The organism is Streptomyces sp. NPDC000410 (assembly GCF_040300305.1).
GTDB lineage: Bacteria > Actinomycetota > Actinomycetes > Streptomycetales > Streptomycetaceae > Streptomyces.
This window is the reverse complement of record NZ_JBEPDM010000027.1, coordinates 55,929-100,921: the sequence shown is the minus strand read 5'-3', so window position 1 is coordinate 100,921 and position 44,993 is coordinate 55,929. Positions and strand designations below refer to the sequence as shown.

The following is a 44,993-nucleotide window of genomic DNA, read 5'->3' as shown; positions in this document are numbered from 1 at the left end:
TACGGGGGTCTGGGGGCGAAGCCCCCAGTTATCGGGAAGGGGCGGGGCGGGGAGAGAAGCCCGCCGCAGGCGCCCCCCGCCCCCTGCAGGCGCCCCCGCCGGAACGCCCCCCGCCCCCAGTCACTTCCCCGGCTTCCAGTCGGGCCTGCGGCCGCTCAGGCCGATCACCCTGTCGCGCAGCGACGCGCCCGGTCCCACGGGCACCACCGGGCCGAACATTCCCTCGCGGCCCTGGTCGTCCTCGTCGGGCTCCAGCAGCGCGTACGACACCGCCAGGCTCGCCTCGTCGGGGGCGTAGTCCTGGCCCGTGGCGCGGGCCAGGTCCCAGCCGTGCACGAGGAGCTCGTTGAGGGCGATCTGCCCGGCGACGGAGGCGGGCAGGTCGATGCCGCCGGCCCGGGTGAAGCCCTCCCAGGCGTCCGGGCGGCGCCATGCCGCCGTCAGCTCCTCCAGCAGCCGGGGAAGCTCCGTACGCCAGCCGGCGTCCAGCACGTACTCGACGGTTTCCGGATCGGTGTCGGTCGTCGGCCCGAGATCCTTGCGCCCCGCGTCGCGGAACGCGGTGCACAGTCCGACGACGTGGGCGAGCAGCTCCCGTACGGTATAGGCAGGGCACGGGGTCGCGTCCCCGAGCTGCGCGTCGTCGATGCCTTCGGCGAGCCGTGCCATGCCGGCGGCGACCGGACCAAGATCCACGTTGTTCGTCTCCATGACCGGCAGACTCCCGCCCGCCCCGGAACTCATCGGTCAGCCTCCGGTCGGCCCGCCGCCCGCCGCGTCCTCGGTCACCTGATCGGACGATCTCCCACTCGCCGGACCGGCCTGCCCCGCCATCGCACCCATAGGCTCCCCAAGTGACCCTTAGCGCAGCCGCTCTGAACACCGGACTCGACTCGTTCCTCGCCTGGGCCGACGAGGAGCGCGGCACCCCCTTGCCCGCCCGCCCCGCCGACGCCGTACTGACGATGCTGGCCCTGCGGGGCGCGGACCGCAGGGCGGGCGTGCCCGAGCCGACGCCGCAGCTCCTGCGGCGCGTGCTGCACGAGGACCTCCCGCTGCTGCTCACGACGACCGGCCCCGAGCTCGCCGCGACGGGCGACGTACTGGCGGCGCTCGCCGACCACGTACGCGCGGCCGGCCGCCTCAACGCCAAGCGCCATGCCCGCCTGGTCGCCGCCGTACAGGAGGCGCTGCCGGAGTTCGAGCGCGCGATGGGTGATCCGCTGAACCTGACCTGGCCCCGCCGGTACGCCGCGCTCCTGCGCGCGGACGGTGTCGACGCCGACGACCCGGACGCCGTACGCGGCTGGCTGGACGCCTACGCCCGGACCCCGCACGCGGAGCGGCCCGCCCTTCCCGAGGCGGTGTCCCGGTTCGACGTCGCGGGGCGCACCTTCGCCGCACGTGCCCTGCTCACGGAGGCCCTGCTCGCGGCCTACGCCCGCGACGTCGACAAGCCCTCCCCGGCTGGCCGCCTGCTCACCGGCCCACCCCTCGGCGGCTCGCACGCGGACGACCTGGAGCGCATCGCGACCGAGATCGGTGACGCGTGGACGGCCGCCGGCCTGAACGACGCCCTCGCCGACCAGCACGCGGACCTCGCCCCCGGCCCCGAGGCTCTCCCGCACTTCGTGCTCGCGGACGTGCTGCTGGGCGAGCACCTCGACTACTACGGCGACTCCGCCATCCCCCTGCCCCCGCCGCCCGCGCTGCCCGCTCCCGACGAGATCCGCGCCCTGCTGCACGCGGCCCCGGTCCCCGCCGCGCTGGCGGCTGCCACCGAGGGCGACGAGCTGCGTCCCCTCGCCGAACGCTGCGGGTTCCCCGGCCCGGCCGCAACGGTCTGGACCGACGGCACCCCGCAGGAGCTGACCGAACTCGGCGCCGACATCCTGGCCGCCGTGATCGAGCGCATCCCAGGCGTCTCCGACCCGGAGCAGGAGTACGCGCTCGGTGCCGGGCACATCCTCTACACCCTCTACGAACGCGGCTGCACGCCCGCCTCCATCGCCCGCACCGCCTCCGCCCTCACCGAGTTGAAGGTCTCACCCGACCTCGAGGACGCCCCGGTCCCAGCCCCGGCCCCGGGCCCCGCCGCCCCGCCCCCCGCCCCGTACACGACCCCCTCACCGGCCGAGCTCTCCACCCTCCTCGGCGTCCCCGCCCTCACCGACGCCGACCGCACGGACCTCGACGCCCACGCGAGGGCCCTGGCCGAAGTCGTCGACCAACTCGCCGGGACCGGCTGTGTCTTCCGCACCGGCGACACCTACGGGCTCACCCCGCTCGGCAGCGCCGTCGTGCGCCACACCCTCCACGCGGCCCGGGTCGCCACCCCCGACGCGGCCACCGCCGCCACCTGGGACGCCACCGGGACGATCGCCGCCGTCCGCTACTGGCCCCCGCAGATCGCCGCCGCCACCCTGTCCGCGTGGGCGGCCGCCCACGGCGGCACGGACGCGGCCTGGACCGAGCTGCTCGCGGCCGTCTCCGCCGCCATGTCCGCCGACTTCCACGACACCCCCACCCCAGCCCTCTTCGCCCGCCTCGACCTCGCGGCCATCCCCACCACGGCCCTGCGCGCCGCCCTCCCCGACCCCCTCACCGGCGCCCACGCCCACCGCGTCCTCCAGTCCCGCGGCGAAGCCACCCCCGAGGACCCCGTCCCCCTGACCGCCCGTGCCGCCCTCCTCCTCGAAGACCTCGACCTGCGCCGCATGGACGACATGCGCGCCTACGTCGAGGCCGCCACCGCCGACCGCGAGCCCGCCCCGGCCCCCACGGCCCTCCTCGACGCCTTCGACACCGCGGCCACCAGCTGGCCCGGCGGCGCGAGCACCCTGCTCCCGGCCCTGGCCCAGGCCGACCCCGCCGGCGCGCTGCGCATCCTGGAGGACCTGGCACACCGTCACCCCGACCGCCATGTGGCGGACATGGCGGCCCACGCGGCGAAGCGCGCCCAGTCCTCGGTGAAGCGGTGAAGCGGTGAAGCGGTGAAGTGCCCCTTGCGGGGCGCGGAACTCCTGTGACATACAGGTCTGGACCAATGCTCCGGCGTACGGAGACTACGGAGGCGGCCGATGCGACGCGCCCTGCACCCCCTCGTGTGGACAGCTGCGACCGCCACGACGGCTCTGCTGCTCACCGCCTGCGGCACCGCCGGCCGTGACAAGGACACCCGCAGCCCCTCCGTGCCCAGCGGCGTCACCGCCCAGGCCGGCAGCGCCACCTCGGTGCACGTCATGTGGGACCGGTCGACCGACGACCGCGCCGTCACGGCGTACGAGGTCTTCCGCACCGGTAAGAGGGTGGTGTCGGTCCCCGCCGCCAAGCACATGATCGACATCGAGGGCCTCGCGCCCTCGTCCCCGTACACCTTCACGGTCCGCGCCCTCGACGCCGCCGGCAACGCCTCGCCCCACAGCGCGCCCGTCCCCGTCACCACCCTCGCCCGGACCCCCGCCGACACCCGGCCCCCCACACGCCCCACCGACGTCAACGGCCGCGTCCAGGGGGCCGGTTCCGTCACCCTGACCTGGGGGCGGTCCTCGGACGACCGGAAGGTGACGGCGTACGACATCTACCAGGCCGACTCCCGCGTCCACAGCGTGCCCGGCGCCACGACCACCGCCCGCGTCACCGGTCTGCGCCCCGGGACCGTCTACACCTTCACCGTCCGGGCCCGCGACGCGTCCGACAACTCCTCACCCGACAGCCGCCCGGTCGACCTGACGACCGCCTCGGCTCCGGGAGCCGCCCCCAGTACGGCGCCCACCGCCCTGACGGCGACGCTCCGCACCACCGGCCCCGCCGCCCACACGGTCGACCTGACGTGGATCCCACCGAGGACCGGCGCCCCGGTCAAGGAGCACCAGCTCCACCTCAACGGAGAGTTCGCCACCACGATCGTCTGGGGCGGCGAGCCCCCGACCGGCCGGGCCACGTACAGCTTCACGGTCACCGACAAGCCGGGCACCCGCTACTCCGTCAAGCTCCGCGCCAAGCTCCCGGACGGGAACTGGGGGGACTTCTCGGCGCAGCGCACGGTCGTGGTCGGCCAGGGCCCGTCCTCCGGAGCGGGCCGGCCGGATCCGGAGGACAGGTCCTAGGACGCGTATCGGGTCGTGATCGATGAGTATCGCGGCTTGCGGGGCGGGTGCCCGTCCGGTGTGCGGGGCGCGGCGATCTGCGGCTGCGCGGTGCGGGCGCGAGTGACCGGAGGCGATGCCGCGGGCAGGGAGCGGGGCCCGAGGGCCCCGGCTGCGTGCCCGCCGGGATGGTGTGTCAGACCATGGCGAGCCGGTCCACCAGCAGTTGCACCCTCTGCTCGGTGTACTCCGGCGGCAGCCGTCCCGCCCGGGTCAAGGTCGCCTGCCCGTGCAGGGCCGCCCAGAACACCTCGGTGAACACCCCCGGATGGACGCCGTCGCCGGCGACCTCGCCGAGAGTCTCCAGCAGGGCGGCGAAGGCGTCCTTCAGAGGTTCCGGGGTGTCCTCCCGCGCGTACGCCAGGCCGCCGTCGAGCTGGAACAAGGCGTCGTAGACCGCCGGGTTGCGTGCGGCGAAGTCGAGGTAGGCGCGGGCCAGGGCGGCGACCCGGGCGCGGGGGCCGTCCGCGGCGGAGGTCGCGGCCCGCACCGCCGCGGCCATCTCGGTGGCACCCTCGAGGGCGACGGCGCCGATGATCTCGCGTTTGCCGCGGAAGTGGCTGTAGAGGACGGGCTGGCTGTATTCGATGCGCTCGGCGAGCCGGCGGGTCGTGACCGCGTCCCAGCCCTGCTGCTCGGCGAGTTCGCGGGCCGTCGCCACGATGAGGCGCTCGCGCTCCGCCCGTTCGCGCTGCTTGCGTTCCTGTACCGACATGATTCGATCCTAGCACCGCTAGACAATCGAGCGGTAGAAGTACTAGCGTTACCTCATCGCCTAGCAGCGCTAGATCTCTGGAGGGGTCATCATGCTCAACGCACTCGAGGTGTTCACCACCGTGGTCGTCGGGGTGATGGTGGGGGTGGAGTTCTCCGTCGCCTTCGTCATGAACCGGATCCTCAACGCCCTCCCCGAGGAGAGCGGCCAACTCGGCCATGCCCACGGGGGCCGGATGCTCGGCGCCGTGATGCCGGTCTGGTACATCGGCTCGCTCGTCCTCGTCGCGGTCTGGGTCGTCGCCGGATGGAACCACCACGGCACCGGCCTCGTCGTCACCGCCGGCGCGCTGCTGATCCTCAGCGTGATCATGTCGATTCTGCTGCTCGTCCCGATCAACAACCGGAACAAGACGTGGACCCCCGAGAACCGGCCCGCCGACTGGAAGCAGCAGCTGAACCGCTGGGAACGCTTCCACTACGTCCGCGTCGCCGTCATCATCGCCGCCTTCACCCTGCTGGTCGCCGCCCTCGCCTGACCCCGCTTCGCGGCCTCCGCGATCAGGCCCTCCAGCAGGGCCGAGGGGAGAACCCGCTCATTGATCACGACCCGCTACGCGCCCCAGGGACCTGTTGTCATCGCAACCGGCGCACGAACACGTCCGGGCGTCCGTTGGTGTCCCCGGGCACGAGGTTGTCGCCGTCCGCGTCGAAGACGGCCGTGCGTCCCGCCGCGTCCAGGGCGACGGAGCCCGGACCGTAGCCGGACGGCGCCGAGTCGTCGTGCGGCGCCGAGAGCCGTTCGACCGCTCCGGTCCGCAGGTCGCGTGCGAAGGCGTCCTGGACGCCGCCGGTGTCGCCCGGGACGAGGTTGGTGGCGCCCGAGACGAAGAGCACCCGGCGGTTGTCGGCGCTGAAGACGGCCTGGGTCGAATCGCCGCCGGTGGCCTCGGTGCCGTCGTGGGCGACATTGACCCGTGCGACGGCCCCGGTGCCCAGGTTCCTGGCGAAGACGTCCATCTCGCCGTTGTGGTCACCGGGGACGACGTTCGCGGAGAGGGCCGAGAACAGCGCGTACCGCCCGTCCGGGCTCAGCGCGATGGCGGACGCGCCGACCGGCTCCCCGGTCGAGGTGGCACTGGCGACCATGGTCCGCCCGGTCGGGACGTCACGGACGTACATGAAGTACAGGCGAGGCCTGCGCGGGTCGCCGGGCCCATGGTCCGTCTCCGCTGCGGGCACCAGGTTGGAGCGTGAGACGAAGCCCACCCGGCGGCCGTCCGCGCTGATCACCGGATCCACCCGGGAGGCGCCCGTGCCCTGCGCGCCGTCGCTGCGCACGCTCACCCGTTCGGTCGTGCCCGCGCGCCGGTCGCGGCGGAAGATGTCGTTCACCCCGTTGGTGTCCCCGGGCACCAGATCGTCGCGGGCGGACGAGAACGCCACGTACCGCCCGTCGGCGCTCAGGACCGGGTTGTCGGAGTCCCGCGCGCCGGGCCCGCCGCCCGCGGTGACGCGCTCGGTGCGGCCGGTTCTGCGGTCGTGCACGAAGACGTCGGTGGCCTCGTTGTCGTCACCGGGGACGAGCGTGGCCGCATGCGACGCGAAGGCGACATAGCGGCCGTTGGCGCTGAGCGAGGGGCCGTACGAGTAGGAGTCCCCCTGCGTGCCGTCGCTCGCCACGCTGACCCGCTCGGTCCGCCCGGTGCGCAGGTCGCGGACGAAGACGTCCGCCTGTCCGTTGGTGTCCCCGGGCACCAGGTTGGTCGCCTCCGACGTGAACGCCACGACCCGTCCGTTCGCGCTGATCGCCGCGCCGTCGCCCCCGAGATCCGCCTGCGCCCCGTCCGACGCCGTGCTCACCCGCTCGGTGTGCGGCGTCTGCCCCGCCGCCGGGAGCAGTGCGGATCCCGTCGCCAGTAACGCGGCGACGACCGTGCTCATGGCTGTACGCATGGTTCCCCCTCCGTATGGTCCTCGGGCACGCCGGCGTGCGCCCCGCGCCCCCCGTCCCCAAGCCTGGGGCCCGGTCCGCCCCGAGGCACCGGCCCCGCGGAAGTCGGCCGATTCCCTCGCCCCCGGACCCGTGGCTTCCGGGCGGACGAGGCCGGGCCGCGCACCACGCTCCGTGCGAGGCCACCGCCCACTCCGGGCCGTATCGGAGGGTGGTCCTCCGTTCGGACAGTCTGGCGGAAAACGGTCACGCTCACGAGCCGCCGTGGTCAGCACCACGCACGACGCCCCCCGTGCTGTGCGATACGGGGGGCGTCGGGTGGTGCGGGTCCAGCGGTGCTGCTCGGCTGCTGTGCGGGTCAGCCAACCAGCGTCGTACCAGGAGAGGGTCAGCCGACCAGCTGGTCGTACGCGGGGAGGGTCAGGAAGTCCGCGTAGTCGGCGTCGAGGGAGACGTGCAGCAGCAGGTCGTGGGCCTGCTGCCACTTGCCGGCCGCGAAGGCCTCCTCGCCGATCTCCGCGCGGATCGCGGCGAGTTCCTCGGCCGCGACCTTGCGGGCCAGCTCCGGGGTGGCCGTCTCGCCGTTCTCGAAGACGACGCCCGCGTTGATCCACTGCCAGATCTGGGAGCGGGAGATCTCGGCGGTGGCGGCGTCCTCCATCAGGTTGAAGATGGCGACGGCGCCGAGGCCGCGCAGCCACGCCTCGATGTAGCGGACGCCGACCTGGACGGCGTTGCGCAGGCCCTCGTACGTGGGGCGGGCGTCCAGGGAGTCGATGGCGATCAGGTCGCCGGGGGCCACCGAGACGTCCTCGCGCAGGCGGTCCTTCTGGTTCGGCTTCTCGCCGAGCACCGCGTCGAAGGAGGCCATGGCGATCGGGACCAGGTCGGGGTGGGCGACCCAGGAGCCGTCGAAGCCGTCGCCGGCCTCGCGGTCCTTGTCGGCCTTGACCTTCTCGAAGGCGACCTTGTTGACCTCGGCGTCCTTGCGGGAGGGGATGAAGGCCGCCATGCCGCCGATGGCGTGGGCGCCGCGCTTGTGGCACGTACGGACGAGGAGCTCGGTGTACGCGCGCATGAACGGAGCCGTCATCGTCACCGCGTTGCGGTCCGGGAGGACGAACTTGGCGCCGCCGTCACGGAAGTTCTTGACGATCGAGAAGAGGTAGTCCCAGCGGCCGGCGTTGAGGCCCGCGGCGTGGTCGCGGAGCTCGTAGAGGATCTCCTCCATCTGGTACGCCGCCGTGATCGTCTCGATCAGGACGGTCGCGCGGACAGTGCCCTGCGGGATGCCGACGTAGTCCTGGGCGAAGACGAAGATGTCGTTCCAGAGGCGGGCCTCCAGGTGCGACTCCGTCTTGGGGAGGTAGAAGTAGGGGCCCTTGCCGAGGTCGATCAGCCGCTTCGCGTTGTGGAAGAAGTACAGGCCGAAGTCGACCAGCGCACCCGGGACCGGGCGGCCGTCGAAGCGCAGGTGGCGCTCCTCCAGGTGCCAGCCGCGGGGGCGCATGACGACCGTGGCGAGCTGGTCGGCGGACTTGAGGGCGTACGACTTGCCCGTGCGGGGGTCGGTGAAATCGATCCGGCGCTCGTAGGCATCGATCAGGTTGAGCTGGCCGAGGACGACGTTCTCCCAGGTGGGGGCGGACGCGTCCTCGAAGTCGGCGAGCCAGACCTTGGCGCCCGAGTTCAGGGCGTTGATGGTCATCTTGCGGTCGGTCGGACCGGTGATCTCGACGCGGCGGTCGCTCAGCGCGGCCGGGGCCGGCGCGACCTTCCAGGTCTCGTCCTCGCGGATCTGTGCGGTCTCCGGGAGGAAGTCGAGGGTGCTGGTGCGGGCGATCTCGGCGCGGCGCTCGGCGCGGCGGGTGAGGAGCTCGTCACGGCGGGGCGTGAACCGGCGGTGCAGCTCGGCCACAAAGGCCAGTGCCGCGTCGGTGAGGACCTCCTCCTGCCTCGGCAGGGGCTCGGCTTCGACGATGGCCAGCGGCGACGGCGCTGGTGCGGACATGAGCTGTCACTTCCTTCAGCGAGCTTCACGGGCGGTGCCGAGTGGCCGCCGGGTACGCCGCAGATGGCACGCAGTGCCAGGGCTCCGAAGGTACGGCCAAGGGCGCCGTTTGTTGTTTCAGGTGCTTCTGAACAGTGGATAGTAGTTATCGCATAGTGGAAGTTCAATGGTCTGTTGACATCGAGATTCTCTGGGTCGACATATCGTGGCGCTCGGTGCCACGCCGCTCACTCGATGCTTATTCCAGATGCGCCAGGTCATCGGGTGTGTCGATGTCGTATGCCTCCGCCACATCACCGCACTCCAGCAATGTGATCTCGCTCTCATGCGCCGCCAGGTAGTCCCGCGCGCCCCGGTCGCCGGACGCCCCCGCCGCGACGTCCGCCCAGCGCCGGGCGCCGAACAGCACCGGATGGCCGCGCCTGCCGTCGTACGCGGCCGACACCAGCGACGCGGGGGATTCGTACGCGGCGACGATCCGGGCCACCGCCGCCGCGCCGATGCCCGGCTGGTCCACCAGGGAGACGACCGCCCCGTCCTTCTCGCCCGCCGCGACGAGCGACGCGAGGCCCACCCGCAGCGAGGAGCCCATGCCGTCGGCCCAGTCCGGGTTCACCGTCACGACGCAGCCGGAGAGATCGGCCCGCCGCAGCACCTCGTCCGCCGCCGCGCCCAGCACCACGTGCACGGTGCGGCAGCCGCCCGCCCAGAGTACGCGCACCGCGTTCTCCACCAGGGGGCGGCCGCGGTGCTCCAGTAGTGCCTTCGGGCGTCCGCCGAGCCGGCGTCCGCCGCCCGCCGCCAGAACCAGGCCCGCGACCTGCGGTTTGTCTGAAGTGTGTGCCATGTGTGCCATGTTCCCCTGCTTACCTCATGAATGGGCATGGAATGCGCCCGAAGGCGCGTCGGGCCGTGTTCGGCCTTGGATAGGGTGCCGTTTGCGACAACCGGAGTTGACCGTCAGATCCGTGGGGATCCGTGGGGACCGTGGGAGACAAGAGAAAATGAGCAGTCGGCAGCCGCAACGGGACAGCGTCTTCCAGCCGTTGGAGGCCGACGACCCGAAGACCGTGGCCGGGTACCGGCTCGCGGCACGGCTCGGCGCGGGCGGTATGGGCAAGGTGTACCTGTCGTACACCCCGGGGGGACGTCCCGTCGCCATCAAGGTGATCCGCCCCGACTTCAGCCAGGACCCGGAATTCCGGCGGCGGTTCGCCCAGGAGGTGACGTCCGCGCAGCGCGTCCAGGGGCTCTACACGGCGCCCGTCATCGACGCCGACACGGACGGCGCGCAGCCCTGGCTCGCGACCGCCTACGTCCCCGGGCCCTCGCTGGCCGAAGCGGTCCTCGCGCACGGGGCGCTGCCGGTCGAGGCCGTGCTGCTGCTGGTCGCCGGTATCGCCGAGGCGCTGCACGTCATCCACGGCGCGGGCATCGTGCACCGCGACCTCAAGCCCTCCAACGTCCTGCTCGCCGCCGACGGTCCGCGCGTCATCGACTTCGGCATCGCGCGCGCCGCCGACGCCACCTCGCTCACCGGCAGCGGCGTCACCATCGGCACCCCGTCGTTCATGGCGCCGGAGCAGGCCGCGGGGCGCAAGGTGACCCCGGCGACCGACATCTTCGCGCTCGGCCAGGTCGCGGCGTACGCCTCGACGGGCTCGCCCGCGTTCGGCGAGGGCACCTCGCACGGCGTGCTCTACCGCATCGTCCACGAGGAGCCCGACCTCACCGGCGTACCGGAGCGGCTGCTCGAACTGGTGACGCGCTGCCTCGCCAAGGAGGCGGACGCCAGGCCCTCGATCGCCGAGATCATCCAGATCTGCCAGGACGCGAACGCGGAGACCGTGCTGCGCAGGCCCGAGGACTGGCTGCCGGGCGCGGTCGCGGCGGACATCACGGTACGAACCGCCGCACCGGCCCCCGCCGCGGCCACCACCCCGGCTCCGCCGAGCACCCCGCCCGCCACGCCCGCGGCCGCCACGCCCCCCACGGCCGCGCCTGCGGCCGCCACCCCGGCCGCGTACGTGCCCACCACCCCGGTCGCCCCGGCCACCCCGCCGCCCGGCTTCGGGCCCGCGCCCGCCGCTCCGTACCAGGGGCCGGGCCAGGGCCAGGGACCGGGGCAGGCGTCGGCCCAGCACCCGACCCCGCCGCCGGTCCACGGATCGGGGGCGTACGGGCCCACGCAGCCCGCCGGTTACGGACCCGGGCCCACGCCGCCCCCGTTCGCCCACGGGCAGCCCCCGACCGGGCCGCAGGCGCCCGCCAAGAAGAAGACCGGCAAGCGCGTCGGCCTGATCGCGCTGGCCGCGGTGCTGGTCTTCGGCATCGCCGGCGCCGGCACGGCGTACTACCTGATCTCGAAGAACGCCGACAAGGGCAAGGGCAACCAGGCCTCCCAGAACCAGGACACCGGCAAGGACACCGGCAAGGACACCGGCAAGGAGCCCGGCCCCAGCGGCACCCCGACCGGGGACGACGTGGCCGCGAGCGGCGGCGGGAGCCAGGGCGAGACCCCGGAGTCCAGCGGCCCGAAGCCCGACCCGACCCCCGTCGACTACAACGGCATCGACCTGACCAGCGGCTACGAGCTGGCGCTCGCCGACAACCCGGTGAAGCCCGTGAACAACGAGAACGGTGACATCGAGTACGACCTCGGGCTCTCCGCCGACAATGGCGCCAAGCTCATCATGCTGCAGACCGGCCAGGAGGGGACGCTGGAAACCTGCCGCACCGAGACGCGGTACACGCAGTACATCGAGCGGAACAAGCTCTCCTCCACCACCCGGCTCTGCCTGCTGACGAGCGCGGGCGACGTCGGGCTGATCTCGGTGAAGGGCTTCGCCCCGGAGTCGGACCCCAGCAACTACATCAAGATGGACCTGAGGGTCTGGCGCGGGGCGATGGAAGTGGACACGTCCAGCTGAAATTCGTACCGCGGAGTGGCGTGCTCCGCCGCGGATGGCGTTAACTTGCCCGCGGCCCCAGGCGTCTGACCATCGTCCGGCGGGTCGTCGACACCGGGCAGGCACAACGACGTGCGAGGGGGCTTCTTTGCGGAGCATGGGGCAGACGCGGGTGACAGGGACCGGCGGGAAGGACGGGAACGGCGGCGGCGAGGACCCGAGGGTCACGCAGTTACGGGCCGCCGTCTCCCGACTCCGCCGCGAACTGGCCGGATACCCGGCCGAGTTCACCGACCGGGGGGTCGCCGAGGACGAACTGGCCGCGATGGACGCGATGGCGGCGGCGGGCGGCGTACCGGAGATCCTCCGGCTGCGCCGCTCGTTACTGCTCATCGCCGGGTCCATCGGCTCGGTGAGCGCCCTCGCGACGGGGCTCGCGCAGGTGCGCATCGCGGTGGAGCTGTTCGGCGAGGGGAAGTCCTGACCCCGGGCCGCCCCGACCGCCACTGCGTCCCGACGCGGGTGAGATCCGACGCGGGCGCTTACCGGCCCGGGTCCGTCGCGACCCGGGTCCGTCCCGCTCCCGGTCCGTCCCGCTCCCGGTCCGTCCCGCTCCCGGTCCGTCCCGCTCCCGGTCCGTCCCGCTCCCGGTCCGTCCCGCTCCCGGTCTCGTACGCTGAAGGCGATGGTCACCTCCCAGCGGCCCCAGCCGCCCACCCTCCGCGAGCTCACCGTCCAGGCGCTGTCCTCGGTCGAGCACGGTTACGACCTGCTCGCGCCGAAGTTCGACGCGACGCCCTTCCGTACGCCGGAGCGGATCCTCGACGAGGTCGAGCGGGCGCTCCGGCCCCTCGGCCCCTTCCGCGCCGGGCTCGACGTCTGCTGCGGCACGGGGGCGGGCACCCGCGTCCTGCGCGAGGTGTGCCGGGAACGCGTCGTCGGCGTCGACTTCAGCGCGGGCATGCTCGACGTGGCCAGGCGCGCCACCCCACCGGACGCCAAGGACCTGACGGACGCGGAGTGGGTACGGGCCGACGTACGGCGGCTGCCGTTCGGGCCGGACTTCGACCTGGCCATGAGCTTCGGGGCGTTCGGACACTTCCTGCCGCGCGAGCGGCCGGGGCTGTTCGCGCAGGTGTACGGGGTGCTGCGGCCCGGTGGGGTGTTCGCGTTCCCGGTCGGCGCACCGCCCCGCGTCGGCTCGTGGCCGTACTGGGCGACGCTCGGCTTCGACACGGCCATGCGGGCGCGCAACCTGCTGTGGCGCCCCCGGTTCGTCATGTACTACCGCACGTTCCGGCTCCCGGACGTACGCGCCGAGCTGGAACGGGTCGGCTTCGCGGTGGAGTCGCGCCCGCTGGACGGGCTCGGGCGCAGGGCCGACGGCAGCCCGCGTGCCGCGCTGGTGCTCGCCCGCAAGGTCTAGGGGGTGTCCCGTCAGCGCCGGATCAGCCGACGGGCCGTCGCCGCCGCCAGCGCCGCCGTACGGGAGTCGACGCCCAGCTTGGCGTAGATGTGGACCAGGTGGGACTTCACGGTCGCCTGGCTCAGGAAGAGCCGTTTGCTGATCTGCTGGTTGGACAGGCCCTCGCCGACCAGCTGGAGGACCTCCAGCTCGCGCTTGGTGAGCGCCTCCGACGGCGTACGCATCCGGTCCATCAGGCGGTGCGCGACCGCGGGCGCCAGCGCCGACCGGCCGGCCGCGGCCGTCCGTACCGCTGCCGCCAGCTCCTCCGGCGGGGCGTCCTTGAGCAGATAGCCCGCCGCGCCCGCCTCGACCGCCGCGATGATGTCGGCGTCCGTGTCGTACGTCGTGAGTACCAGCACGCGCGGAGCGTCCGGCCGGGCGGTGATCGCGGCAGTGGCCTCCGAGCCGTGCATGCCGCCGCCGAACTGAAGGTCCATCAGAACGACATCGACCCCACCGGCGGCGGCCAGTTCGACCGCGCGCTCGGCCGTGGCGGCCTCCGCGACCACCGTGAAGTCCGGTTCGGTGTCCAGGACCGCGCGCAGTCCGGCCCGTACGACGGGGTGGTCGTCGGCGAGCAGAAGACGGACGGTCATGAGGTGTCTCCCAGGGGCAGTGGCAGGGTGGCGGCGACGGCCGTGCCCTGGCCCGGCGCCGACTCGACGGTGAAGGTGCCGCCCAGCGACCGCGCCCGCGCGCGCATCGCGGGCAGGCCGAAGCCGCCCTCCTCGGCGCGGCGGGACTCCGCGGCCGGCTCGAAGCCCTTCCCGTCGTCCACCACGTCCAGTGTCACGGACGCGTCCATGAAGGTCAGCGTGATCTCGGCGCGCTCGGCGCCCGCGTGCCGGACCGTGTTCGCCAGCGCCGACTGCGCGATCCGCAGCAGGGCCACCTCGTACGGCGTCGGCAGCGGCACCGGCGTGCCGCTCACCGAGAACCGCACGCGCGGACCCGGGCGGCCGGTGCGCGCGAGCCGCTCCAGCGCCCCCGCGAGCGAACCGTGCTCCAGATCCGGCGGGGACAGCGCGCGGACGAAACGGCGCGCCTCGGCGAGATTGTCCTGTGCGGCCTGCCGCGCCTGCCCGATGTGCTCGGCGGCGGGGGAGTCGCCCGGCAGCGTCCGCTCGGCGGCGCGCAGCAGCAGCTGGATGGAGGAGAGCCCCTGGGCGAGGGTGTCGTGGATCTCGCGGGCCAGCCGCTCCCGCTCGGCCAGCGTGCCCGCGTGCCGCTCGGCGGCGGCCAGCTCGGCGCGCGTCGAGATCAGCTCCTCGACGAGCTGCCGATGACGCTCGCTCTCCCGGTACAGCGCCTGGTAGCCGAGCACGGTGGCGACGGCGACGGCCGCGCCCAGCAGCGGGCCGATGACCGCACCGGGGCCGAGCGGCCCGCCATGGCGCACGTACGACAGGATCGCGAGGCCCGCCGTCGCCGCGACGGCGGGCAGGGACCAGCGCATCGGCAGCAGGTGCAGCTGGAGGAAGTACAGCGGGAAGGCCACCCACAGGCCGTCCGGCGTGAGCCACAGCAGCACGAGCCAGGACGTGCAGAGCGCCCCCAGCCAGAGCGCCGCCGCGGCGCGCGTCGCGCGCACGGAGGGGACGAAGGAGCCCGCCGCGTAGACCGCGCCCGTCAGCACGGCGGCGGCGACGACCGCCGCCGCGTCCGGGTCGTTGGCCGCCACGGCCCGTACCGCCGCCAGCGCCAGCAGCGCCGCCATCAGCAGGTGCAGACAGAGGCGCAGGACACGCAGGGCGGGGGTGAGCGAACCGGGATCCATGACTCGTCCAGCGTAGGCCGGGTGGACCGGCCATCACCCGATCGGGCAGTCAACCGAAAGTTTGATTACGGGGCCAACCGTTGCGCGATGCCCGCACGGCCCCCGTGCCCGCAGGCTGATGACCATGTTCGTGGCATGGAGAGATCTGAGATTCGCCAAGGGACGGTTCACGCTCATGGGCAGTGTGATCGTGCTGATCACCCTGCTCGTCGGGCTGCTGTCCGGGCTGACGGCGGGACTGGCGCGGGAGAACATCTCCGCCGTCACCGGGCTGCCCGCCGACCGCATCGCCTTCGCCGCGCCCCCTTCGGGCCAGTCGGTGTCGTTCACCAACTCGACGGTCACGGAAAAGGCGTGGCGGGAGTGGGCGGGCCGGCCCGGAGTGACATCCGCCGAGCCCGTCGGCATCCGTACGCTCAACGCGGCGGCGGGTGACCGTACGGCGGCGGTGTCGGCCTTCGGGGTCGAGGCGGACGCGGGGATCGCGCCGGGCCGGGTGGGGCCGGGGCGGGCGGTGCTCTCCGCGCAGGCGGCCGAGGAGCTCGGGACCGGCGCGGGGGAGACCCTGCGGATCGGTTCGCGGAACGTCACGGTGGCGGAGGTCGCGGGTGACGTCTCGTACAGCCATACGCCCGTGGTGTGGCTCGCCCTGGACGACTGGCAGGCGCTCGGGGGCGGCGAGACCGCCACGGTCATCGCCCTGCGCACGGGCGCGGGAGCGGACTTCGCGGCCGGGGACAAGGCCGCCGGGACAGAGACCCGGACCGTCGACGACGCGCTCACCGCCATAGGGTCCTACCAGGCCGAGAACGGCTCCCTGCAGCTGATGCGCGGCTTCCTCTTCGCCATCTCCGCCCTCGTCATAGGCGCCTTCTTCACGGTCTGGACCATCCAGCGCAGCGCCGACATCGCCGTACTGAAGGCACTCGGTGCCGCGACGCCGTATCTGCTGAAGGACGCACTCGGACAGGCCGTGCTGATGCTGAGCGCCGGCACGCTGCTCGGGACGGGCCTCGCCGCCGGGATCGGGGTGCTCGTCAGCGGCGGGAACGTGCCGTTCGTGATGGAACCGCTGACCGTCCTCGTACCGGCCGCCGTGATGATCGCCCTCGGTGTGCTCGGGGCTGCCCTGTCCATCCGGCGGATCACCGCCGTCGACCCTCTCACCGCGCTCGGGAGTGCCCGATGACCCTGCTGCTCGACGATGTCACGCTGACCTACCCGGACGGGGACGGGCGCCTGACCGCGCTCGACACGGTCTCGCTGGAGGTACGGGCGGGCTCGCTCACGGCCGTGGTCGGCCCGTCCGGCTCGGGCAAGTCCAGCCTTCTCGCGGTGGCGGCGACGCTGGTCACGGCGGACGCGGGGCGGGTCGTCGTGGCCGGAACGGATACCGGGGAGCTGAGCCGGGCCGAGAAGTCCGCGCTGCGCCGGGAGCGGATCGGGATGGTGTTCCAGCAGCCGAATCTGCTGGCCTCGCTCACCGCTCTGGAGCAGCTTCAGGTGATGGGGCACATCTCGGGGCGGGGTCCTCGTCAGGTACGGGACCGGGCGAGGGAGTTGCTCGCGGCGGTGGGACTGGAGGACCAGGCGCATCGGCGGCCGCATCAGCTGTCGGGCGGCCAGCGCCAGCGGGTCAATATCGCGCGGGCGCTGATGAACGGGCCTTCGGTGCTGCTGGTCGACGAGCCGACGAGTGCGCTCGATCACGAGCGGGGGGCGGTGGTGCTGGATCTGCTGGCTTCCCTGACCCGGGAGCGGGGGACGGCGACGGTGCTGGTCACGCACGACCGGACGCACCTGGAGCGGGCGGACCGGGTGGTGACGATGGTGGACGGCACGCTGCGGGTGCCGGTGGGGTAGGCGGGGGCGGTGCGCGTGGGTCGGGCGGTGCGGGTGGGGGTGCCTGCGGCGGGCCTGTTCCCCTACCCGCCCCTTCCCGCAACTGGGGGCAAGCCCCCAGACCTCGCGCCTCAAACGCCGGCGGGGCTGGAAGTGGGGCTCAGCCCCAGTTCCAGCCCCGCCGGCGTTTGATGATGGGCTCAGCCCTGCGCGGCCGTGTTCGCCAGGGCCTCCGAGAGTTCCTTCGCGACCGTCTGGAGGATCGGGACGATCCTGTCCGTCGCCGACTCGGTCACCCGGCCCGCCGGGCCGGAGATCGAGATCGCCGCGGCCGTGGGAGAGTTGGGCACCGGGACCGCGAGGCAGCGGACCCCGATCTCCTGCTCGTTGTCGTCGACCGCGTAACCGGTGCGGCGGACCGCCTCCAAGGCGTCCAGGAAGCCCTCGGGGGTGGTGATCGTCTTCTCGGTGGCGGCCGGCATGCCGGTGCGGGAGAGCAGGGCCCGGACCTCCTCCGGCGGGGTGTGGGCCAGCAGCGCCTTGCCCACGCCGGTCGAGTGCGGCAGCACCCGGCGGCCGACCTCGGTGAACATGCGCATCGAGTGCTTCGAGGGCACCTGCGCCACGTACACGATCTCGTCGCCGTCGAGCAGCGCCATGTTCGCCGTCTCGCCGGTCTCCTCGACCAGCCTGGCGAGGTACGGGCGGGCCCAGGTGCCGAGCAGCCGGGAGGCGGACTCGCCGAGGCGGATCAGGCGCGGGCCGAGGGCGTAGCGGCGGTTCGACTGCTGGCGGACGTAACCGCAGGCGACGAGCGTGCGCATCAGCCGGTGGATGGTGGGCAGCGGGAGCCCGCTGCTGGCGGAGAGTTCACTCAGCCCGACCTCGCCCCCGGCGTCGGCCATCCGCTCAAGAAGATCGAAGGCGCGCTCAAGGGACTGAACGCCACCGCTGTTCGCGGCGGGCTTGGCGGCGTCGGTGGTGCTGGCGCTGGACGTCGGCACGTCAACGGTCCTTTCAGGCGGGCGGGCAAGTTGTCAGCCTACCGGGCGCTTGCCTGCGGCACATCGCCCGCGTCAAGGCGTCTTTGCCGGTCAGGGCACGTTTGTCCGTGTGTTGGCGGTCACCTCCGACGATCTCTTGACGCTACAACTGTGTATAGCTACGTTCTGCCAAGCGAAATTTCCATTCCACTTTGTGGAAACATCCAAGCGTGTGGAGCGTGCGTGCGCCTCGTCGTCATGAACCCCAACACCACCGAATCGATGACCGCGTCGATCCGGTCCACCGCCGAGGCGAGCGCGAGTCCCGGCACCGAAATCCTCGCCACCCAGCCCCTGTGGGGGCCCGAGTCCATCGAGGGCCACTTCGAGGGCTACCTCAGCGCGGCAGCCGTACTGGACCGCCTCGCCGCCCTTGACGAGCCGTACGACGCCCTGGTCATGGCCGGGTTCGGCGAGCCCGGTCGGGAGGGCGCCCAGGAGCTGCTCGACGTCCCCGTCCTGGACATCACCGAGTCGGCCGCCCAGATGGCGCTGATGCTCGGGCACTCGTACGGCGTCGTCACCACGCTCGACCGCGCGGTGCCGCAGATCCAGGACCGGCTGCTGACCGCCGGGCTGCTCCAGCGCTGCGCATCGGTGCGCGGCACCGGGCTCGGCGTGCTGGAGCTGGAGGAGGACGAGGCCAGGACGGTCGAGGTGATCATCGAGACCGCCCGCAAGGTCGTCGAGGAGGACCGGGCCGAGGTCGTCTGCCTCGGCTGCGGCGGCATGGCGGGCCTTCAGGAGAAGGTCTCCGCGGCGCTCGGCGTACCCGTGGTGGACGGGGTCGCCGCCGCCGTGAAATTCGCCGAGTCGCTCGTCTCCCTCGGACTCACCACCAGCAAGGCGCGCAGTTTCGCGCCGCCCCGGCCCAAGACCATCGGGTCCTGGCCGCTGCATCAGCACCTGGGCTGAGCTCCGCACCTGAGCCGAGGTCCCGACCCACGCCGAGGTCCTCACCCGCGCCGAGCTACCCACTCGCGCCGACCTCACGCACCTCACGCCGAACCCGCGCCGAGCAGCGGCGGCCGGGCGACCGCACCCCGTTCCCCAGCAACACCCTCAAGGCACCGTCCTGTGGAAGCGCACTTCCACACCGCTCGATGGAGGGCACGTGGCAACACCCTGGAAGCCGGATCCCCGCCTCCTCAACGAGGACCTCGCCCCCGCGAAGGAACGCAAGTGGGGCACGTACAGCATCTTCGCCCTGTGGATGTCCGACACTCACGCGATCAGCAATTACGCCTTCGCCGGCAGCCTCTTCGTCCTCGGACTGCCCGTCTGGGAGGTCTTCCTCTCCCTGCTGCTCGGTATCACCATCGTCCACTGGATGATGAACAAGATGGGGCACGCGGGCCACCGGACCGGCGTCCCCTTCCCCGTGCTCGCCCGCGCCAGCTGGGGGGTGTACGGGGCGAACATCCCGGCGCTGATACGCGCGATCATGGCCGTGGCCTGGTACGGCATCCAGACCTGGCTCGCCTCCGAGGCCGTCGTGCTGCTCGCGATCCAGGTTGCCCCGGACCTCGCGGCGTACGACCACAACTCCGTCCTCGGCCTCTCCACCCTCGGCTGGGTGTCCTTCCTGCTGATGTGGCTGCTGCAGGCGGTCCTGCTCACCCGAGGCATGGAGTTCATCCGCAAGGTCCAGGACTTCGCGACCGGTCCGGTCGTCTGGCTGGTCGTGGTCGCGCTCGCCGTCTACCTGGTCTGGAAGGCGGACGGGATCTCGCTCACCCAGTCGCTGACCGACCTCAGCCCCGCCGACCAGGTCCACCAGTCCCTGATCGCGGTCAGCCTGACCGTGGCGACCTTCCTCACCTTGGTCCTGAACTACGCCGACTTCGCCCGCTTCACCCCCGACCACCGCTCCTACCGGCGCGGCAATCTGCTCGGCCTGCCGGTGAACTTCACCGCCTTCGCCGTCGTGGCCGTGCTGGTCACGGCCGGGACGATCTCGGTCTTCGGTGAGGCGATCTACGACCCGGTCAAGGTCATCGAGAAGATCGACAACCCGGTCGTCACGATCGTCGGCGCGCTGTCGTTCATCGTCGCCACCGTCGGCATCAACGTCGTCGCGAACTTCGTCTCGCCCGCGTACGACTTCGCGAACCTCGCCCCGAAGTACCTCGACTTCAAAGAAGGGCGGCCTGATCACGGCGGTCCTGGCGATCGTCGTGATGCCCTGGAAGCTCTACTCCAGCCCGGTGATCATCCAGTACTTCCTGGGCGCTCTCGGGGCCTTCCTCGGCCCGATGGTGGCCATCCTGCTGGTCGACTACTACTGGGTCCGGCGCGGCCGGATCGACATGGACGCGCTGTTCTCGGCCGACGCGTCGGGCCCGTACCACTACCGCCGCGGCTTCAACCCGGAAGCCTTGATCGCCTTCGTCCCCGCGGCCGTCGTGGCAACCGTCCTGGCGCTCGTGAAGGGCTTCGAGGACGTGGCCCCGTTCTCCTGGATCTTCGGGATGGTCATCGCCGGAGCCATCTACCAGCTGCGCTCGCGAGGTCGCCGGATCGCCGGGGAGATGGCCGAAGAGATCATCCCTGCGCAGGTCACGGACGTGGAGGACTCTGGAGGGGTGGGTCTTGACGGACCGGAGTCCGACGTGAAGACTCCTTCAACAGTTCGTTGAATTTTTACTGCAGCCGAATGTCTGAACGAATGGAAGTGAGGGGCACGGGTGTCCGATCTGGACGTCAATGACGTGAACCTGGTACTGCGCTCGACACGCGTCATCACCCCCGAAGGGACGCGCGCCGCCTCGGTCGCCGTCGCCGACGGGAAGATCGCGGCCGTACTGCCGTACGACGCAGAGGTGCCGGCCGGGGCCCGGCTCGAGGACTTCGGGGACGACGTCGTCCTCCCCGGCCTCGTCGACACCCATGTCCATGTGAACGACCCGGGTCGCACCCAGTGGGAGGGCTTCTGGACGGCCACCCGCGCGGCGGCCGCGGGCGGCATCACCACGCTGCTGGACATGCCCCTCAACTCCCTCCCGCCCACCACCACGGTCGACAACCTGCGCACCAAGCAGGAGGTCGCCGAGCCCAAGGCGCACATCGACACCGGCTTCTGGGGCGGGGCCATCCCGGACAACGTCAAGGACCTGCGTCCGCTGTACGAGGCCGGCGTGTTCGGCTTCAAGTGCTTCCTGTCGCCCTCGGGCGTGGAGGAGTTCCCCGAGCTCGACCAGGAGCAGCTCGCCCGCTCCATGGCCGAGATCGCGGGCTTCGGCGGACTGCTGATCGTGCACGCCGAGGACCCGCACCACCTGGCCGCCGCGCCGCAGAAGAGCGGTCCCGCGTACGCCGACTTCCTCGCCTCCCGGCCCCGCGACGCCGAGAACACCGCGATCGAGAACCTGATCGCCCAGGCCAAGCGGCTGAACGCCCGGGTGCACGTGCTGCACCTGTCGTCCAGCGACGCGCTGCCGCTGATCGCCGCGGCGAAGGCGGAGGGCGTGAAGATCTCCGTCGAGTCCTGCCCGCACTTCCTCACCCTCACGGCCGAGGAAGTCCCGGACGGGGCCACGGAGTTCAAGTGCTGCCCGCCGATCCGTGAGGCGGAGAACCAGGACATCCTGTGGGAGGGCCTGGCCGACGGGACGATCGACTGCATCGTCTCCGACCACTCGCCCTGCACGACCGATCTGAAGACCCCCGACTTCGCCTCCGCGTGGGGCGGCATCTCCTCCCTCCAGCTGGGCCTCCCGGCCATCTGGACCGAGGCGCGCCGCCGCGGCCACTCGCTGGAGGACGTCGTCCGCTGGATGTCGGCCGCCCCGGCCGAGCTCGCGGGCCTGAGCCAGAAGGGGGCCATCGAGGCCGGCCGTGACGCCGACTTCGCGGTCCTCGCCCCCGACGAGACCTTCACCGTCGACCCGGCCGAACTCCATCACCGCAACCAGGTCACGGCCTACGCCGGCAAGACCCTGCAGGGTGTCGTCAAGTCGACATGGCTGCGCGGCACGCGGATCGTGGAGAACGGCACCCTCGCCGAGCCTTCCGGCCGGCTGCTCGAAAGGAACAACTGAAACCGTGGCGATACCGTCCTTCACCGGCAACGCTAACCCGTACGGGGGCGGCGACCCGTACGCCGACTACCGCACCGCGGACTTCCCGTTCACCAGCTACGCCAACCTCGCCGACCGCCAGCTCGGCGCCGGCGTGATCGCCGCCAACGACGAGTTCTTCGCCCAGCGGGAGAACCTGCTGGTACCCGAGGCCGCCGAGTTCGACCCCGAGCACTTCGGCCACAAGGGCAAGATCATGGACGGCTGGGAGACCCGCCGCCGCCGTGGCGTGTCGGCCGAGCACCCGTGGCCGACCCCCGAGGACCACGACTGGGCGCTGGTGCGTCTCGGCGCCCCCGGCGTGATCCGCGGCATCGTCGTCGACACCGCCCACTTCCGCGGCAACATGCCGCAGGCCGTCTCCATCGAGGGCGCCTCGGTCCAGGGCGCCCCCACGCCGGAGGAGCTCCTCTCCGACGACGTGAAGTGGACGACCATCGTCCCGCGCACGCCGGTCGGCGGCCACGCGGCCAACGGCTTCGAGGTCACCGTCGAGCAGCGCTTCACGCACCTGCGCGTCAACCAGCACCCCGACGGCGGCATCGCCCGCCTGCGCGTGTACGGCGAGGTCGTACCGGACCCGAAGTGGCTCGCCACGCTGGGCACCTTCGACGTCGCCGCGCTGGAGAACGGCGGTTCGGTCCAGGATGCGTCCAACCGCTTCTACTCGCCGCCCACCAACACCATCAACCCGGGCCGGTCCCGCAAGATGGACGACGGCTGGGAGACCGCCCGTCGCCGTGACCAGGGCAACGACTGGATCCGTTACCAGCTGGCCGCCGAGTCCGAGATCCGCGCCGTCGAGATCGACACCGCGTACCTGAAGGGCAACTCGGCCGGCTGGGCCTCCCTGTCGGTCAAGACCGGCGAGGAGGGCGAGTGGACGGAGTTCCTGCCGCGCACCCGCCTCCAGCCCGACACGAACCACCGCTTCGTGCTGGACACCCCGGCGGTCGGTACGCACGTGCGCATCGACATCTTCCCCGACGGCGGCTTCTCCCGCCTTCGGCTCTTCGGCTCCCTCACGGAGCAGGGCGAGGCCCGTCTGACGGCCCGCCACCAGGAGCTGGGCGGCTGACGCCGGCCTCTCCTTCCTGACCGGGCGGCCACGACACACCGCCCTTCGCGGGGCACACCGGAATGACAGCACCGGTGTGCCCCGCTTTGCCATGCCGACTTGAACTTAGTTCGAGAAGTAGCTTGCACGTCGTTCAAGTCTTGGGCTAACGTTCCACTTGAACACAGTGCAAGTCCGCGCTCGAAGGGGAACGAAAATGTCGTACGCCACGCTGTCCGCGTTCGTCGAGGGAACCGCCCAGGAGTACGGCACACCCGGTGTCGCCGTCGGGGTGTGGGCGGACGGTCAGGAGTTCTACGCCTGCCACGGCGTGACGAGCGTCGAGAATCCGCTGCCCGTCGACCGGGACACGCTGTTCCAGCTGGGCTCGGTCACCAAGACCCACACGGCGACCGCCGTGATGCGCCTGGTCGAGGAGGGCCGGATCGACCTGGACGCGCCGGTGCGGAAGTACGTGCCGGAGCTCGTGCTCTCGGACGAGCGGGCCGCCGCGGACATGACCGTACTGAACCTGCTCAACCACACCGCGGGGCTGGGCTGGAACGTCATCGTCGACACCGGTGAAGGGGAGAACGCCCTGGCCGACTTCGTGGCGAGGATGACCGAGCTGGAGCAGCTCGCGGCGCCCGGCACCCGGGCCTCCTACAGCCAGGCGGGGTACAACCTGGTGGGCCGGATCCTGGAGAACGTCACGGGCCTGACGTACGAGCAGGCCATCGCCTCGCTGGTGCTGGAGCCGCTGGGGCTGTCGAACAGCTTCTTCGCGCCCGACGACGTCATGACCCGGCGGTTCGCCGTGGGCCACGACTTCGGCGAGGACGGAACGCTCGCCGTCTCCCGCCCCTGGCGGGTCTTCCGCGCCAACAACCCCGGCGGCGGTCTGACCTCCTCGGTGACCGACCTGCTCCGCTGGGCGCGGTTCCACCTCGGCGACGGCCGCGCCGAGGACGGCACCAAGGTGCTCTCGGCCGAGGCGCTGCACCAGATGAAGGAGCCGACGGTCGAGCTGGTGGCCAGTTCGCTCGGCGACGCGTTCGGCATCGCCTGGTTCCTGCGCGAGGTCGACGGCGTGCGTACGGTCGAGCACGGCGGTTCGGCGCGAGGCCAGTTCGCCGCGCTGCACGTCGTGCCCGAACGGAACTTCGCCGTCGTCGTGCTCAACGCCGGCCCGGAAGGCACTCCGTTCAACCAGGCCGTCGTGCGCTGGGCGTTCGAGAACTACCTCGGCCTGGTCGAGAAGGACCCGGAGCCGCTGCCCTACGACGAGGCGTGGGCCCGTGAGGTGGCCGGGGCGTACGAGAACGACGCGATGACGCTCAACGTCGTCACGGACGGGGCGGGGCTGACGATCGACGCCGTGATCAAGCCGGAGGTGCGTGCGGCGTCGGAGACGGAGCTTCCGGCGGACTACGCGCCGGCCGCCATGGGCCTGCTGCCCGGCGACGCCGACGAGTACATCGTCACCGAGGGCGGTCTGGCGGGGCAGCGCGGCTTCTTCTCCCGCGACGAGAGCGGCGCGATCGTGGGGATCGACCTCGCCGGCCGGCTGTTCACCCGGGTTCCGGCGGCCTCCTGACCGAGCCGGGACCTTCGGGGGAGTCGTACGGCCCACGAGGGGAGACCGACGGGGGAGACCTACGGGCGCGACCTGCGGGGAGACGTACGTCACACGCGAACCTGTCACATCGTGCCGAGGCGATCCGTCAATGAGGTGTAACCGACGACGAACCGCAAGGAGCACACCATGGACGCCCGCTTGAACCTCTTCGGCAACCAGGTCGCGACCAAGTCCCTGAAGCACTTCGTCTCGGCGGGCAAGGTGCTCTCGGACTCGACGCTGCCGGCCGCGACGCAGGAGCTGGTGAAGATCCGCGCCAGTCAGATCAACGGCTGCGGCTTCTGCACCGACATGCACACCAAGGACGCCGCGCACGCCGGGGAGACCTCCGTTCGCCTGCACCTGGTCGCGGCGTGGAGGGAGGCCACGGTGTTCACCGACGCCGAGCGCGCCGCCCTGGAGCTGACGGAGCAGGGCACCCGGATCGCCGACGCGGCCGGTGGCGTCACCGACGAGGCCTGGGCGAACGCCGCGAAGTACTACGACGAGGACCAGCTCGCCGCCCTGGTGTCGCTCATCGCCCTGATCAACGCCTTCAACCGGGTGAACGTCATCGTCCAGCAGCCCGCCGGCGGCTACCAGCCCGGTCAGTTCGCCTGACGGGACGTACGAGACCGGGACCCCCGGCAGCCGCGCGCAACGCCCCGGGCACCTTCGCAGGTGCCCGGGGCGTCGTGCTGATCCGGAAGAGCCGGAGGGAGTGCCCTCGGCGTCAGGCCGCGTGGCCGCCGTCCACCGAGAGCTCGGCGCCCGTGATGTACGCCGCGTCCGCCCCCGCCAGATACGCGACCAGCGCCGCGACCTCGTCCGGCGCCGCGAAGCGGCCGAGCGCGGTCATCGCGCTCTGCCCCTGCGCGTACGGACCGTCCGCCGGGTTCATGTCGGTGTCGACCGGGCCGGGGTGGACGATGTTCGCGGTGATGCCGCGGTCGCCCAGTTCCCGCGCCAGCGCCTTGGTCAGACCGATCAGGGCTGACTTGCTCATGGCGTACAGCGTGCCGCCGGGGCCGGGCACGCGCTTGGTCATGCACGTACCGATGGTGATGATCCGGCCGCCGCGCTCCATGCGGGCGGCCGCCGCCTGCGACGCGAGGAAGGTGCCCCGTACGTTCACGGCGAGGACGCGGTCGACGTCCGGCGCCGTCAGGGTCTCCAGCGGGCCGAGCAGGCCGGCGCCGGCGTTGTTGACCAGGACGTCCAGCCGCCCCAGCTCCGCCGCCGCGCGCTCCACGGCGCCGGCCGCCTCGGCCGCGTCGGCGGAGTCGGCGCGCAGGGCCAGGCCGCGCCCGCCGGCCGCCTCGATCTCGCGTACGACCGCCTCGGCGGCCGCCTTGTCCTGTACGTAGGTGATCGCGACGTCCGCCCCGGCGCGGGCGAGCCGCAGCGCGGTCGCCGCGCCGATCCCGCGGCTGCCGCCGGTCACCAGAGCCACCTTGCCGTTCATCGAAGCCTCCAGCACATAAGTAGGTAAGTGGTTGCCTCTTCAATGACAGCGGGGTGGCGGCCCGGACGCTGGCGGCAATCGGACACCGCGATGAGTTCCGCGGGACCGTGGAGTCAGAGCTTCAGAGCTCATGACATCCGGACGAACGACCGAAGGGTCCCCGCCATGGGAAAGCTCACCCTCACCGAGTTCCTCACCCTCGACGGCGTCTGCCAGGCACCCGGCGGACCCGACGAGGACACCAGCGGCGGATTCGACCTCGGCGGCTGGACCGTGCCGTACGCGGACGCGGACTTCGGCCGGTTCATGGACGAGGTCTTCGAGCGCCCCGGTGCCTTCCTCCTCGGCCGCCGCACGTACGAGATCTTCGCCGCCTACTGGCCCAAGGTGACCGACCCCGGGCATCTGATCGCGTCGAAGCTCAACTCGCTGCCCAAGTACGTCGTGTCGACCACCCTCGACCGGGCCGACTGGGCCGGCACCACCATCGTCGGCGCAGACCTGGTCAAGGAGGTCACCGCGCTCAAGGAGCGCACGGACGGGGAACTGCAGATGCACGGCAGCGCCGCCCTCGCCCGGTCCCTCATGGCGCACGACCTGATCGACGCCCTCAACCTGCTCGTCTTCCCCGTCGTCCTCGGCAAGGGCCGCCGCCTCTTCACCGACGGCGCCGAGCCCACCGCGTTCCGGCACACCGGGGACAGGACCACGGGCTCCGGCATCGCCATCCACGCCTACGAACGGGCGGGCCGGCCGGAGTACGGAACGTACGAGACGGAGTGAACGCACTGCGGGTACGGTGATCGCTCCGAGCTGGGGCCGACGAAGTCTCCACGAAGACCGAGTCGTTGGAGAGCCGCCCCGTGTCGTCCCTCGCCGTCCCCGCACCCGGTGTCGCACCCCGCCGCGCCTGGCTCACCGACCTGCCCGTGCTGCTGGTCGCCGTCTTCTGGGGCGGCAGCTATCTCGCGGCCAAGGGCATCACCACGACGCACACGGTCATCGCCGTCCTGGTGCTGCGCTTCGCCCTCGTCCTGCCGGTGCTCGCCGTCGCCGGATGGCGGAATCTGCGCGCGCTCACGGCGGCACAGTGGCGCGGCGCGGGGGTGCTGGGGCTGGTCCTGAGCGGGATCTTCCTGCTGGAGACGTACGGCGTCGTCCACACGTCCGCCACCAACGCCGGGCTCATCATCAGCCTCACCATGATCTTCACCCCGCTCGCCGAGGCCGTGGTGACCCGGACCCGGCCGCCCCGCTCCTTCCTGGCCGCCGCCGGGCTCTCGGTCGCCGGGGTGGTCCTGCTGACCCAGGGCGGAGGATTCACCGCCCCGTCGGCCGGCGACCTGCTGATGCTGCTCGCCGCCGTCGCCCGTACGGTCCACGTCCTGGCGATGTCCCGGATCAAGGCCGTCCGGTCCGCCGACTCGCTGTCCCTGACCACCGTCCAGCTCGCCGCCTCGGTCGCGGTCTTCGCCGTCCTCGCCGCGGCGCCGGGCACCGGGGCATCGCCGTTCGCGGTGGCCGTGGACTTCGGGCCGCGCGAGTGGGCCGGGCTGCTGTTCCTGTCCGTCTTCTGCACGCTCTTCGCCTTCTTCGTGCAGATGTGGGCGGTCCGCCGCACCTCTCCCTCCCGGGTGAGCCTGCTCCTCGGCACCGAACCGCTGTGGGCGGCCGGGGCGGGCATCCTCATCGCCCACGAGCACATCGGCGCGGTGGGTCTGGCCGGTGCGGCCCTGGTGCTCGCCGGCACGGCCTGGGGGCGGCGCGCGGCGGACACCGCATAGGGCCGGGTCCTGCGGATCAGGCCCTGCGGCGGCTTCCGGCGTCCGAGATCATCAGGACGGCGAAGCCGAGGACGGCGACCACGATGTACGCGTAGAGCTCCCGGCCGTCCAGGAATCCGATCGGCTCGACGATCCACTTGGTGAAGCCGAAGAACGGGAACCAGCCGGTCAGCTCCCGCAGGACCCCGCACCCGCCGACGACGAGCAGCGCCACCCCGATGAACTCCAGAATCTTCTTCATGGAGTGATCGTCGTGCGGCCGGCCGGGCGGGCGCGTCCGCCGATGGCATGGCCCGCCGCTACCGAAGTCTGAAACTCCCCGACTTTGGTAGCTCCCGGCCGCCAGGTGTGCTGGGGGGCCCGTACACCCGCATAGATTTGTCGATATGACGCGTACGGAGTACCCCTGGCTGCTGCCCTCGGGCATGTCCGGTCCAGGAGATGGCGGAGCACGGCCGCGGCGGACCGTGCGCGACTGGATCGTGGACACGGCCCTGTTCCTGTTCGCCGCCCTCATCGGGCTGGTCGCGGCCGAGTCGAGCCAGGAGATCAACGGCTCGGGCGCCGTCGTCCTCGTCGACCAGCTCGTCGGCGCCGCGGCCTGCTGCGCGGTGTGGCTGCGCCGCCGCCGGCCCGTGGAGCTCGCCGCGGCCCTCGTCGTGATCAGCCTGTTCGTGCCGGTCGCGGGCGGGGCGCTGCTGGTGAGCCTGTTCAGCCTCGCCGTGCACCGCCCGTTCCGCCCGGTGGCCGTCCTCGGCTCGCTGGCGGTGCTGTGCAGTGTGGCGCAGCCGTTTCTGCGGCCCGAGCCCGGAACCCCGACCGTGATCAGCGCCGTCGCCGGGGTCATGCTGGTCCTGCTCGCCATCGGCTGGGGCATGCTCGTACGCTCCCGCCGCACGCTCGTCGTCGTCCTGCGCGAACGCGCCCACCGCGCCGAGACCGAGGCCGAGCTGCGCGCCGAGCAGGCCCAGCGGCTCGCCCGCGAGGCCATCGCCCGCGAGATGCACGACGTGCTCGCCCACCGGCTGACCCTGCTCTCCGTCCACGCGGGCGCCCTGGAATTCCGCCCCGACGCGCCCCCGGCCGAGGTCGCCCGCGCCGCCGGGGTCATCCGCGACAGCGCGCACGAGGCACTCCAGGACCTGCGCGAGATCATCGGCGTACTGCGCGCGCCCGGCGTGGACGGGGACGGGGACGAGGGCCACCGCCCGCAGCCCACCCTCGCCACCCTCGACGCGCTGGTCGCCGAATCCCGCGAGGCCGGGATGCGGGTCGTCCTCGACAACCGCGTCGCCGAGCCCGCCGCCGCCCCGGCGGCCACCGGCCGTACCGTCTACCGCATCGCCCAGGAGGCCCTGACCAACGCCCGTAAGCACGCGCCCGGAGCCGCCGTCACCCTCACGGTGCGCGGCGGCCCCGGCGACGGGCTCACCGTCGAGGTGCGCAACCCCGCCCCGCAAGGGCCGGTCGCCGAAGTGCCGGGCTCCGGGCAGGGGCTGATCGGCCTGACCGAACGCGCCACGCTCGCCGGAGGCGAGCTGGAGCACGGGAAAACCGGCGACGGAGGGTTCCTGGTCCGATCCTGGCTACCGTGGCGCGCATGACCATCAGACTGCTCATCGTCGACGACGACCCGCTCGTGCGCGCGGGCCTCACCTTCATGCTCGGCGGGGCGGAGGACATCGAGATCGTGGGCGAGGCCGCCGACGGCTCCGAGGTGGCCGCGCTCGCCGACCGGCTGCGCCCCGACGTCGTCCTGATGGACATCCGGATGCCCCATCTGGACGGGCTCACCGCCACCGAACGGCTACGGGCCCGCCCCGACGCTCCCCAGGTCGTCGTCCTCACCACCTTCCACGCCGATGAGCAGGTGCTCCGGGCGCTGCGCGCCGGGGCCGCGGGATTCGTCCTCAAGGACACCCCGCCCGCCGAGATCGTCGCCGCGGTACGGCGCGTGGCGGCCGGCGATCCGGTGCTGTCCCCGGCCGTCACCCGCCAGCTGATGACCCATGTCGCGGACACCACCGCCCCCGACGACCGGGCGGGCCGCGCCCGCGACCGCCTCGCCGCGCTCGCCGAACGCGAACGCGAGGTGGCTGTCGCGGTCGGCCGCGGCCAGTCCAACGCGGAGATCGCGGCGGGCCTGTACATGAGCGTGCCGACCGTGAAGACGCATGTCTCCCGGATCCTCGCGAAACTCGGCCTCAACAACCGCGTCCAGATCGCGCTCCTGGTCCACGACGCGGGCCTGCTGGACGGGGGCGCGGAGTCTTAGGGCGCCTGCGGCGGGCCTTTCTCCCCTACCCGCCCCTTCCCGAACTGGGGGCAAGCCCCCAGACCCCCGTACGGCCTCCGGCCGTGTCCTCAATCTCCCCCTACGCCCTGCGGGCGTGGGGGACCCCAGAGGGGCTCCCTTGGAGCCCCGCCGGCGATTGAGGCGCGGGGGTTCGGGGGCAGAGCCCCCGACGTCAGCCCGCCGCAGGCGCCCCCACCCCCCATCACGCCCCCGCAATCTCCTCCAGCCGCACAACGCGTCGCTCCCGCCGCGACAGCTCGCACGCCTCCGCCACACGCAGCGCCTGGAGGGCCTCGCGGCCGTCGCAGGGGTTGGCGAGTTCGCCGCGGGCGAGCCGGATGAAGGCGTCGAGTTCGGCCTCGTACGCCGGGGCGAACCTCTCCAGGAAGCCCGGCCAGGGCTTGTCGGCGGGCGGCGGGCCCTGGGGTTCCGTGGAGGTGATCGGCGTACGGTCGTCGAGGCCGACGGCGACCGTGTCGGCCTCGCCGCACAGTTCCATCCGGACGTCGTAGCCCGCGCCGTTGCAGCGGGTCGCCGTGGCGGACGCGAGGGTTCCGTCGTCGAGCGTGAGCACGGCCGCCGCGGTGTCGATGTCACCCGCCTCCCGGAACATCGCGGGCCCGGCGTCCGAGCCGGTGGCGTACACCTCGGTGATCTCGCGGCCCGTGATCCAGCGCACGATGTCGAAGTCGTGGACCAGGCAGTCGCGGTAGAGCCCGCCGGACAGCGGCAGGTACGCGGCGGGCGGCGGCGCGGGGTCGGACGTGATCGCGCGTACGGTGTGCAGCCGGCCGAGCCGGCCCGAGCGCACCAGTGCGCGGGCCGCGCCGTAGCCCGCGTCGAAGCGGCGCATGAAGCCGAGCTGGAGCTGCGTGCCCGCGCTCTCCACCTCGCGCAGCGCGTTCAGCGTCCCGGGCAGGTCCAGGGCGATCGGTTTCTCGCAGAAGGCGGGCAGTCCGGCGCGGGCCGCCCGGCCGATCAGGTCGGCGTGGGCAGCGGTGGCGGAGGCGATCACCACGGCGTCCACGCCCCAGGTGAAGACCTCGTCGACGGAGGGGGCCGCGGTGGCGTCGATGCGGTGCGCGACCTCGCGGGCGCGCCCGCCGTTGGTGTCCGCGACCACCAGGGAGCCGACCTCGCGGTGGCGGCTGAGGACGCCCGCGTGGAAGGCGCCGATACGTCCGGTTCCGATGAGTCCGATGCGCATGGCCCCAAGGTGGAGGCCGCCCCGGGACCATGTCAAGCATTTGTCCTGACAACCTGACTTCATGGCTTCCCGTCAACATGCCCTGCGACTACGCTCGCACCGTGCCCAATCAGCCCGCCGAACTCCAGCTCCGTGTGGACCGCACCAGCCCGGTCCCGCTGTACTTCCAACTCTCCCAGCAGCTGGAGGCCGCCATTGAGCACGGCACCCTCACGCCCGGCAGCCTGCTCGGCAACGAGATCGACCTCGCCGGCCGGCTCGGGCTGTCCCGGCCCACCGTCCGCCAGGCCATCCAGTCGCTGGTCGACAAGGGGCTGCTGGTGCGCCGCAGGGGCGTCGGCACCCAGGTCGTGCACAGTCAGGTCAAGCGGCCGCTGGAGCTGAGCAGCCTCTACGACGACCTGGAGGCGGCCGGCCAGCGCCCCGCCACCCGGGTCCTGCACAACGCCGTGGAGCCCGCGACCGCGGAGGTCGCCGCCGCGCTCGGGGTCCCGGAGGGCAGCGACGTACACCTCGTCGAGCGGCTGCGCTACGCACACGACGAGCCCATGGCCCATCTGCGCAACCATCTGCCGGCCGGGCTGCTGGCCCTGGACACCGAACAACTGGAGTCCACCGGGCTCTACCGGATGATGCGCGCCGCGGGCATCACCCTGCACAGCGCCCGGCAGTCGGTCGGGGCCCGCGCCGCCACCGCCGACGAGGCCGGCCGGCTCGGGGAGGTGGAGGGTGCCCCGCTGCTCACGATGGAGCGGACCACCTTCGACGACACCGGGCGCGCCGTCGAGTTCGGCTCGCACGTCTACCGGGCGTCGCGGTACGCCTTCGAGTTCCAGCTCCTCGTACGCCCCTGACGCGGTACGCCGACGCCGTACGCAGCCCCCGGCGCGGCTCCGCGTAAGAATGTTCGGACAAAGTATTGACGGGTCGGCGCCGCCCCCGTAGAAACTCACCCAGCCGCAACCCGGCGGCCGGGAGAGAAGGCGGACCACCATGCGCACACCCCGCGCGGCAGCGATCCTGCTCGCCGCAGTCACGCTCACGCTCGCGGCCGGGACCGCCGGATGCAGCAGCTCCGGCGGCAAGGGCTCCGAGGAGAAGCCGGACGGCGGGGGAGGCGGCGGGAAGCCCGCCACCACCGAGCGGCTGAAGATCGCCATGGTGACCCACTCGGGCGAGGGCGACACCTTCTGGGACATCGTCCAGCGCGGCGCCAAGGACGCGGCGGCCAAGGACAACGTCGAGTTCCTCTACGCCGCGAACAAGGAGGGTAAGGAGCAGGCCCAGCTCGTCCAGACGTACATCGACCAGGACGTCGACGGCATCGTCGTCACCCTCGCCAAGCCGGAGGCCGTCAAGGACGTCGTCAAGAAGGCCGTCGCGGCGGGCATACCCGTCGTCACCATCAACTCCGGCGGAGAGTTCTCGGCGGAGGCCGGCGCGCTCGGCCATATCGGCCAGGACGAGTCCGTGGCCGGTGAGGCCGTCGGCGAGGAGCTCAACAAGCGAGGGAAGAAGAAGGCGGTCTGCGTCATCCACGAACAGGGCAACGTCTCCCTGGAGGCCCGCTGCGCGGGAGTGAAGAAGGCCTTCAAGGGCACCGTCGAGAACCTCAACATCGACGGCACCAACATGCCCGCCTCCACCTCCTCCATCGAGGCGAAGCTCCAGAGCGGCAAGGACATCGACGCGGTCGTCACCCTCGGCGCGCCGTTCGCCGCCGCCTCCGTCCAGGCCAAGCAGGGTGCCGGGAGCAAGGCCGAGATCGACACGTTCGACCTCAACGCCGAGGTCGTCAGGCGGCTCAAGGCCAAGGAGATCGGGTTCGCCGTCGACCAGCAGCCCTACCTCCAGGGCTACCTCGCCATCGACGAAATCTGGCTCAACAAGACGAACGGCAACGTCATCGGCGGTGGCAAGCCGGTCCTCACCGGTCCCGCCCTGGTGACCGAGAAGGACGTCCCCGCCCTCGAGAAGCTGACGGCCGACGGAACCCGATGACGTACGCGGCCACACCGCTCAGGGATACTTACCGCGGAGTATCACAAGCGGAGCAAGAGGGGCACGGCGTCGTGGCAAGGGTTCGTACAGGGGCACGCGCGATCGGCGCGATGCTGGCGGTGGTGCTCGGAGCCTCGCTCGCGGGATGCAGCGCGACCGGCGGCAAGCGCGCCGAGGACGCCCGTAAAGCGGCCGCGGGCCGGCCCGCGGTGGACACCCCCCGCTGGACCTTCGCCATGGTGACCCATTCGGGCGACGGCGACACCTTCTGGGACATCGTCCAGAACGGGGCCGAACAGGCCGCGGCCAAGGACAACATCGACTTCCTGTACGCCCACAGCGACGAGGGCAAGGAGCAGGCCGAGCTCGTCGACACGTACATCGACAAGAACGTCGACGGGCTGATCGTCACGCTCGCCAAACCGGACGCGATGAAGGACGCCGTCGCCAGGGCCACCAAGGCCGGTATCCCGGTGATCACCGTCAATTCCGGCTCGGCCGAGTCCAAGGTCTTCGGCGCCCTCACCCACATCGGACAGGACGAGACCGTCGCCGGCGAGGCCGTCGGCGACGAGCTCGACAAGCGGGGCCGCAAGAAGGCCCTGTGCGTCCTGCACGAGCAGGGCAACGTCGGCCACGAGCAGCGCTGCGCCGGAGCGAAGAAGACCTTCGGCGGCGAGCTGACGAACCTGTACGTGGACGGCACCAACATGCCCGACGTCCAGGCGTCCATCGAGGCCAAGCTCCAGTCCGACCCGTCCGTCGACGCCGTCGTCACGCTCGGCGCGCCGTTCGCCGACGCCGCCGTCCAGGCCCGGCAGGGCGCCGGGAGCAAGGCCGAGATCGACACCTTCGACCTCAACGCGAAGGTCGCCAGCGCGCTCCAGGACGGCAGGCTGGGCTTCGCCGTCGACCAGCAGCCCTACCTCCAGGGCTACGAGGCCGTGGATCTGCTGTGGCTCCACCGGTACAACGCCGACGTGCTCGGCGGCGGGCGGCCGGTCCTCACCGGACCGCAGATCATCACGGAGAAGGACGCCGCCGCACTGCAGGACTACACGGAGCGGGGGACCCGATGACCAGGACCGCACCACCACCGGCCGGCCACAAGGCCGGCGGCGCCGACGAACGGCTGCTGCGCACCTCGCCGCTGAAGAAGCTCCTCGGCAGGCCCGAGCTCGGCTCCGTCGTCGGCGCCGCGGCCGTCTTCCTGTTCTTCTCGATCGTCGCCGACAGCTTTCTGCGGGCATCCAGCCTCGGCACCGTGCTGTACGCGGCCTCCACGATCGGCATCATGGCGGTGCCCGTCGCCCTGCTGATGATCGGCGGCGAGTTCGACCTCTCCGCCGGTGTGCTGGTCACCAGCTCCGCGCTGGTCTCCTCGATGTTCAGCTATCAGATGACGGCGAACGTATGGGTCGGCGTCGCCGTCTCCCTGCTGGTCACCCTCGCGATCGGGTTCTTCAACGGCTTCATGCTGACCAGGACGAAACTGCCGAGCTTCATCATCACGCTCGGTACGTTCCTGATGCTGACCGGACTCAACCTCGGCTTCACCAAGCTGATCAGCGGCACGGTCTCGACCAAGACCATCGCGGACATGGAGGGCTTCCCGTCCGCAAAGTCCCTCTTCGGGGTCTTCAGCGTCGGCGGTGTCGAGATCAAGGCCACCATCGTGTGGTGGGTCGCCCTGGTCGCCCTGGCCACCTGGATCCTGCTGCGCACCCGCTTCGGCAACTGGATCTTCGCGGTGGGCGGCGGCGCGGACGCCGCCCGCGCCGTCGGTGTCCCGGTGTCGCGGACCAGGATCCTCCTCTACATGGGCGTGGCGTTCTGCGCCTGGGTCTCCGGCCAGCACCTGCTGTTCTCGTTCGACGTCGTCCAGTCCGGCGAGGGCGTCGGCAATGAACTGATCTACATCATCGCGGCCGTCATCGGCGGCTGTCTGATCACCGGCGGCTACGGCTCCGCGATCGGCTCCGCGGTCGGTGCCTTCATCTTCGGCATGACCAGCAAGGGCATCGTGTACGCGGAGTGGAACCCGGACTGGTTCAAGTTCTTCCTGGGAGCGATGCTCCTGTTGGCCACCCTGCTCAACGCATGGGTCCGCAAGCGTGCGGAGGCGACGCGGTGACATCCGAAACCGGCGCGGTGACATCCGAAACCGCAGCGACCTCTCTCGTCGAGCTCGACGACGTCAGCAAGTACTACGGCAACATCCGCGCGCTCGAAGGCGTCTCCCTCGAAGTCCACGCGGGCGAGATCACCTGCGTACTCGGCGACAACGGCGCCGGAAAGTCCACCCTCATCAAGATCATCGCGGGCCTGCACCGGCACGACGCGGGCACCTTCGCGATCGAGGGCGAGCGGACCACCCTCGGCTCCCCGCGCGAGGCCCTCGACCGCGGGATCGCCACCGTCTACCAGGACCTCGCGGTGGTCCCCCTGATGCCGGTCTGGCGCAACTTCTTCCTCGGCTCCGAGCCGACGAAGGGCAGCGGCCCCCTCAAGCGGCTCGACGTCCGGCTGATGCGCGAGACCACCCGCGCCGAACTGCTGCGCATGGGCATCGACCTGCGCGACGTCGACCAGCCCATCGGCACCCTGTCCGGCGGCGAGCGGCAGTGCGTCGCGATCGCCCGCGCCGTCTACTTCGGCGCCAAGGTGCTGGTCCTCGACGAGCCCACGGCGGCGCTCGGCGTCAAACAGTCCGGGGTCGTGCTCAAGTACGTGGCCGCCGCACGTGACGCGGGTCTCGGCGTGGTGCTCATCACCCACAACCCCCACCACGCCTTCCTCGTCGGCGACCGATTCGTGCTGCTCAAGCGCGGCACCATGTTCGGCAGCCACACCAAAGCGGAGATCACCCTGGACGAGCTCACCCGCCAGATGGCGGGCGGCAGCGAGCTCGACGACCTCCGCCACGAACTGGAGCGCGCCCCCGAGCCCCGGCATCTGGGCGGCCCTCCCGAGGACACCCCCTAGGGGGTGTCTTGTGGATCAGGCCGGATCAGGGAGCGGGGTCTGGCACCGCGCCTCGCTGCGTTGTCGTCGGTCGGCATGGCTCCGCCATGCCTCCCTCCTCCGCCTTGCGATCCACGGCCCCAGACCCCGCTCCCTGATCCGGCCTGATCCACAAGACACCCCCTGGCGATCGGCGCAGCGATCCGCGTTACGGCGCCCCCGGCACCCCGGATGGCACAATCGGGCACGGCGGGCGCCGTCCGCCTCCGCTGACCCGGACCCGACCCCCCACGACCCGCAGGGACGACGTGAGCACGTACCGCGACTTCGCACACCGGGGCTCCGCCCGCGCCACGGTCCTGCGGACCGTCTCCGCCCGCGAGCGTCGCTCCCACCTCACCGCGCCCCGCGTCCCCACCGTCGGCATCGACATCGGCGGTACGAAGGTGATGGCCGGGGTCGTGGACGCCGACGGCGTCATCCTGGAGAAGGTGCGCACCGAGACCCCGGACAAGTCCAAGAGCCCCAAGGTCGTCGAGGACACCATCGTCGAGCTGGTCCTGGACCTCTCCGACCGGCACGACGTGCACGCCGTCGGCATCGGCGCCGCCGGCTGGGTCGACGCCAACCGCTCCAAGGTGCTCTTCGCCCCGCACCTGGCCTGGCGCAACGAACCCCTGCGCGACTCGCTGCAGACCCGCCTCGCCGTCCCCGTCATGGTCGACAACGACGCCAACACCGCCGCCTGGGCCGAGTGGCGGTTCGGCGCGGGCCGCGGTGAGGACCACCTCGTCATGATCACGCTCGGTACCGGCATCGGTGGCGCGATCCTGGAGGACGGGCAGGTCAAGCGGGGCAAGTACGGCGTCGCCGGCGAGTTCGGCCATATGCAGGTGGTGCCCGGCGGGCACCGCTGCCCGTGCGGCAACCGCGGCTGCTGGGAGCAGTACAGCTCCGGCAACGCCCTGGTCCGCGAGGCCCGCGAACTGGCCGCCGCCGACTCACCGGTCGCGTACAACATCATCGAGCGGGTCAAGGGCAACGTCCCGGACATCACGGGACCGCTCATCACCGAGCTCGCCCGCGAGGGCGACCCGATGTGCGTCGAGCTCCTCCAGGACATCGGGCAGTGGCTCGGCGTCGGCATCGCCAACCTCGCCGCCGCCCTCGACCCCTCCTGCTTCGTCATCGGCGGCGGTGTCAGCGCCGCCGACGACCTCCTCATCGGCCCCGCCAGGGACGCCTTCCGCCGCCACCTCACCGGCCGCGGCTACCGGCCGGAGGCCCGTATCACCAAGGCACAGCTCGGCCCCGAGGCCGGAATGGTCGGCGCCGCGGACCTCGCCAGGCTGGTCGCCCGGCGGTTCCGGCGCGCCAACCGGCGACGCGTCGAGCGGTACGAGCGCTACGAGCGCTATGCCCAGGCCCTCCGTAACCCCGGCAGCAGCCGCACCTCCGGCGACACCACCCGCACCACCCCCCAGGAACCCTCCTCATGACCCAGCCCAGGCCCACGACACCGCCCGAAGACCGCCGTCACATGATCCGCCGCCGCCTGCTGACCGCGATAGTCATCGTGCTGCTCATCGGCATCCCCGCCGGCTATCTGGTGCTCGCCGCGGAGCAGAGCCGCTCCAGCGGCCGCGACAAGGAGCGGGAGTCCTCGGCCACCGGGCTGCGGGACAGCTGGCCCTCCAAGATGAAGCGCCGCGTCTTCGAGGTCCCGGTCCCGCCGAAGTCCACCGAGGTCGCCTACTTCGAGACCAGCAACTGGAAGTCCAGCCGGCTGTACGTCACGTTCCGCACGACCGCCGCCGGTCTCGACTTCTTCCTGACGAACGTCGGCACCAGCCGCTCCGAGCTCGGCACCGGTGAGATCAGCATCGGCGAGCGCGACGCCGCCACCGCCGGGTGGGCCTTCGGGGCCGGAGCCGACTGGGCCGCCACCACGCACAGCCAGGACGACCCCCGGCCGAGCCAGGACATCACCGTCGATCTGACCGATCCGTCCGCGCCCAAGGTGTTTGTCGTCTCGACCGCGACCCCCTGATCCGGAGATCAGGCGTCCGCTCGCTACTGTGGAGCGAGTGAGTGAGACGCAGACGCCGCCGGGCGTGCCCCCTAAGCCCCTGCAGTACCGGATCGACGGTCCGGACGACGCACCCGTGCTCATCCTCGGGCCCTCGCTCGGCACCACCTGGCACATGTGGGACCGTCAGATACCTGAGCTGTCCCAGCAGTGGCGGGTCCTCCGCTTCGACCTCCCCGGCCACGGAGGCGCCCCCGCCCACCCCGCCACCTCGGTGACCGAACTCGCCGACCGGCTCGTCGCGACCCTCGACGAGCTGGGCGTGCAGCGCTTCGGCTACGCGGGCTGCTCCATCTCCGGAGCCATCGGCATCGACCTCGCGCTGCGGGTGCCGCAGCGGGTGGCCTCACTGGCGCTGGTCGCCGCGTCGCCCCGGTTCGGCACCGCGGACGAGTTCCGCCAGCGCGGAGTGATCGTCCGTACGAACGGCCTCGACCCGATGGCCCGCACCGCGCCCGAGAACTGGTTCACGCCCGGATTCGCCGCCGCTCAGCCCGCGATCGTCGAATGGGCCGTACAGATGGTGCGCACCACCGACCCCGGCTGCTACATCGCCGCCTGCGAGGCGCTCGCCGCCTTCGACGTCCGCGGCGAACTGGGCCGGGTCGGCATCCCCACCCTGGTCCTGGTCGGCTCCGAGGACAAGCTCACCGGGCCCGCCGAGGCCCGCACCCTGGTCGCCGGCATCCCCGACGCCCGTCTCGCGCTGGTTCCGGGCGCCTCCCACCTCGCGCCGGTGGAGCAGCCCGCCGCGGTGACCGACCTTCTCGTACGTCACTTCTCCACGGCCTGGCAGACCGCGTCCGACACCACGACGGGGATGGCCGCGATCGCCGCGCCGCCCGTCGTCCCCGCGATCTCCACCCCGGTCGCCCCGGTCGCGGAGATCGCACCGCCCGCGGAGCAGCCGCAGGCCGTCGGTGTGACCCGGCCCGACCCCTACGAGGCCGGGATGAAGGTCCGCCGCGAGGTGCTGGGCGACGCGCACGTGGACCGGGCCACGGCCGCCGCGGACGACTTCACCGGCGACTTCCAGGAGCTGATCACCCGCTACGCCTGGGGCGAGGTGTGGACCCGGGACGGACTGGACCGCCGCACGCGCAGCGCCGTCACCCTGACCGCGCTGGTCGCGGGCGGGCACCTCGACGAACTGGCCTTCCACACGCGCGCCGCCCTGCGCAACGGTCTGACCCCGGTGGAGATCCGGGAGGTCCTGATGCAGGCGGCGGTCTACTGCGGGGTGCCGGCGGCGAACTCGGCGTTCCGTGTCGCCCAGGCGGTCATCCGTGAGGAGACCACTCCCCGCGACTGACGGTAATGTCGCGAACGTGAAGCTCACGAAGAAGTCACACGCCTGCGTCCGGCTGGAGAAGGACGGGCGGACGCTCGTCATCGACCCGGGCGGCTTCAGCGAGGAGGACGCCGCGGCCGGAGCGGACGCGGTCCTCGTCACCCACGAGCACCCGGACCACTTCGACGAGCGGCGGCTGCGGGTGGCCCTCGACGCGAATCCGGCCGCCGAGATCTGGACCCTGCGCAGTGTCGCGGACCGGCTCTCGGCGGCCTTCCCGGGCCGGGTGCACACCGTCGGCAACGGTGACACCTTCACCGCCGCCGGCTTCGACGTGCAGGTGCACGGCGAACTGCACGCCGTGATCCATCCGGACCTGCCGCGGATCACCAATGTCGGTTTCCTCGTGGACGGTTCGGTGTTCCACCCTGGTGACGCGCTGACCGTGCCGGAGCAGCCGGTCGACACGCTGATGCTCCCCGTGATGGCCCCGTGGAACAAGGTGTCCGAGGTCATCGAGTACGTACGGGAGGTGGGGCCGCGCCGTTCGATCGACATCCACGACGCCCTGCTGACCGATCTCGCGCGCCCCATCTACGACACCCACATCGGCAATCTGGGCGGTGCGGAGCACCGCAGGCTGGCCTCCGGAGAGTCGGCCGACCTCTGACGGGCCGCTGACTGTCGGACCCCGCGGTTACGCTTGCGGCATGCGCATCGCCACATTCAACGTCAATTCGATCACCGCCCGCCTGCCGCGGCTGCTCGCCTGGCTGGAGAGCAGCGGCACCGACGTGCTGTGCATCCAGGAGACCAAGTGCACCGCCGAGCAGTTCCCCGCCGACGCCCTGAAGGAGCTCGGCTACGAGTGCGCGGTCAACGCCGACGGCCGGTGGAACGGCGTGGCGCTGCTCTCCCGGGTGGGCCTCGACGACGTCGTCATGGGCCTGCCCGGCGGGCCTGAGTACGGCGACGTGCAGGAGCCGCGGGCCATCAGCGCGACCTGCGGTCCCGCCCGCGTCTGGTCGGTGTACGTGCCGAACGGCCGGGAGGTCACGCACGAGCACTACGCGTACAAGCTGGCCTGGCTGGAGGCGTTGAAGAAGGCGGTCGCCGAGGACGCCGCGGGGGAGCGGCCGTTCGCGGTCCTCGGGGACTACAACATCGCGCCGACCGACGACGACGTCTGGGACCCGGCCGTCTTCGAGGGGCTGACGCATGTGACCGCGCCGGAGCGCGCCGCGCTGGAGGGGCTGCGCGAGACGGGGCTCGCCGACGTGGTGCCGCGCCCGCTGAAGTACGACCACCCGTTCACGTACTGGGACTACCGCCAGCTGTGCTTCCCCAAGAATCGGGGCATGCGCATCGACCTGGTGTACGGCAACGAGCCGTTCGTGGCGGCCGTCAAGGACAGCTATGTCGACCGTGAGGAGCGCAAGGGCAAGGGCGCGTCGGACCACGCCCCGGTCGTCGTCGACCTCGATCTCTGAGACCTCCGGGCCGCCCGCCGCGCGCCCTGTGGTGCGCCGTCCACCGGAATGCGAGGGTAATCGATATGAACATCCCTTTCTTGGACAACTGGCGCAAACGGCACGACGGTGAGCAGGACGAGCGGGGTGGGCAGGCGCTGGCCTCCGGCTTCGCGGCCGACCCGGAGGGCGTCGCCGAGCTGCTCTCCGAGTGCGAGCTGCTCCGGGTCCGGGCGGGGCGGCAGGGGCTTGAACTGGATGACACCCCTGCCTCGTTGGAGGCGCTCGACCAGCTGTCGCCGCGCTGGCGGGACGATCCGGAGGAGCTGCCCTGGGTGGGCAACGACGCGGGCCTCTATCTCGGGACCGTGATCGTGCGGACCGTCCGGGGGGCCACCTGGCACGTCTGGCCGGGTGGCCACCCCGTCGTGCGCCTTGCCTCGGGGCGCGAGATCAATGTGGTCGAGGCGGGTCTGGACTGGGCGGTGACCGGTTCCCCCGAGCTCTCCCAGGTCTACGCGGAGGCGGCAGAGGCCTGAGTGGCGGCTGAGGCCCGAGTTCCTGCGTTCATCGGGCTTATGCCTCGTTTATGCGTGTCAGGATGAAGTCCCTTGCCGGGGTGGATAGTTTGCGCGGGCGGCCGGAGATCACTTCTCGCGCAGCGGGACCGACACGTACGACGGGTCGGCCGTGGGGGAGGAGAAGGTCAGCCGTGCGCCGGACGGATTGTGCTCGATGTAGAGCGGATCGACGGTGTCGACGACCAGGGCCACACGGTGACCGGCCGGGACGTCGTAGGCGGTGGAGAACAGCTCCAGGTCCACGGCGAACGGCCGGCCCGGGGTCCGGTCGTGGAAGGTGTAAGGGGCGTTGCTGACCAGCTTGCCGATGCCGAGCGGTCCTACGTCGTAGAGGTACGCGACGAGGGTGCCGCTCTCCTCGGTGCTGGTGACGGTCGTGTGCAGCTTCGCCGTCCCCCTGATTCGCTGTGCCGAGCCGTACCGTTCGGACTGCCAGACGGCGGCGAACGACCGGGGCAGCAGCGGGATCGAGGCGGTCGGGGGCAGCTTCAGGAACTGGTCCAGGGCGTTGGACAGCATGACGATGCCGCCGTTGGCGCCCGAGTCGATGTTCGCGTGGATCTTCTGCGTACCGCCCAGGGCGATCTTCCGCCGGTCCGCCCCCACCGACTTCCAGTCGGGGTAGCTCTCGTAGCCGCCGGTGGAGCGGGATTTGATCCGGACGGGCTGCTCGCGGTCGACGCCGTTGTCGGCGCCCTTGAGATGGTGGTCGAACCAGCGCTGTGTGCTCGTCCAGGTGTCGTTGGGCAGCCCCAGCAGGCCGGTGGCCTCGGCGGTGGCGTGGTCACCGGGGCGCAGCTCCAGCCGCTTGGGGCCGCTGAGCCGCTCGTAGAACTCGACGTACTGGTTGGGTGGGAAGATGGTGTCGCCCCAGGCGTTGCCGAGCATGACGGCGGCGCCGTTCTTGTTGAGGCGGTCGAGATAGGTGGCCGGGGAGCGCTTCTTCCCCCAGACGATCATCTCGTCTTCCTTTTCCAGGTTCGAGCCGAGGAAGTCGCCGAGGATGCGCTGGAGTTCCGGACTGGGGCGGCCGGTGAGATAGCCCGCGCCGCCGAGCAGCGCTGCGGCCTGGCGGTGCTGGGTGCGCCCGCTGTAGATGGACTCGATGAGGTCGGCCCAGCCGCTGAGCGCCGCGACGGCCTTGACTCGGTCGTCGTGCGCGGCTGCCAGCAGGCTGATTCCGGCGCCGTACGACACACCGGCCATGCCCACCTTGGCCGGGTCGGCGGGCGTGTTGGCGAGCGTCCAGTCGATGACCTTGGACGCGTCGGCGACGTCCGGCGGCCCGGCCACCTCGATCTGCCCGCCGGACTGCCAGAACCCGCGGGCGTTGTAACTGACGACCACGTAGCCGGATTCGGCGAGCTTCTTGGCCTGGGCGAGGTATTCGACCTGTGGCATGCCCCAGCTGGTGGGCAGCACGATCACGGGGTATCTGCGGGAGCCGTCGGCGTCCGCCGGGGTGACGACGTTGGCCTTGAGCACGGTGCCGCCGTCGCCCTGGATGTCGACGAACCGTATACCGGGGTGCGTGGCGGCGGCTGCCGGGGTGGCCGGGGCGAGCCCGAGGGCGGCGCCGGCCAGGAGGGCCGCCGAAACGGTGCCTGTCGTGGTCGAACGCAGGGCCTTGCGCGGGCGCGGGTGTCCCATCGGTCACTCCTGACTCGTGCCGGTCCGAAAGTGACCCGACGGTAACCGGCCGGGCTTACCGAAAGTAACCCGTCGGTAAGTTACGCACAGGTAACGATTGTTGGGTCGCGTCCCGGTGAAAGACCCGTAGTGCGCCCCATTCGCACCCTGGCGGAACACCGCGTCCGAGGGCCAACGTGGTGGCGTACTCCCTGCCGTCGGTGAACGGAGAAGACGTGACCCCCTTCGTGCTCCCGCACACGCTGCACGGCGACGGACCGCACCGGGTCGTCGCCGTGCACGGCTGGTTCGCGGACCGCGACGCGTACGCCGCGGTCCGCCCGGATCTCGACCTCACCTCGTTCACCTACGCCTTCGTGGACCTGCGCGGTTACGGCGAGGCGATGGGCACGCCCGGCTCGTACACCACGAGCGAGGGCGCCGCCGACGTCCTCGCGCTCGCCGACCGGCTCGACTGGGACCGCTTCTCGCTCATCGGCCACTCCATGGGCGGCTCCGTCGTCCAGCGCGTGGCCGGGCTGGCGCCGCACCGGGTGCGCCGGCTGGTCGGCATCTCGCCCGTGCCGGCCGGCGGCCTGCCGATGCCGCCGGACCAGTGGGGCCTCTTCGCCGACGCCGCCGACCGGCCCGCCAACCGGCGCACGATCATCGACATCACCACCGGCTCCGTACGCCCGACCGCCTGGCTCGAACGCATGACGCTGCGCTCGGTGCGGCGCAGCGACCCCAAGGCCTTCCGCGCCTGGCTCGACTCCTGGGCGGTCGACGACTTCCACGCCGACATCGACGGCTCCCGCGTCCCCGCCCTCGCCGTCGTCGGCGCCCTCGACCCGGCCATCAGCGCGGCGTTGACCAGGGAGACGTGGCTGCGCTGGTTCGCACGGGGCGAGCTCACGGAGCTGCCGGGCGCCGGGCACTACGCGATGGACGAGACCCCGCTCCAGCTGATCCGTACCGTCGAGGACTTCCTGCGGGCGGCCGACGCATGACCGAAAGACACACCGGCGCCCGCCGCACGAGACCCCGACGGACGGGTGGCGGGCGCCCGGCCACGGCCGAGGTCCCCGATGTGTTCGACCCCAGGCTGTACGCGGCCGGGCTGCCCCACGACGCCTTCCGCGCACTGCGAGCCCACCACCCGGTGGCCTGGCAGGACGAGTACGAGGTGCTGGGCTGGCCCGCCGGTCCCGGCTTCTGGGCGGTCACGCGGCACGCCGACGTCGTCCGCGTACTGAAGGACGCCGGGGACTTCTCGTCGTGGCTCGGCGCGACCCAGATCCGCGATCCCGACCCGGCCGATCTGCCGTTCATCCGCCGCATGATGCTCAACCAGGATCCTTCCCCCCGCCTCGCCGGGGAGAGTGCGTCCGGCCACGGCAGGCTGCGGCGGCTCGTCAGCCGGGCCTTCACCCCGGGCCGCGTCGACCGCTTCACCGCCGCCGCGCGCGCACGCGCCCGGGAACTGCTCACAGCCGCCCGCGCCTCGGGCCCCGTCGTCGATCTCGTCACCGCCGTCACCGACGAATACGCCCTGCTCAACCTGGCCGATCTGCTCGGTGTCCCGAAGAGCGACCGG

General features: G+C 71.8%; 42 protein-coding genes and 1 pseudogene (1 of these 43 only partly in view). 31 read left to right on the top strand and 12 right to left on the bottom strand.

Going from position 1 to position 44,993, the window contains the following annotated elements; translation table 11 throughout:
- Window positions 1–120: 120 nt before the first annotated feature.
- On the bottom strand, window positions 121–711 hold the full coding sequence (locus tag ABT342_RS24515) for a TIGR03086 family metal-binding protein (protein WP_351577710.1): 591 nt from the start codon (window positions 709–711) through the stop codon (window positions 121–123).
- Window positions 712–854: 143 nt separating this feature from the next.
- Between ABT342_RS24515 and ABT342_RS24510 the strand changes: the two genes are divergently transcribed.
- Window positions 855–2,981, top strand: coding sequence for a hypothetical protein (locus ABT342_RS24510; protein ID WP_351577707.1), 2,127 nt, complete (start codon window positions 855–857; stop codon window positions 2,979–2,981).
- A gap of 99 nt (window positions 2,982–3,080) precedes the next feature.
- Window positions 3,081–4,109: a fibronectin type III domain-containing protein gene (locus ABT342_RS24505; RefSeq protein WP_351577704.1), complete on the top strand. Its 1,029-nt coding sequence runs from the start codon at window positions 3,081–3,083 to the stop codon at window positions 4,107–4,109.
- 175 nt (window positions 4,110–4,284) lie between these two features.
- On the opposite strand, the gene ABT342_RS24500 is transcribed toward ABT342_RS24505, so the two are convergent.
- Entirely contained in the window at window positions 4,285–4,863 is a 579-nt protein-coding gene (locus tag ABT342_RS24500; protein ID WP_351577702.1) for a TetR/AcrR family transcriptional regulator, read from the bottom strand.
- A 91-nt stretch (window positions 4,864–4,954) separates the two neighbouring features.
- On the opposite strand from ABT342_RS24500, the gene ABT342_RS24495 reads away from it, so the two are divergent.
- A complete protein-coding gene (locus ABT342_RS24495; RefSeq protein WP_351577699.1) occupies window positions 4,955–5,401 on the top strand; it encodes an anthrone oxygenase family protein in 447 nt (148 codons plus the stop codon).
- Between the two features lie 97 nt (window positions 5,402–5,498).
- On the opposite strand, the gene ABT342_RS24490 is transcribed toward ABT342_RS24495, so the two are convergent.
- The 3 genes from ABT342_RS24490 to ABT342_RS24480 all read right to left on the bottom strand — a co-directional run bounded on the left by ABT342_RS24490 (window position 5,499) and on the right by ABT342_RS24480 (window position 9,674).
- Window positions 5,499–6,818, bottom strand: a complete 1,320-nt coding sequence (locus ABT342_RS24490; protein ID WP_351577697.1) for a TolB family protein — start codon at window positions 6,816–6,818, stop codon at window positions 5,499–5,501.
- Between the two features lie 386 nt (window positions 6,819–7,204).
- The gene (gene aceB / locus ABT342_RS24485; RefSeq protein ID WP_351577695.1) at window positions 7,205–8,827 is read right to left on the bottom strand and encodes a malate synthase A; all 1,623 of its coding nucleotides are present in this window, start codon (window positions 8,825–8,827) and stop codon (window positions 7,205–7,207) included.
- Window positions 8,828–9,065: 238 nt separating this feature from the next.
- Window positions 9,066–9,674 (bottom strand): nucleotidyltransferase family protein, encoded by a 609-nt coding sequence (locus ABT342_RS24480; protein ID WP_351577693.1) that lies wholly within the window; start codon window positions 9,672–9,674, stop codon window positions 9,066–9,068.
- A 157-nt stretch (window positions 9,675–9,831) separates the two neighbouring features.
- On the opposite strand from ABT342_RS24480, the gene ABT342_RS24475 reads away from it, so the two are divergent.
- The 3 genes from ABT342_RS24475 to ABT342_RS24465 all read left to right on the top strand — a co-directional run bounded on the left by ABT342_RS24475 (window position 9,832) and on the right by ABT342_RS24465 (window position 13,162).
- Window positions 9,832–11,757 (top strand): serine/threonine-protein kinase, encoded by a 1,926-nt coding sequence (locus tag ABT342_RS24475; protein WP_351577690.1) that lies wholly within the window; start codon window positions 9,832–9,834, stop codon window positions 11,755–11,757.
- 136 nt (window positions 11,758–11,893) lie between these two features.
- Window positions 11,894–12,220 (top strand): DUF5955 family protein, encoded by a 327-nt coding sequence (locus tag ABT342_RS24470; RefSeq protein ID WP_351577688.1) that lies wholly within the window; start codon window positions 11,894–11,896, stop codon window positions 12,218–12,220.
- Window positions 12,221–12,421: 201 nt separating this feature from the next.
- Window positions 12,422–13,162, top strand: coding sequence for a class I SAM-dependent methyltransferase (locus ABT342_RS24465; protein ID WP_351577686.1), 741 nt, complete (start codon window positions 12,422–12,424; stop codon window positions 13,160–13,162).
- 11 nt (window positions 13,163–13,173) lie between these two features.
- Here the strand turns inward: ABT342_RS24465 and ABT342_RS24460 are convergent, their stop codons facing one another.
- Together ABT342_RS24460 and ABT342_RS24455 are read right to left on the bottom strand one after the other, a co-directional pair.
- Window positions 13,174–13,800 carry a response regulator gene (locus ABT342_RS24460; protein ID WP_351577684.1) on the bottom strand — a complete coding sequence of 209 codons (627 nt, stop codon included), beginning with the start codon at window positions 13,798–13,800 and terminating at the stop codon, window positions 13,174–13,176.
- Window positions 13,797–14,981, bottom strand: coding sequence for a sensor histidine kinase (locus ABT342_RS24455; protein WP_351577681.1), 1,185 nt, complete (start codon window positions 14,979–14,981; stop codon window positions 13,797–13,799). Before ABT342_RS24455 ends, ABT342_RS24460 begins: the two co-directional genes overlap by 4 nt.
- A 124-nt stretch (window positions 14,982–15,105) precedes the next feature.
- Here ABT342_RS24455 and ABT342_RS24450 point away from each other — a divergent pair, with 124 nt between their 5' ends.
- The gene (locus ABT342_RS24450) at window positions 15,106–16,170 is read left to right on the top strand and encodes an ABC transporter permease (protein ID WP_351577678.1); all 1,065 of its coding nucleotides are present in this window, start codon (window positions 15,106–15,108) and stop codon (window positions 16,168–16,170) included.
- Entirely contained in the window at window positions 16,167–16,844 is a 678-nt protein-coding gene (locus ABT342_RS24445; RefSeq protein WP_351577675.1) for an ABC transporter ATP-binding protein, read from the top strand. Before ABT342_RS24450 ends, ABT342_RS24445 begins: the two co-directional genes overlap by 4 nt.
- A gap of 179 nt (window positions 16,845–17,023) precedes the next feature.
- Here the strand turns inward: ABT342_RS24445 and ABT342_RS24440 are convergent, their stop codons facing one another.
- On the bottom strand, window positions 17,024–17,827 hold the full coding sequence (locus tag ABT342_RS24440) for an IclR family transcriptional regulator (protein WP_351577672.1): 804 nt from the start codon (window positions 17,825–17,827) through the stop codon (window positions 17,024–17,026).
- A 222-nt stretch (window positions 17,828–18,049) separates the two neighbouring features.
- On the opposite strand from ABT342_RS24440, the gene ABT342_RS24435 reads away from it, so the two are divergent.
- From ABT342_RS24435 to ABT342_RS24405, 6 genes and pseudogenes are all read left to right on the top strand, one after another.
- Entirely contained in the window at window positions 18,050–18,781 is a 732-nt protein-coding gene (locus ABT342_RS24435) for an aspartate/glutamate racemase family protein (protein ID WP_351577669.1), read from the top strand.
- 199 nt (window positions 18,782–18,980) lie between these two features.
- Window positions 18,981–20,505 (top strand): annotated as a pseudogene (locus ABT342_RS38265) (NCS1 family nucleobase:cation symporter-1).
- Window positions 20,506–20,553: 48 nt separating this feature from the next.
- The gene (gene allB, locus ABT342_RS24420; protein ID WP_502965603.1) at window positions 20,554–21,906 is read left to right on the top strand and encodes an allantoinase AllB; all 1,353 of its coding nucleotides are present in this window, start codon (window positions 20,554–20,556) and stop codon (window positions 21,904–21,906) included.
- Between the two features lie 4 nt (window positions 21,907–21,910).
- Entirely contained in the window at window positions 21,911–23,023 is a 1,113-nt protein-coding gene (alc, locus tag ABT342_RS24415) for an allantoicase (protein WP_351577666.1), read from the top strand.
- 196 nt (window positions 23,024–23,219) lie between these two features.
- Entirely contained in the window at window positions 23,220–24,599 is a 1,380-nt protein-coding gene (locus ABT342_RS24410; protein ID WP_351577663.1) for a serine hydrolase domain-containing protein, read from the top strand.
- Window positions 24,600–24,767: 168 nt separating this feature from the next.
- The gene (locus ABT342_RS24405) at window positions 24,768–25,241 is read left to right on the top strand and encodes a carboxymuconolactone decarboxylase family protein (protein ID WP_351577660.1); all 474 of its coding nucleotides are present in this window, start codon (window positions 24,768–24,770) and stop codon (window positions 25,239–25,241) included.
- A gap of 112 nt (window positions 25,242–25,353) precedes the next feature.
- Here ABT342_RS24405 and ABT342_RS24400 read toward each other — a convergent pair whose 3' ends face one another.
- A complete protein-coding gene (locus tag ABT342_RS24400; RefSeq protein ID WP_351577657.1) occupies window positions 25,354–26,085 on the bottom strand; it encodes an SDR family oxidoreductase in 732 nt (243 codons plus the stop codon).
- A 165-nt stretch (window positions 26,086–26,250) separates the two neighbouring features.
- Here ABT342_RS24400 and ABT342_RS24395 point away from each other — a divergent pair, with 165 nt between their 5' ends.
- Together ABT342_RS24395 and ABT342_RS24390 are read left to right on the top strand one after the other, a co-directional pair.
- Window positions 26,251–26,868 carry a dihydrofolate reductase family protein gene (locus ABT342_RS24395; protein WP_351577655.1) on the top strand — a complete coding sequence of 206 codons (618 nt, stop codon included), beginning with the start codon at window positions 26,251–26,253 and terminating at the stop codon, window positions 26,866–26,868.
- An 80-nt stretch (window positions 26,869–26,948) separates the two neighbouring features.
- On the top strand, window positions 26,949–27,869 hold the full coding sequence (locus ABT342_RS24390; protein ID WP_351577653.1) for a DMT family transporter: 921 nt from the start codon (window positions 26,949–26,951) through the stop codon (window positions 27,867–27,869).
- Between the two features lie 16 nt (window positions 27,870–27,885).
- Here the strand turns inward: ABT342_RS24390 and ABT342_RS24385 are convergent, their stop codons facing one another.
- Complete coding sequence (locus ABT342_RS24385; RefSeq protein ID WP_351577650.1) at window positions 27,886–28,110, bottom strand: hypothetical protein; 225 nt, start codon at window positions 28,108–28,110, stop codon at window positions 27,886–27,888.
- Between the two features lie 145 nt (window positions 28,111–28,255).
- Here ABT342_RS24385 and ABT342_RS24380 point away from each other — a divergent pair, with 145 nt between their 5' ends.
- Both ABT342_RS24380 and ABT342_RS24375 read left to right on the top strand, forming a co-directional pair.
- Complete coding sequence (locus tag ABT342_RS24380; protein ID WP_351577647.1) at window positions 28,256–29,473, top strand: sensor histidine kinase; 1,218 nt, start codon at window positions 28,256–28,258, stop codon at window positions 29,471–29,473.
- Window positions 29,470–30,144 (top strand): response regulator, encoded by a 675-nt coding sequence (locus ABT342_RS24375; protein ID WP_351577644.1) that lies wholly within the window; start codon window positions 29,470–29,472, stop codon window positions 30,142–30,144. The genes ABT342_RS24380 and ABT342_RS24375 overlap by 4 nt, the downstream gene beginning before the upstream one ends.
- Before the next feature lie 223 nt (window positions 30,145–30,367).
- Here ABT342_RS24375 and ABT342_RS24370 read toward each other — a convergent pair whose 3' ends face one another.
- Window positions 30,368–31,372: a Gfo/Idh/MocA family protein gene (locus ABT342_RS24370; RefSeq protein ID WP_351577641.1), complete on the bottom strand. Its 1,005-nt coding sequence runs from the start codon at window positions 31,370–31,372 to the stop codon at window positions 30,368–30,370.
- 77 nt (window positions 31,373–31,449) lie between these two features.
- Between ABT342_RS24370 and ABT342_RS24365 the strand changes: the two genes are divergently transcribed.
- The 11 genes from ABT342_RS24365 (at window position 31,450) to ABT342_RS24315 (ending at window position 41,725) form a co-directional block, all read left to right on the top strand.
- Entirely contained in the window at window positions 31,450–32,226 is a 777-nt protein-coding gene (locus tag ABT342_RS24365; protein ID WP_351577638.1) for a GntR family transcriptional regulator, read from the top strand.
- Window positions 32,227–32,365: 139 nt separating this feature from the next.
- The gene (locus tag ABT342_RS24360) at window positions 32,366–33,373 is read left to right on the top strand and encodes a sugar ABC transporter substrate-binding protein (protein WP_351577635.1); all 1,008 of its coding nucleotides are present in this window, start codon (window positions 32,366–32,368) and stop codon (window positions 33,371–33,373) included.
- A gap of 71 nt (window positions 33,374–33,444) precedes the next feature.
- Complete coding sequence (locus ABT342_RS24355) at window positions 33,445–34,452, top strand: sugar ABC transporter substrate-binding protein (protein ID WP_351577632.1); 1,008 nt, start codon at window positions 33,445–33,447, stop codon at window positions 34,450–34,452.
- On the top strand, window positions 34,449–35,507 hold the full coding sequence (locus ABT342_RS24350) for an ABC transporter permease (protein ID WP_351577629.1): 1,059 nt from the start codon (window positions 34,449–34,451) through the stop codon (window positions 35,505–35,507). Before ABT342_RS24355 ends, ABT342_RS24350 begins: the two co-directional genes overlap by 4 nt.
- Entirely contained in the window at window positions 35,474–36,358 is an 885-nt protein-coding gene (locus tag ABT342_RS24345; protein WP_351577626.1) for an ATP-binding cassette domain-containing protein, read from the top strand. Before ABT342_RS24350 ends, ABT342_RS24345 begins: the two co-directional genes overlap by 34 nt.
- A 287-nt stretch (window positions 36,359–36,645) precedes the next feature.
- A complete protein-coding gene (locus ABT342_RS24340) occupies window positions 36,646–37,836 on the top strand; it encodes an ROK family glucokinase (protein ID WP_351577622.1) in 1,191 nt (396 codons plus the stop codon).
- Window positions 37,833–38,387, top strand: coding sequence for a hypothetical protein (locus ABT342_RS24335; protein WP_351577619.1), 555 nt, complete (start codon window positions 37,833–37,835; stop codon window positions 38,385–38,387). Before ABT342_RS24340 ends, ABT342_RS24335 begins: the two co-directional genes overlap by 4 nt.
- Window positions 38,388–38,424: 37 nt before the next feature.
- On the top strand, window positions 38,425–39,738 hold the full coding sequence (pcaDC, locus tag ABT342_RS24330) for a bifunctional 3-oxoadipate enol-lactonase/4-carboxymuconolactone decarboxylase PcaDC (protein WP_351577616.1): 1,314 nt from the start codon (window positions 38,425–38,427) through the stop codon (window positions 39,736–39,738).
- 16 nt (window positions 39,739–39,754) lie between these two features.
- Window positions 39,755–40,387 (top strand): MBL fold metallo-hydrolase, encoded by a 633-nt coding sequence (locus ABT342_RS24325; RefSeq protein WP_351577613.1) that lies wholly within the window; start codon window positions 39,755–39,757, stop codon window positions 40,385–40,387.
- A gap of 40 nt (window positions 40,388–40,427) precedes the next feature.
- Window positions 40,428–41,207 (top strand): exodeoxyribonuclease III, encoded by a 780-nt coding sequence (locus ABT342_RS24320; protein ID WP_351577610.1) that lies wholly within the window; start codon window positions 40,428–40,430, stop codon window positions 41,205–41,207.
- 65 nt (window positions 41,208–41,272) lie between these two features.
- Complete coding sequence (locus ABT342_RS24315) at window positions 41,273–41,725, top strand: DUF6278 family protein (protein WP_351577607.1); 453 nt, start codon at window positions 41,273–41,275, stop codon at window positions 41,723–41,725.
- A gap of 108 nt (window positions 41,726–41,833) precedes the next feature.
- Here ABT342_RS24315 and ABT342_RS24310 read toward each other — a convergent pair whose 3' ends face one another.
- Entirely contained in the window at window positions 41,834–43,417 is a 1,584-nt protein-coding gene (locus tag ABT342_RS24310) for an alpha/beta fold hydrolase (RefSeq protein ID WP_351577603.1), read from the bottom strand.
- Between the two features lie 215 nt (window positions 43,418–43,632).
- Between ABT342_RS24310 and ABT342_RS24305 the strand changes: the two genes are divergently transcribed.
- Together ABT342_RS24305 and ABT342_RS24300 are read left to right on the top strand one after the other, a co-directional pair.
- A complete protein-coding gene (locus ABT342_RS24305; RefSeq protein WP_351577600.1) occupies window positions 43,633–44,406 on the top strand; it encodes an alpha/beta fold hydrolase in 774 nt (257 codons plus the stop codon).
- Window positions 44,407–44,486: 80 nt separating this feature from the next.
- A protein-coding gene (locus ABT342_RS24300) for a cytochrome P450 (RefSeq protein WP_351577724.1) crosses the window boundary here: on the top strand, window positions 44,487–44,993 show its 5' portion. 765 nt of this gene lie beyond the right edge of the window; only the first 507 of its 1,272 coding nucleotides appear in the window; its start codon is at window positions 44,487–44,489; its stop codon lies beyond the right edge, outside the window.

Excerpts from the sequence above, each read along its gene's own strand:
- ABT342_RS24515 (WP_351577710.1), bottom strand. The coding sequence starts at position 711 with ATGGAGACGAACAACGTGGATCTTGGTCCGGTCGCCGCCGGCATGGCA.
- ABT342_RS24505 (WP_351577704.1), top strand. The coding sequence starts at position 3,081 with ATGCGACGCGCCCTGCACCCCCTCGTGTGGACAGCTGCGACCGCCACG.
- ABT342_RS24500 (WP_351577702.1), bottom strand. The coding sequence starts at position 4,863 with ATGTCGGTACAGGAACGCAAGCAGCGCGAACGGGCGGAGCGCGAGCGC.
- ABT342_RS24495 (WP_351577699.1), top strand. The coding sequence starts at position 4,955 with ATGCTCAACGCACTCGAGGTGTTCACCACCGTGGTCGTCGGGGTGATG.
- ABT342_RS24490 (WP_351577697.1), bottom strand. The coding sequence starts at position 6,818 with ATGCGTACAGCCATGAGCACGGTCGTCGCCGCGTTACTGGCGACGGGA.
- aceB (WP_351577695.1), bottom strand. The coding sequence starts at position 8,827 with ATGTCCGCACCAGCGCCGTCGCCGCTGGCCATCGTCGAAGCCGAGCCC.
- ABT342_RS24480 (WP_351577693.1), bottom strand. The coding sequence starts at position 9,674 with ATGGCACACACTTCAGACAAACCGCAGGTCGCGGGCCTGGTTCTGGCG.
- ABT342_RS24475 (WP_351577690.1), top strand. The coding sequence starts at position 9,832 with ATGAGCAGTCGGCAGCCGCAACGGGACAGCGTCTTCCAGCCGTTGGAG.
- ABT342_RS24470 (WP_351577688.1), top strand. The coding sequence starts at position 11,894 with ATGGGGCAGACGCGGGTGACAGGGACCGGCGGGAAGGACGGGAACGGC.
- ABT342_RS24465 (WP_351577686.1), top strand. The coding sequence starts at position 12,422 with ATGGTCACCTCCCAGCGGCCCCAGCCGCCCACCCTCCGCGAGCTCACC.
- ABT342_RS24460 (WP_351577684.1), bottom strand. The coding sequence starts at position 13,800 with ATGACCGTCCGTCTTCTGCTCGCCGACGACCACCCCGTCGTACGGGCC.
- ABT342_RS24455 (WP_351577681.1), bottom strand. The coding sequence starts at position 14,981 with ATGGATCCCGGTTCGCTCACCCCCGCCCTGCGTGTCCTGCGCCTCTGT.
- ABT342_RS24450 (WP_351577678.1), top strand. The coding sequence starts at position 15,106 with ATGTTCGTGGCATGGAGAGATCTGAGATTCGCCAAGGGACGGTTCACG.
- ABT342_RS24445 (WP_351577675.1), top strand. The coding sequence starts at position 16,167 with ATGACCCTGCTGCTCGACGATGTCACGCTGACCTACCCGGACGGGGAC.
- ABT342_RS24410 (WP_351577663.1), top strand. The coding sequence starts at position 23,220 with ATGTCGTACGCCACGCTGTCCGCGTTCGTCGAGGGAACCGCCCAGGAG.
- ABT342_RS24405 (WP_351577660.1), top strand. The coding sequence starts at position 24,768 with ATGGACGCCCGCTTGAACCTCTTCGGCAACCAGGTCGCGACCAAGTCC.
- ABT342_RS24400 (WP_351577657.1), bottom strand. The coding sequence starts at position 26,085 with ATGAACGGCAAGGTGGCTCTGGTGACCGGCGGCAGCCGCGGGATCGGC.
- ABT342_RS24395 (WP_351577655.1), top strand. The coding sequence starts at position 26,251 with ATGGGAAAGCTCACCCTCACCGAGTTCCTCACCCTCGACGGCGTCTGC.
- ABT342_RS24385 (WP_351577650.1), bottom strand. The coding sequence starts at position 28,110 with ATGAAGAAGATTCTGGAGTTCATCGGGGTGGCGCTGCTCGTCGTCGGC.
- ABT342_RS24380 (WP_351577647.1), top strand. The coding sequence starts at position 28,256 with ATGACGCGTACGGAGTACCCCTGGCTGCTGCCCTCGGGCATGTCCGGT.
- ABT342_RS24375 (WP_351577644.1), top strand. The coding sequence starts at position 29,470 with ATGACCATCAGACTGCTCATCGTCGACGACGACCCGCTCGTGCGCGCG.
- ABT342_RS24370 (WP_351577641.1), bottom strand. The coding sequence starts at position 31,372 with ATGCGCATCGGACTCATCGGAACCGGACGTATCGGCGCCTTCCACGCG.
- ABT342_RS24365 (WP_351577638.1), top strand. The coding sequence starts at position 31,450 with ATGCCCTGCGACTACGCTCGCACCGTGCCCAATCAGCCCGCCGAACTC.
- ABT342_RS24360 (WP_351577635.1), top strand. The coding sequence starts at position 32,366 with ATGCGCACACCCCGCGCGGCAGCGATCCTGCTCGCCGCAGTCACGCTC.
- ABT342_RS24350 (WP_351577629.1), top strand. The coding sequence starts at position 34,449 with ATGACCAGGACCGCACCACCACCGGCCGGCCACAAGGCCGGCGGCGCC.
- ABT342_RS24345 (WP_351577626.1), top strand. The coding sequence starts at position 35,474 with ATGGGTCCGCAAGCGTGCGGAGGCGACGCGGTGACATCCGAAACCGGC.
- ABT342_RS24335 (WP_351577619.1), top strand. The coding sequence starts at position 37,833 with ATGACCCAGCCCAGGCCCACGACACCGCCCGAAGACCGCCGTCACATG.
- ABT342_RS24320 (WP_351577610.1), top strand. The coding sequence starts at position 40,428 with ATGCGCATCGCCACATTCAACGTCAATTCGATCACCGCCCGCCTGCCG.
- ABT342_RS24315 (WP_351577607.1), top strand. The coding sequence starts at position 41,273 with ATGAACATCCCTTTCTTGGACAACTGGCGCAAACGGCACGACGGTGAG.
- ABT342_RS24310 (WP_351577603.1), bottom strand. The coding sequence starts at position 43,417 with ATGGGACACCCGCGCCCGCGCAAGGCCCTGCGTTCGACCACGACAGGC.